This is a genomic window from Nonomuraea sp. NPDC050790, from assembly GCF_044456745.1.
Classification (GTDB): Bacteria; Actinomycetota; Actinomycetes; order Streptosporangiales; family Streptosporangiaceae; genus Nonomuraea.
The window spans coordinates 1-55,771 of the sequence record NZ_JBITGF010000013.1 but is presented as its reverse complement, the minus strand read 5'-3'; the positions used below and the strand labels follow the sequence as shown (position 1 = coordinate 55,771).

General features: G+C 70.2%; 51 protein-coding genes, 1 tRNA gene and 1 riboswitch (1 of these 53 cut by a window edge). Of the genes, 28 read left to right on the top strand and 24 right to left on the bottom strand.

The window, feature by feature from the left end; all coding sequences use genetic code 11:
* The 7 genes from ACIBEJ_RS45670 to ACIBEJ_RS45640 form a co-directional block, all read left to right on the top strand.
* Window positions 1–301: the 3' end of a phosphatidate cytidylyltransferase gene (locus tag ACIBEJ_RS45670; protein WP_397189254.1), read on the top strand. Its footprint begins 482 nt before the window's first position; 301 of the gene's 783 nt are visible here — the last part of the coding sequence; its start codon lies beyond the left edge, outside the window; it ends in the stop codon at window positions 299–301.
* Window positions 298–879 (top strand): lysophospholipid acyltransferase family protein, encoded by a 582-nt coding sequence (locus ACIBEJ_RS45665; protein WP_397189253.1) that lies wholly within the window; start codon window positions 298–300, stop codon window positions 877–879. Before ACIBEJ_RS45670 ends, ACIBEJ_RS45665 begins: the two co-directional genes overlap by 4 nt.
* A complete protein-coding gene (locus ACIBEJ_RS45660; protein WP_397189252.1) occupies window positions 876–1,664 on the top strand; it encodes a class I SAM-dependent methyltransferase family protein in 789 nt (262 codons plus the stop codon). The genes ACIBEJ_RS45665 and ACIBEJ_RS45660 overlap by 4 nt, the downstream gene beginning before the upstream one ends.
* The gene (locus tag ACIBEJ_RS45655; protein WP_397189251.1) at window positions 1,649–2,503 is read left to right on the top strand and encodes an aldo/keto reductase; all 855 of its coding nucleotides are present in this window, start codon (window positions 1,649–1,651) and stop codon (window positions 2,501–2,503) included. The genes ACIBEJ_RS45660 and ACIBEJ_RS45655 overlap by 16 nt, the downstream gene beginning before the upstream one ends.
* A 71-nt stretch (window positions 2,504–2,574) precedes the next feature.
* On the top strand, window positions 2,575–2,775 hold the full coding sequence (locus tag ACIBEJ_RS45650) for a DUF5302 domain-containing protein (protein ID WP_397189250.1): 201 nt from the start codon (window positions 2,575–2,577) through the stop codon (window positions 2,773–2,775).
* 165 nt (window positions 2,776–2,940) lie between these two features.
* Window positions 2,941–3,079, top strand: a riboswitch (cyclic di-AMP (ydaO/yuaA leader).
* 185 nt (window positions 3,080–3,264) lie between these two features.
* A complete protein-coding gene (locus ACIBEJ_RS45645) occupies window positions 3,265–4,068 on the top strand; it encodes a hypothetical protein (protein ID WP_397189249.1) in 804 nt (267 codons plus the stop codon).
* 40 nt (window positions 4,069–4,108) lie between these two features.
* Window positions 4,109–4,957 carry an alpha/beta fold hydrolase gene (locus ACIBEJ_RS45640; RefSeq protein WP_397189248.1) on the top strand — a complete coding sequence of 283 codons (849 nt, stop codon included), beginning with the start codon at window positions 4,109–4,111 and terminating at the stop codon, window positions 4,955–4,957.
* 44 nt (window positions 4,958–5,001) lie between these two features.
* Here the strand turns inward: ACIBEJ_RS45640 and ACIBEJ_RS45635 are convergent, their stop codons facing one another.
* Window positions 5,002–6,204, bottom strand: a complete 1,203-nt coding sequence (locus tag ACIBEJ_RS45635) for a DUF4032 domain-containing protein (protein ID WP_397189247.1) — start codon at window positions 6,202–6,204, stop codon at window positions 5,002–5,004.
* Between the two features lie 23 nt (window positions 6,205–6,227).
* Between ACIBEJ_RS45635 and ACIBEJ_RS45630 the strand changes: the two genes are divergently transcribed.
* On the top strand, window positions 6,228–7,793 hold the full coding sequence (locus tag ACIBEJ_RS45630) for a DUF885 domain-containing protein (RefSeq protein ID WP_397189246.1): 1,566 nt from the start codon (window positions 6,228–6,230) through the stop codon (window positions 7,791–7,793).
* 232 nt (window positions 7,794–8,025) lie between these two features.
* On the opposite strand, the gene ACIBEJ_RS45625 is transcribed toward ACIBEJ_RS45630, so the two are convergent.
* Both ACIBEJ_RS45625 and ACIBEJ_RS45620 read right to left on the bottom strand, forming a co-directional pair.
* On the bottom strand, window positions 8,026–8,685 hold the full coding sequence (locus ACIBEJ_RS45625; RefSeq protein ID WP_397189245.1) for a class II aldolase/adducin family protein: 660 nt from the start codon (window positions 8,683–8,685) through the stop codon (window positions 8,026–8,028).
* A gap of 20 nt (window positions 8,686–8,705) precedes the next feature.
* Entirely contained in the window at window positions 8,706–9,296 is a 591-nt protein-coding gene (locus ACIBEJ_RS45620) for a TetR/AcrR family transcriptional regulator (protein ID WP_397189244.1), read from the bottom strand.
* Window positions 9,297–9,345: 49 nt separating this feature from the next.
* Between ACIBEJ_RS45620 and ACIBEJ_RS45615 the strand changes: the two genes are divergently transcribed.
* On the top strand, window positions 9,346–10,764 hold the full coding sequence (locus ACIBEJ_RS45615; RefSeq protein ID WP_397189243.1) for a PfkB family carbohydrate kinase: 1,419 nt from the start codon (window positions 9,346–9,348) through the stop codon (window positions 10,762–10,764).
* A gap of 375 nt (window positions 10,765–11,139) precedes the next feature.
* Window positions 11,140–12,303, top strand: coding sequence for an aminotransferase class III-fold pyridoxal phosphate-dependent enzyme (locus ACIBEJ_RS45610; protein ID WP_397189242.1), 1,164 nt, complete (start codon window positions 11,140–11,142; stop codon window positions 12,301–12,303).
* A 468-nt stretch (window positions 12,304–12,771) separates the two neighbouring features.
* Here the strand turns inward: ACIBEJ_RS45610 and ACIBEJ_RS45605 are convergent, their stop codons facing one another.
* The 7 genes from ACIBEJ_RS45605 to ngcE form a co-directional block, all read right to left on the bottom strand.
* A complete protein-coding gene (locus ACIBEJ_RS45605) occupies window positions 12,772–13,095 on the bottom strand; it encodes a nuclear transport factor 2 family protein (protein ID WP_397189241.1) in 324 nt (107 codons plus the stop codon).
* Window positions 13,092–14,186, bottom strand: coding sequence for a low temperature requirement protein A (locus ACIBEJ_RS45600; RefSeq protein ID WP_397189240.1), 1,095 nt, complete (start codon window positions 14,184–14,186; stop codon window positions 13,092–13,094). The genes ACIBEJ_RS45605 and ACIBEJ_RS45600 overlap by 4 nt, the downstream gene beginning before the upstream one ends.
* 605 nt (window positions 14,187–14,791) lie before the next feature.
* Window positions 14,792–15,343 carry a superoxide dismutase family protein gene (locus tag ACIBEJ_RS45595; RefSeq protein WP_397189239.1) on the bottom strand — a complete coding sequence of 184 codons (552 nt, stop codon included), beginning with the start codon at window positions 15,341–15,343 and terminating at the stop codon, window positions 14,792–14,794.
* Window positions 15,344–15,401: 58 nt separating this feature from the next.
* Window positions 15,402–15,650, bottom strand: a complete 249-nt coding sequence (locus ACIBEJ_RS45590) for a 4a-hydroxytetrahydrobiopterin dehydratase (RefSeq protein ID WP_397189238.1) — start codon at window positions 15,648–15,650, stop codon at window positions 15,402–15,404.
* Window positions 15,651–15,660: 10 nt separating this feature from the next.
* Window positions 15,661–16,503, bottom strand: coding sequence for a carbohydrate ABC transporter permease (locus ACIBEJ_RS45585; protein ID WP_397189237.1), 843 nt, complete (start codon window positions 16,501–16,503; stop codon window positions 15,661–15,663).
* Window position 16,504: 1 nt separating this feature from the next.
* Window positions 16,505–17,419, bottom strand: coding sequence for a carbohydrate ABC transporter permease (locus tag ACIBEJ_RS45580; protein WP_397189236.1), 915 nt, complete (start codon window positions 17,417–17,419; stop codon window positions 16,505–16,507).
* Between the two features lie 4 nt (window positions 17,420–17,423).
* The gene (ngcE, locus tag ACIBEJ_RS45575) at window positions 17,424–18,872 is read right to left on the bottom strand and encodes an N-acetylglucosamine/diacetylchitobiose ABC transporter substrate-binding protein (protein ID WP_397189235.1); all 1,449 of its coding nucleotides are present in this window, start codon (window positions 18,870–18,872) and stop codon (window positions 17,424–17,426) included.
* 164 nt (window positions 18,873–19,036) lie between these two features.
* Between ngcE and ACIBEJ_RS45570 the strand changes: the two genes are divergently transcribed.
* Window positions 19,037–20,269 carry an alkyl sulfatase dimerization domain-containing protein gene (locus ACIBEJ_RS45570; RefSeq protein WP_397189234.1) on the top strand — a complete coding sequence of 411 codons (1,233 nt, stop codon included), beginning with the start codon at window positions 19,037–19,039 and terminating at the stop codon, window positions 20,267–20,269.
* Window positions 20,270–20,315: 46 nt separating this feature from the next.
* On the opposite strand, the gene ACIBEJ_RS45565 is transcribed toward ACIBEJ_RS45570, so the two are convergent.
* Window positions 20,316–21,281: a pirin family protein gene (locus ACIBEJ_RS45565; RefSeq protein WP_397189233.1), complete on the bottom strand. Its 966-nt coding sequence runs from the start codon at window positions 21,279–21,281 to the stop codon at window positions 20,316–20,318.
* A 65-nt stretch (window positions 21,282–21,346) separates the two neighbouring features.
* Complete coding sequence (locus tag ACIBEJ_RS45560; RefSeq protein ID WP_397189232.1) at window positions 21,347–21,991, bottom strand: GntR family transcriptional regulator; 645 nt, start codon at window positions 21,989–21,991, stop codon at window positions 21,347–21,349.
* 111 nt (window positions 21,992–22,102) lie between these two features.
* Here ACIBEJ_RS45560 and ACIBEJ_RS45555 point away from each other — a divergent pair, with 111 nt between their 5' ends.
* The 9 genes from ACIBEJ_RS45555 (at window position 22,103) to ACIBEJ_RS45515 (ending at window position 33,658) form a co-directional block, all read left to right on the top strand.
* Window positions 22,103–24,037, top strand: coding sequence for a beta-galactosidase (locus tag ACIBEJ_RS45555; protein ID WP_397189231.1), 1,935 nt, complete (start codon window positions 22,103–22,105; stop codon window positions 24,035–24,037).
* Window positions 24,034–25,356, top strand: coding sequence for an aminomethyl-transferring glycine dehydrogenase subunit GcvPA (gene gcvPA, locus ACIBEJ_RS45550; RefSeq protein ID WP_397189230.1), 1,323 nt, complete (start codon window positions 24,034–24,036; stop codon window positions 25,354–25,356). Before ACIBEJ_RS45555 ends, gcvPA begins: the two co-directional genes overlap by 4 nt.
* A complete protein-coding gene (gcvPB, locus tag ACIBEJ_RS45545) occupies window positions 25,353–26,918 on the top strand; it encodes an aminomethyl-transferring glycine dehydrogenase subunit GcvPB (protein ID WP_397189229.1) in 1,566 nt (521 codons plus the stop codon). Before gcvPA ends, gcvPB begins: the two co-directional genes overlap by 4 nt.
* A 3-nt stretch (window positions 26,919–26,921) precedes the next feature.
* Window positions 26,922–28,187 carry an ATP-NAD kinase family protein gene (locus tag ACIBEJ_RS45540; protein ID WP_397189228.1) on the top strand — a complete coding sequence of 422 codons (1,266 nt, stop codon included), beginning with the start codon at window positions 26,922–26,924 and terminating at the stop codon, window positions 28,185–28,187.
* A 108-nt stretch (window positions 28,188–28,295) separates the two neighbouring features.
* A complete protein-coding gene (locus ACIBEJ_RS45535) occupies window positions 28,296–29,036 on the top strand; it encodes an SDR family NAD(P)-dependent oxidoreductase (RefSeq protein ID WP_397189227.1) in 741 nt (246 codons plus the stop codon).
* Window positions 29,037–29,055: 19 nt separating this feature from the next.
* On the top strand, window positions 29,056–30,351 hold the full coding sequence (locus ACIBEJ_RS45530; protein WP_397189226.1) for an ABC transporter substrate-binding protein: 1,296 nt from the start codon (window positions 29,056–29,058) through the stop codon (window positions 30,349–30,351).
* Entirely contained in the window at window positions 30,351–31,280 is a 930-nt protein-coding gene (locus tag ACIBEJ_RS45525) for a carbohydrate ABC transporter permease (RefSeq protein ID WP_397189225.1), read from the top strand. The genes ACIBEJ_RS45530 and ACIBEJ_RS45525 overlap by 1 nt, the downstream gene beginning before the upstream one ends.
* A gap of 9 nt (window positions 31,281–31,289) precedes the next feature.
* The gene (locus ACIBEJ_RS45520) at window positions 31,290–32,111 is read left to right on the top strand and encodes a carbohydrate ABC transporter permease (RefSeq protein ID WP_397189224.1); all 822 of its coding nucleotides are present in this window, start codon (window positions 31,290–31,292) and stop codon (window positions 32,109–32,111) included.
* Window positions 32,112–32,113: 2 nt separating this feature from the next.
* A complete protein-coding gene (locus ACIBEJ_RS45515) occupies window positions 32,114–33,658 on the top strand; it encodes an amylo-alpha-1,6-glucosidase (RefSeq protein ID WP_397189223.1) in 1,545 nt (514 codons plus the stop codon).
* Window positions 33,659–33,914: 256 nt separating this feature from the next.
* Here the strand turns inward: ACIBEJ_RS45515 and ACIBEJ_RS45510 are convergent, their stop codons facing one another.
* On the bottom strand, window positions 33,915–35,243 hold the full coding sequence (locus ACIBEJ_RS45510; protein WP_397189222.1) for a serine hydrolase: 1,329 nt from the start codon (window positions 35,241–35,243) through the stop codon (window positions 33,915–33,917).
* 111 nt (window positions 35,244–35,354) lie between these two features.
* Here ACIBEJ_RS45510 and ACIBEJ_RS45505 point away from each other — a divergent pair, with 111 nt between their 5' ends.
* A complete protein-coding gene (locus tag ACIBEJ_RS45505; RefSeq protein ID WP_397189221.1) occupies window positions 35,355–37,064 on the top strand; it encodes a sensor histidine kinase in 1,710 nt (569 codons plus the stop codon).
* Entirely contained in the window at window positions 37,057–37,737 is a 681-nt protein-coding gene (locus ACIBEJ_RS45500) for a response regulator (RefSeq protein ID WP_397189220.1), read from the top strand. Before ACIBEJ_RS45505 ends, ACIBEJ_RS45500 begins: the two co-directional genes overlap by 8 nt.
* On the opposite strand, the gene ACIBEJ_RS45495 is transcribed toward ACIBEJ_RS45500, so the two are convergent.
* Window positions 37,738–38,583 (bottom strand): spermidine synthase, encoded by an 846-nt coding sequence (locus tag ACIBEJ_RS45495; RefSeq protein WP_397189219.1) that lies wholly within the window; start codon window positions 38,581–38,583, stop codon window positions 37,738–37,740.
* A 77-nt stretch (window positions 38,584–38,660) separates the two neighbouring features.
* Between ACIBEJ_RS45495 and ACIBEJ_RS45490 the strand changes: the two genes are divergently transcribed.
* From ACIBEJ_RS45490 to lat, 5 genes are all read left to right on the top strand, one after another.
* Entirely contained in the window at window positions 38,661–40,151 is a 1,491-nt protein-coding gene (locus ACIBEJ_RS45490; RefSeq protein ID WP_397189368.1) for a penicillin-binding transpeptidase domain-containing protein, read from the top strand.
* A gap of 40 nt (window positions 40,152–40,191) precedes the next feature.
* Window positions 40,192–40,839 carry a hemolysin III family protein gene (locus ACIBEJ_RS45485; RefSeq protein ID WP_397189218.1) on the top strand — a complete coding sequence of 216 codons (648 nt, stop codon included), beginning with the start codon at window positions 40,192–40,194 and terminating at the stop codon, window positions 40,837–40,839.
* Window positions 40,836–41,201, top strand: a complete 366-nt coding sequence (locus tag ACIBEJ_RS45480; RefSeq protein WP_397189217.1) for a PPOX class F420-dependent oxidoreductase — start codon at window positions 40,836–40,838, stop codon at window positions 41,199–41,201. Before ACIBEJ_RS45485 ends, ACIBEJ_RS45480 begins: the two co-directional genes overlap by 4 nt.
* 46 nt (window positions 41,202–41,247) lie before the next feature.
* The gene (locus ACIBEJ_RS45475; RefSeq protein ID WP_397189216.1) at window positions 41,248–41,775 is read left to right on the top strand and encodes an HdeD family acid-resistance protein; all 528 of its coding nucleotides are present in this window, start codon (window positions 41,248–41,250) and stop codon (window positions 41,773–41,775) included.
* A gap of 82 nt (window positions 41,776–41,857) precedes the next feature.
* The gene (gene lat / locus ACIBEJ_RS45470; RefSeq protein WP_397189215.1) at window positions 41,858–43,129 is read left to right on the top strand and encodes an L-lysine 6-transaminase; all 1,272 of its coding nucleotides are present in this window, start codon (window positions 41,858–41,860) and stop codon (window positions 43,127–43,129) included.
* Between the two features lie 252 nt (window positions 43,130–43,381).
* Here the strand turns inward: lat and ACIBEJ_RS45465 are convergent, their stop codons facing one another.
* The 10 genes from ACIBEJ_RS45465 to ACIBEJ_RS45420 all read right to left on the bottom strand — a co-directional run bounded on the left by ACIBEJ_RS45465 (window position 43,382) and on the right by ACIBEJ_RS45420 (window position 54,939).
* The gene (locus ACIBEJ_RS45465; protein ID WP_397189214.1) at window positions 43,382–43,609 is read right to left on the bottom strand and encodes a LuxR C-terminal-related transcriptional regulator; all 228 of its coding nucleotides are present in this window, start codon (window positions 43,607–43,609) and stop codon (window positions 43,382–43,384) included.
* A gap of 155 nt (window positions 43,610–43,764) precedes the next feature.
* Window positions 43,765–43,840, bottom strand: a tRNA-His gene (locus ACIBEJ_RS45460).
* Window positions 43,841–43,907: 67 nt separating this feature from the next.
* On the bottom strand, window positions 43,908–44,501 hold the full coding sequence (gene orn / locus ACIBEJ_RS45455; RefSeq protein ID WP_397189213.1) for an oligoribonuclease: 594 nt from the start codon (window positions 44,499–44,501) through the stop codon (window positions 43,908–43,910).
* 22 nt (window positions 44,502–44,523) lie between these two features.
* Window positions 44,524–45,786 carry a DUF2510 domain-containing protein gene (locus tag ACIBEJ_RS45450; RefSeq protein WP_397189212.1) on the bottom strand — a complete coding sequence of 421 codons (1,263 nt, stop codon included), beginning with the start codon at window positions 45,784–45,786 and terminating at the stop codon, window positions 44,524–44,526.
* A 37-nt stretch (window positions 45,787–45,823) separates the two neighbouring features.
* Window positions 45,824–47,128, bottom strand: a complete 1,305-nt coding sequence (locus tag ACIBEJ_RS45445; protein WP_397189211.1) for a hypothetical protein — start codon at window positions 47,126–47,128, stop codon at window positions 45,824–45,826.
* A gap of 25 nt (window positions 47,129–47,153) precedes the next feature.
* The gene (locus ACIBEJ_RS45440; protein ID WP_397189210.1) at window positions 47,154–48,812 is read right to left on the bottom strand and encodes a serine/threonine-protein kinase; all 1,659 of its coding nucleotides are present in this window, start codon (window positions 48,810–48,812) and stop codon (window positions 47,154–47,156) included.
* An 88-nt stretch (window positions 48,813–48,900) separates the two neighbouring features.
* Window positions 48,901–51,189: a serine/threonine-protein kinase gene (locus ACIBEJ_RS45435; RefSeq protein WP_397189209.1), complete on the bottom strand. Its 2,289-nt coding sequence runs from the start codon at window positions 51,187–51,189 to the stop codon at window positions 48,901–48,903.
* 559 nt (window positions 51,190–51,748) lie between these two features.
* Window positions 51,749–52,507, bottom strand: coding sequence for an SDR family oxidoreductase (locus tag ACIBEJ_RS45430; RefSeq protein ID WP_397189208.1), 759 nt, complete (start codon window positions 52,505–52,507; stop codon window positions 51,749–51,751).
* Window positions 52,504–53,535, bottom strand: a complete 1,032-nt coding sequence (locus ACIBEJ_RS45425; protein ID WP_397189207.1) for a phosphotransferase family protein — start codon at window positions 53,533–53,535, stop codon at window positions 52,504–52,506. The genes ACIBEJ_RS45430 and ACIBEJ_RS45425 overlap by 4 nt, the downstream gene beginning before the upstream one ends.
* A gap of 9 nt (window positions 53,536–53,544) precedes the next feature.
* Window positions 53,545–54,939: a PLP-dependent aminotransferase family protein gene (locus ACIBEJ_RS45420; protein WP_397189206.1), complete on the bottom strand. Its 1,395-nt coding sequence runs from the start codon at window positions 54,937–54,939 to the stop codon at window positions 53,545–53,547.
* 72 nt (window positions 54,940–55,011) lie between these two features.
* Here ACIBEJ_RS45420 and ACIBEJ_RS45415 point away from each other — a divergent pair, with 72 nt between their 5' ends.
* Window positions 55,012–55,680, top strand: a complete 669-nt coding sequence (locus ACIBEJ_RS45415; RefSeq protein WP_397189205.1) for a pyridoxamine 5'-phosphate oxidase family protein — start codon at window positions 55,012–55,014, stop codon at window positions 55,678–55,680.
* Window positions 55,681–55,771: the final 91 nt, after the last annotated feature.

Sequence of the window (55,771 nt, the reverse complement as noted above, 5' to 3'; positions counted from 1 at the left end):
GTGCGGCGGCAGGCTCCTGGGCGGCCCGGCGCTGTCGCCGCTGTCGCCCGCCAAGACCTGGGGCGGCGTGGCCGGCGGCGCGGCGGGCGGTCTGACGGTCCTGCTCCTGCTGGGCGAGTTCACCCCGGTCACCGCCCTGGCCGTGGCCGCCGGAGCGCCGCTCGGCGACCTGCTGGAGTCGATGCTCAAGCGCGGCGCGAAGGTCAAGGACGCCGGAACCTGGCTGCCCGGCTTCGGCGGCCTGCTCGACCGCGTGGACTCCCTGCTCGTGGCCCTCGCCGTAGTGGTGGTGCTGCCGTGAGCCTCGGGGCCGTGATGCGGCGGCGGCTGTGGCGGGCCGCCTTCGCCTGCAGCGGCGGCCTGGCCGTGGAGGGTCCGCCGCCCGGCGGCCCGTGCGTCGTGGTCGCCAACCACTGCTCCCACGCCGACACCGCCGCCCTGCTGGCCGCGCTGCCCGCGCGGCTGCGCCCGTCCGTGGCGGCGGCGGCCGACTACTGGTTCGCCGGCCGCGCGCGGGCGCTGGTCTGCCGGACGCTGGTCTCCGGCTTCCCGGTACGGCGCGGCGGCGGCGGTTCCCGTGACCTGGCGGCAGCCGTACACCTGCTGAGACAAGGCCGTGTCCTGGTCGTCTACCCGGAGGGCACCCGCTCGCGCGACGGCCGCGTCGGCGACTTCCACCGCGGGGCGGCGCGGCTGGCCGAGGCGGCCGGTGTCCCGATCGTCCCGGTCCTGCTGGAGGGGACGGGCCGGGTCCTGCCGGTGCACGGCCGCCTGAGCCGCGCCCCCGTGACCGTCCGTTTCCTGCCGCCCGTCCCCGACCTGGAGACGGCGCACCACCTCCTGCGCTCCCAACAACTCCCGAAGGGTGAAATTTCATGAAGTGGGCACTCATGCGGCTCCTGATGCGCACCGCCGGCCGTACCAGCCGCGGCATCCGCATCGGCTACCGCCACGGCTTCGACAGCGGCACCATGCTCGACTACGTCTACGTCAACAAGGCCCACGGCTGGCCCCTCGACCGGATCTACCTGAACTCGATCGGCTGGCGGGCCATCCGCGCCCGCCGCGACCTGCTCAAGGAGGTCATCAGGGACGAGGTCTCGGCGCGGGCGGGCCGCGCGCTCATCCTCGACGTGGCCGCGGGACCCGGCCGCTACCTCCAGGACGTCGCCAGGGAGCAGCCCGAGGTCGAGGTCGTCTGCCGCGACCTGGCCGAGGCCGGCCTGCGGCTGGGCAGGGAACTGGCGGGGGAGCGCGGCCTCTCGAACGTCCGCTACGAGCGGGGCGACGCCTTCGACCCGGAGCCCCTGGACCGGCCGGCCGACATCATCGTGGTCAGCGGGCTGTACGAGCTGATCCTGGACGACGAGACGATCAGGAAGTCGCTGGCCAGGCTCCGCGACCTGCTCGCGCCCGACGGCGTGCTGATCTTCACCACGCAGACCCGCCACCCGCAACTGGAGTTCATCGCCAACGTGCTGCCCAACCGCGACGGGCGGCTGTGGGTGATGAAGTGCCGCCCCGCCGAGCGCCTGCACGCCTGGGCCGTCGAGGCCGGCTACGCCGACGTCGTCAGCAGGAGGGAGAAGATCGGCCTGTTCACGGTCACGACGGCGACTCAGGCGCCGGAATGTATGACCATGGACGCATGCAGACACGACTGATCGGTCAGATGAGTGTCAGTGCCATCGGGCTCGGCGCCATGCCGATGTCGGTGGAGGGCCACATGCCCGACGAGGAGCAGTCGATCAGGACCGTCCACGCGGCCCTGGACGCCGGGATCACGCTGATCGACACGGCCGACGCCTACACGCCGACCGAGGCCGAGGTCGGCCACAACGAGCGCATCGTCGCCAAGGCGCTGGCGAGCTGGGGCGGCGACGCGGACGCGGTGCTCGTGGCCACCAAGGGCGGGCACACCCGGCCACGCGGGCGCTGGGCCGTGGACGGCCGGCCCGAGTACCTCAAACAGGCCTGCGACCGCTCGCTCAAGGCGCTGGGCGTCGAGGCGATCGGGCTCTACCAGCATCACCGGCCCGATCCCGCGGTGCCGTACGAGGAGTCGATCGGCGCGCTCGCGGACCTGCTGGCGGCCGGGAAGATCAGGATGGCCGGGATCTCCAACGCGAACCCGGCCCAGATCAGGCAGGCCAACGAGATCCTCGGCGGGCGGCTGGTGAGCGTGCAGAACCAGTACTCGCCGAGCTTCCGCAGCAGCGAGCCCGAGGTGGACGTCTGCGAGGAACTGGGCGTGGCCTTCCTGCCGTGGGAGCCGCTCGGCGGCATGAACCACGTGGGCCGCCTGGGCAGCCGCCACGCCGCCTTCGGGCAGGTCGCGGCCGAGCGCGGGGTCTCCCCGCAGCGTGTCTGCCTGGCCTGGGAGCTGGCCAGGAGCCCGGTGATGATCCCGATCCCGGGTTCGAGCCGCCCGGCGACGATCCTCGACTCCCTGGCCGCGGCCGACCTCGAACTCACCGAGGAGGAGCTGGCCCGCCTGGGCTGAGCGGTGCCCGGTTTCGCGTCAGGTCGGCCGTCGTGCGAAGCTGTTGTGGTCCCCAACACCAGGAGGTCCTCATGGCGGAATCACCGGAGCCGGAAGTCAGCGAAACTCCCGAGGACGAGATGAAGCGCAAGTTCCGGGAGGCCCTGGAGCGTAAGCGCAACCAGCACACCGACTCGGGTGCGGGTGGCAGGGGCACGGATCAGTCGAAGATCCACGGCGCGCACGGCCCTGCTGCCAGCAAGCGTTCGTTCCGGCGCAAGAGCGGCGGCTGAGCCGACGTTCCGAGGGGGTACGGCATTGCCGTACCCCCCTTTTTCTTGACCTTCTTAGGTAGATCTTCGCCCGTTTCATGGCGATTGTTTTGCTTTTGACGTGTTTGGCACTTACAGTCCATAGCTATACCAGCCCGGCGACCTGGCCCTTCAGCAGGAAGAGGCCTCCGGCTGGCGCCGAATCCCGTACCCGCGGGAACCGGGGAACCAATGTTCCTTTGGGGTGAATCCGACGTCCGCGTCGGTAGGGCATCTCCACGCCCGAACCCGTCAGCTAACCCGGTAGGCGAGATGGAGAGGACTGATCTTTTCATGCACCACCGCGATGAGCCCCCATTCCGCGTAGTTTCACCCGCCGCCTACTGAGCGGCCCCCTTCCCCAAGCTCCACTTCGCGCCAGCGCGTAGCGTCCGTTCGGCTTTGTGCCCGGCTACGCCGCTTTGACGAGCGCGTTTTCCCCTGTCCCCGCACAAAGGACTTCTCTTCTTCATGTCTTCCCGCTTTGGCATGCGTTCTTTCACCATGCTCGCCTCCGCCGCCGTCATCGGCGCGGTCACCCTCGGCACCGGCGCAACCGCACACGCGGACGACTTCTCCGAAAAGAAGCCCCTGCTCAAGGGCTCCACCACCGCTTCGTACTACTGGGACGACGCCTCCGGTCGCAACGGCGACACCGGCCTTCCCGCCTCCGGCAAGCCCATGCAGAAGGGCCTGGCCGCCAGCCCGAGCTGGCCCCTGCTCACCGAGGGCTACGTCATCTACAAGGGCAAGAAGGAGCCGTTCTTCGTCGGTGACCGCGGCCCGGGCGTACCGTCGAACCGCGGCATCATGCTCGACCTCGACGCCAAGACCTTCGCCTCGCTGACCGGCGGCAAGTTCAACTCCAGCTCGCTGACCGTCGACGGCGTCGGCGGCCAGGGCCACATCAAGATCGACTACGTCATCACCAAGTGGGGCCCGGGCGTGGGCAAGAAGAACCACCCCGTCGCCTTCTCCACCGGCGCCTGGTCCCGCAAGGACGCCAACCCGGCCAAGCCCCCGGTCGTGACCGCGGAGAAGAAGATCGAGAAGAAGGAAGAGGACAAGCCCGCCGCGCCCGCGCAGGTCGCGGAGAAGGCGCCGGAGAAGGCTCGCGAGGAGAAGGCGCCGCAGGCCGAGCTGGCCGCGGCGGTCACCAACCGCGAGACCGAGTCCAACGGCGTGGGCGGCCTCGCCCTCGTCAGCGGCCTGGCCTTCCTGGGCGGCGGCCTGTTCCTGGCCCGCGGCCGCATCCGCAAGGCGTTCGAGCGCTGACCTCTTTACTCATGAGGAACAGAATGTGATTCTGTTCCTCATGAGCGAACGCGCGGCCGTCAACGGCATCGAGATCGTCTACGACAGCTTCGGCTCGCCGGACGCACGGCCGCTGCTGCTCATCATGGGGCTCGGCGCCCAGCTCATCCACTGGGACGAGGAGTTCTGCGAGCTCCTCGCCGAGCAGGGCCACCACGTCGTCAGGTTCGACAACCGCGACGCCGGTGAGTCCACACACCTGCACGAGGCGGGCGTTCCGGAATTCGGGTCGCCCGCTTCGCCGTACCTGCTGGCGGACATGGCGCGGGACGCGGCCGGGCTGCTCGACGCGCTCGGCTGGCCCGCGGCGCACGTCGTCGGCGCGTCGATGGGCGGGATGATCGCCCAGCAGCTCGCGCTCGACCACCCGGCGCGGGTGCGGACGCTGACCTCGATCATGTCCACGCCGGGTCCGCAGGTCGCGCCGCCCACGCCCGAGGCGAGCGCGACGCTGATGTCGCCGCCGCCCGCCGACCGCGCGGCGGCGATCGAGCTGGCCCAGCGGACGTGGGCGATCATCGGCTCGCCCGGATACGAGCTGGACACCGAGCGGGTCGCGCGGCTGGCCGGGCTCGCCTACGACCGGGCGAACGACCCCGCCGGGACGGCTCGGCAATTGGCCGCGATCCTGGTCTCCGGAGACCGGACCGAAAGGCTGGGTCGGCTGGCCGTACCCACGCTTGTCCTGCACGGAGAGGACGACGTGCTCATTCCGGTCGCCGCGGGACGGGCGACCGCTTCGGCAATTCCCGCCGCAAGACTGGTCACGTTCCCCGGAATGGGGCACGATCTGCCCAAGCCACTCTGGTCGCGGATCGTGGAAGAGATCACGAAACACACGGCGGAGTGACCCGCGTCGCGCGGCCGTTCCCCCACGGCGGCCGCGCGGCGCACTCACTCCTCGTCCGGCAAAAGCGCCTTCTCATCCGGTTTGTGGACCAGCACCTCGTCGATGTACGACTTCACCGCCGCGCCCAGCCCCACGTCGCCGCCGGCCGCCTCCGACAGGTACCACCGGTGGTCGAGCACCTCGTGGAAGACCTGCGCGGTGTCGAGCTTGCGCCGCAGCTCGGCCGGGATCGCGTCGATCGTCGGCTGGAACGCCTCGGCCAGCCACCGGTGCGCCACGATCGCCTCGTCCTCGTGCCGCAGGCCCTTGGCGACGCGGAAGCCGTCCAGGTCGTTGAGGAGCCTGCGGGCCTGGTTCTCCTCCACGTCCAGGCCGGTCAGGCGGAGCAGGCGGCGCTGGTGGTGTCCGGCGTCGACGACCTTGGGCCGCACGATCAGCCGCCCGGTGCCGACCTTGCGGCGCACCATCATCTCGGCCACGTCGAACCCGAGCAGGTTGAGCCGCCGGATGCGCTGCTCGACCTTGTGCCAGTCGACCTCCTCGATGATCTCGTCCTGGGTGATCTCGCTCCACAGCCGGTGGTAGCGGGTGACGATGTCCTCGGCCGTCTCCATCGGATCGACCGACGGGTGCAGCAGGCCGCCGGCCTCCAGGTCGAGCATCTCGCCGAAGATGTTCACGTGCGCGGCCTCGATGTCGGCCAGCCGCTGCCCCTCGCTGATCATCGGGTGCATCTCGCCGGTCTCGGCGTCCACCAGGTACGCGGCGAACGCGCCCGCGTCCCGGCGGAAGAGCGTGTTGGACAGCGAGCAGTCGCCCCAGTAGAAGCCGTTGAGGTGCAGGCGCACCAGCAGGACGGCCAGCGCGTCGAGCAGCCTGGTCAGCGTGTCGGGGCGCAACGTCCCCGACATCACCGCCCGGTAGGGCAGCGAGAACTGCAGGTGCCGGGTGATCAGCGCGGCGTCCAGTCCCTCGTCGCGGCCCGTGACGTAGGCGACCGGCTCCACCGAGGGGGCATCCAGCCTGGCCAGGTCCCAGAGGAGCTGGTACTCGCGCTTGGCGTACCGCTCGCTGATCTCCTTGATCGCGTAGACCTTGCCGGACAGGCGGGCGAAGCGGACCACGTGCCGGGAGATGCCGCGGGGCAGGTCGACCAGATGGTGCTGCGGCCACTCGGCGAGGGGGGTCTCCCACGGCAGCCGGATCAGGTCGGGGTCACCCAGCGCGCCGGTGATCTGTAGGGGCATTTCATCAGGATATGGTGCGATCCGTGGACGAGTTTCTCTCCTGGTACTTCGACAACCACCCCATCCTCGCCAGCTATCTCGGCGCCGACGGCCACGACCACACGCTCGGCGACTTCTCCGCCGCCGCGCTGATCGCCGTCGAGGACGAAGAGCGCCGCTGGATCACCCGCCTGTCCGAGCTGGAGACCCCCACCCTCGACGACGCGATCGACCGCGACCTCGTCCTGTCCCAGCTGCGCGGCTCCGTCGCCATGGCGCAGTGGCCGGCATGGCGGCGCGACCCCGCCTTCTACGTCTCGCTCGTGTTCACCTCCATGAACACGCCGTTCCAGCAGAAGCTCAAGCCCGAGCACGAGCTGGTCGCCGCCGCCGTGTCCCGGCTGGCCGAGGTCCCCGGCGTCCTGGCCGCCTGCCGCGCCAACCTCGACCCCACGATCGCCGCGCCGCTGCTCATCCGGCGCGGACTCGGCCAGGCCCGCACCGGCCGCCGCTTCCTCACCGCCACGCTGCCGTCGCTGGTCGACGACCCCGACCTGCGCGCCAAGCTCGCCGCCGCCGCCGAACCCGCCGCCGCCGCGTTCGACGAGCTCGTGACCTTCCTCGACGGCTTCGAGTGCGGCGGCACCTGGCGCATGGGCGAGCAGCTCTACACCGTCCTGCTGCGCGAGCGCGAGCTCCTCGGGTACGGCGCCGCCGAACTCCACACCAAGGGCGAACAGGAGTGGGCCGCGCTCGACACCCGCATGCGCGAGGTCGCCCGGCGCGTGAACGGCACGGACGACTGGCGCGCCGCCATGGAGTCCCTGATGGACGACCACCCGCCCACCCTGGAGGCCATGCGCGCCGAGTACGAGGCCGAGACCGAGCGCGCCCGCGCCTTCGTCCGCGAGCGCGACCTCGTCACCTTCCCCGACGGCGAGGAGTGCAGGGTGCTGCCCTCCGCCGAGTACACGCGCCCCATCCTCGCCGTCGCCCACTACCTCGCCCCGCCGCCCCTCAGCAGCTCCCGCACCGGCATCTTCTACGTGCCCTACACCCCCGACGACTTCACCGACGAGCAGGTACGGCAGCGCCTGCGCACCAACTCCCGCGCCCAGATGCCGTCCATCGCCGTCCACGAGGCGTATCCCGGGCACCACTGGCACCTGTCGCACATCGCCGAGAGCCGCCGGACGGTCAGGAAGGTGTTCCGCACGCCGTACTTCACCGAGGGGTGGGCCCTCTACGTCGAGAAGATGCTGCTGGAGCAGGGCTACTTCGACACGCCCGCCACCGAGCTGGCCCACCTGGACTGCCGGATCTTCCGCGCGGCCCGCATCGTCGTGGACACGGCGCTGCACTGCGGGGACATGACGATCGAGCAGGCCGAGACGTTCATGGCCACCAAGGCCTCGCTCTCGCCGGGGACGGCGCAGGGGGAGGTCAACCGGTACTGCGCGTGGCCCACGCAGGCGCCTTCCTACCTGACGGGGGCGATCGAGATCGACCGGATCCGGGAGTCCTACACCGGCACCCTCAAGTCGTTCCACGACCGCCTGGCCGGTTCCGGCGGCCTCCCCTTGGGCCTGGCCGAAAAAGCCCTCACCTGAGGTTTCCGCGATCCCCGAGCCCTCCGATCCCCGAGCCCTCCGATGCCCGGGGATCCAACCCCGCCCACGAGCCCCAGCCTTCTAGTCCCAACCCTCGCGGGAACGCGCTCAAACCCCGCCCGTTGGCCTCGCATTCGACCATCGCTCAGGATTCCCGTTCTAGCGGACCCCCACGGCCTTGGGCTTGTTGTATGGTCCGGCGAACCAGGCTCCGGGCTTGCCGGTGCTTCCCTCAAGCCCCGGTGGCGGGGGTGCGGCGGGGGAAGGCGGGCGGGTTGAGCGAGCGGTCGATCACCGCCGCCAACTGGTCCTCGGTCAGCACGTTCGGCTTGCCCACCGACAACCCGCGCACGTACACCTCACACAACCACTCCAGCAGCCGAGTGGCCTCGAACGCCTGCTCAAGCGTGGCCCCGATCGTCACCCCGCCATGGTTGGCAAGCAACGCCGCCTGCTTGCCCTCCATGGCAACCCTGACGTTCGCCGCCAACTCCGGAGTCCCGTAGGTGGCGTATTCAGCCACCCGCACCACCCCGCCCAGCATGAGCGCGTTGTAGTGCACGGGAGGCAGTTCGGTCATCGTGGTCGCCACCACCGTCCCGAACACCGAGTGCGTGTGCACGATCGCCCGCGCCGAGGTGGTGGCGTAGACGGCGAGGTGCATGGGTGTCTCGGACGACGGCTGAAGCTCGCCTTCCACCAGATATCCGTCCATGTCCACCACGGGGCAAGCCTCGGCGGTAAGCCGGTCGAGCTGGACCCCGGACGGGGTCACCGCGACCAGGTCGCCGTCCCTGGCACTCAGATTTCCCGAGGAGCCGATGACGAGCCCCTGGTCGACGGCGCGCCGGCCGTACTCGCACATCTGTTGTCTGAGCTCGGCCAGCAGCATGCCGGACAATGTACCGCGCCTCAGGCGCCCAGCCCGCCGAGCGCCGCCCCCATGAGCCGCTCAAGATCGGCGCGCCCCAACCGCCCCGGATAGAGCAGCAGGTGCAGGCTCAACCCGTCCACCAGGGCAAGCAAGTGCTCGGTGGCATCGTCGAGGTCGGCGTCCGCGCGTACCTCTCCCGCCGCCCGCGCCTCCACCAGCAGCCCGTGTACGGCGGCGCGCAGCTCACCCGCCTCCGCCCGCTGCACCTCGGCCAGTTCCCCGGACGCCAGGCTCCGGCTCCAGAAGCTGACCTCCAGCCGGGTCTCCTCGGTGCGTTCCTGGTCAAGCGGCAGATTGTCCAGCAGAACCACCCGCAACGCCGCCAGCCCCCGCAATTCGCCGACCTTGCCCGTCAACCGCTCCCGGATCCGCCGGTGCGACTCCCGCAGGGCCGACAGCAGAATCTCATCCTTGTCAGCGAAATAGTGGGACAGCACGCCGTTCGACAGCCCGGCCTCCTTGGCGATGGCGCGGGTGGTGGCCGCGTCGATGCCGTCCCGCACGATCACCTTGCTGGCGGCGCTCAGCACGTCACGGCGGCGCTCGTCATGGTCCACGATCTTCGGCATGCGGGCATTGTATTGACTTTTTAGTCGGACGTCTGTCTACTAACGCGGTATGACGGTCGTCACAGTCGGCGTGCACATCGTCGACATCCTCACCCGCCCCGTGGACCACATCCCCCCGGGCCAGGACACCGTGCTGGTAGACCAGATCCGCCTGACGGCAGCGGGCGCCGCCGCCGGCACCGCCGTGGACCTGGCCAAACTGGGCAACCAGGTGACCTCTCTGGGCGCCATAGGCGACGACGAACTGGGCGATTTCCTCCTCATGGTCATGACCCGCCACGGAGTAGACGTCTCGCACGTCCGCCGCCGCCCAGGCGAACAGACCGCCGCCTCCATCCTCCCCATCCGCCCGGACGGCGGTCGCCCCAGCTTCCACGTCCCCGGCGCCAACCTCACCGTCACCCCGGCCGACGTGGACCCCGACATTCTGCGTACGGCGAAGGCCATACACCTGGGCGGAGTAGACGTAACCTTCGGCCTGGCCGACCCAGCCTTCTTCGCTCTTCTGGACACCCTCCGAGCCAACGGAACCATCATCACCATGGACCTCCTGTCGGAAATGCCCGACCTCTTGTCCATGGCGAAGTCGTTCCTCCCCCACGTCGACTACGTCCTCCCCAACGAGTCCCAAGCCCTCCTCATGACCGGCGCCCCCACCCTCCAGAAGGCCGCCGAAGCCCTGCTGTCCGAAGGCCCCAAGGGCGTCCTGATCACCATGGGCGACCAGGGCAGCCTGATCTTCACCACCGGCCAGAGCCCAAGCGAAGCTCCCAACCAGAGCACCCAAACGCCCCCGCCAGAACCGGCCGCAACGATGAATCCGGACGACCAGCCCACGAAGCCCCGCACCGAAGCCGCAACGACAGACGGCCACCTCACGCAGACCCGCGAAGCCGCCGCGACAGGCGGTCACTCCGCGAAGCCACCAGCCGAAGCCGCAGCGACGGACGGTCACCCCACGGAGACGCGAGCCGAAGCCGCGACGGCGGACGGTCAGCCCGTGCAGCCCCTAGCCGAAGCCGCAACGGCGAACGGGCAGCTAGGGGAACCGCGAACCGAAGCCGCGACGGCGGACGGTCTCGCTGTCCGGACACCAGGCGGCGAGACCGTGCAGCCGTTGGCAGGCGAGGTGGTACCGGCCCTGAAAACCGAGGTCAGCGACACGACCGGCTGCGGCGACGCGTACTGCGCCGGCTTCATCACCGGCCTCCTGCACGGCCAGGACGTGCTCACCGCCGCCCGCTGGGGCACAGCCGCCGCTGCCCGCGTGGCAACCGGCCTCGGCTCCGACGCAGGCATCACCGACCTCCCCTCCACCCTCGCCCTCCTAACCAACCCCACCCCTCCAACCAACCCCACCCCTCCAACCAACCCCACCCCTCCAACCAACCCCACCCCTCCAACCAACCCCACCCCTCAGTCCGCTGGCCAACTCCGTCCCGCCGACCAACCTCAACCCTTCAGCTAGCCCCCTCAGACCCACCCGCGCCTACACCCAGGCCCAGGACCACCTTCCTGCCACCGCCCACGGCTGGAAAGCGCCGGGTGGGATCCGACGGGACACCAGGGCGCGAAGAGAAGGCGGGCGACAGGAACTCGTGGCTGTGCCCGGGGCCGGCCGACACCCGGACACGTGGACTTTCCCACACGACCCGACGCCGGACGTGCGGACATTGCCGGGCACGCGGCTCGCAGGACGTGCGGATGTTGCCCGACACGTGGCTGATGTCGGACAGGCGATGCGGTCTGGCAAGTGGATGTTGATGACGGGATCTTGAAGGAAGGAATTGGGATGACAGATAGCGAACTTCGTCAGCGCGCTGACAAGGTTGTGCCAGGCGGCATGTACGGGCATCTCAACGCCGCCATCTTCGCCCCGGGCTACCCGCAGTTCTTCGAGCGCGGTGACGGGTGCAGGCAGTGGGATGTGGATGGGCGGGAGTACATCGACTTCATGTGCAGTTGGGGACCGGTGGTGCTGGGGCATCGGCATCCCAAGGTTGAGGAGGCGGCGGCTGCTCAGTTGGCCAAGGGGGACTGTCTCAACGGGCCGGGCGCGGTCATGGTCGAGTTGGCGGAGCTGCTGGTCGACACCGTTCCCAGCGCCGACTGGGCGATGTTCTCCAAGAACGGCACCGACGCGACCACGCAGGCGTTGATGGTGGCCAGGGCTGCCACGGGGCGGAACAAGGTTCTGATGGCGCATGGCGCCTACCACGGGGCCGACCCCTGGTGTACGCCGTCACTGGCCGGGACCACCCCCAACGAGCGGGCCGACCTCGTGGAGTTCGCGTACAACTCGCTGTCCAGCCTGGAGGAGGCCGCGGCCACCGTTGAGGGGGACGTGGCGGCGATCATCGTGACGCCGTTCAAGCACGACTCGTTCGAGGATCAGGAACTGGTGGAGCCGGAGTTCGCGCGGGGTGCGCGGGCGCTGGCCGATCGGCTCGGGGCCGCGCTGGTGATCGACGACGTCCGCGCGGGGTTCCGGATCGATCTGCGCGGGTCCTGGGAGCCGTACGGCGTGCGGCCCGACCTGACCGCCTGGTCCAAGGCGATGGCCAACGGCTACCCGATCGCCGCGGTCACCGGCACGGACGCACTCCGCGGCCCCGCGCAGACGCTGTACTCCACGGGATCCTTCTGGTTCTCCGCCGTCGCCATGGCGGCGGCCAAGGCCACGATCGAGACCCTGCGCGACACGGACGGCATCGCCGCCATGGAAAAGGCCGGAGCCCAACTCCGCGAAGGACTCTACGCACAGGCCAAGTCCCACGGCTTCACCGTCAGGCAGACGGGACCGGTGACGATCCCGTGGCTCAGCTTCGAGGGCGACGCCGACCTGTCGGTGGCCATGCACTGGAGTTCGGCCTGCCTGCGGCACGGCGTGTACATCCACCCGTGGCACAACTGGTTCCTGTCCGCCGCCCACACCGAGTCCGACGTCGCCCGCGCCCTGGAGGGCACCGACGCCGCCTTCGCCGAAACCCGCTCCCACCTGGGCTGACGCCACCCGCCGCCGGCTCACTGTGGCGCCCGCCGCCCAAGCCCGCGCCGCCTCACGACAACGACCTGTACCCCCAGAGCGGTGGTGCCTGTTGCCGGTGGGCGGCTACGGGCTACCGCTCTGGTGCCGTCGAGCCGTCCTTACGTGGCGGGCGGGCGGTGGGTGTCGCGCCATGCGTGGCGTGTGGCCGGGGGGAGTGATGGTGGTGGTCGTGCGTGTGGCCGGGCGCGGCTGGGGCGGTGTGAGGAGAAGCAAAGACAGCGCGGGCTGGGGGTGTGGGCGGGCGGAGTGATAGTGGAGGTCGTGGGTGTGGCCGGGCGGGGGTGGGCGGTGTGAGGAGAAGCGAAGACAGCGCGGGCTGGGGGTGTGGGCGGGCGGATTGGGTGGGGTGGATGGGGTCCCGGGTTGGTAGATGGTGTCCTGGGTTGGGGGACGGGTGGGGGTGCGGTGGGCGTACTGGAGGGTGGGTTATAGGTGGAGGGCGGCGGCGGTTTGGCGCCAGATTCGGGTGTCTCGGATGATCAGGGTGCCGAAGGTGTTGACCTGGGCGTCGTTGAGGGTCATGACGGCGTTGTAGAAGATGGTGTCGTTCACCGTCTGGAGGGCTTTGATCTCCTGCACCTGGGGCTTGAGGTCCAGGTAGGCAGTGAAGAAGGCGCGGATTTCGGCGGACCCGGTCACCACGCGGTCCAGGCGGACGATCATGGCGTCCTTGTGATACTGGGCCAGGAGCGCCTCCAGGTCCCCCTCGGCGATGGCGGACAGTTGGCGGGCGAAGAGGTCTTCGATCATTGGGCTTCTCCGGTGACGGGGCGGACCAGCAGGTACGCGACCTGACCGGCGCCGAGCAGCAGGACGAGCAGGAGTACGGCGGTGACCGGGAGCCACGAGAGCGCGAGGATCAGCCCGGCCGCGGCGGCGCGGATGGTGGAGGAGCGGCGGTCGCCGGAGCACAGGTGTTGCAGGCCCAGAGTCGCCAGGACCAGGGCGGCGGGGATGCCCACCGACCAGCCGGACGATCCCGGCTCGGCCAGCGCGTGCTCCACGCCGATGCCGAAGGCGGCCAGCCCCAGGGCGAGCGGAAGGTGTGAATAGACCCAAACCTGACCGGCCAGCCTGGTACGCAGGACGACGGACTCGTCCAGATGGCCGAAGTACAGCCACCAGAAGGCCATCGCCACCGCGATCCCGGTCAGCGCGATCAGTACGCTCCCCGGCGTCACCGCATGGCTCTTAAGCCCGAAGACGACGGCCGCGACGACCTCACCCAGGACGATCACGACGAACAGGCCGAACCGCTCGGGGAGGTGTTCCGTCTGCGGCGGCAGTGAGCCTTGGTGCCTTCGCGCGAGGAACGGCGTGGCCAGGTCGATGGCCACCGCGACGCCCCACAGGACGTACCGGATGGGCGGCTCGAACGCCAGCGACAGCAGCCAGATCGCCGCCGCGATCGCGAAGCCCTGGATGTAGCGGGTGGTCAGCGCGCGGGCCTCGGGGACGTGCTGACGTGCTCTGACGTAGGCGACGATCAGCAGCAGGCGTACGACGACGTAGGACACGGCGAACAACGCCGACCGGTTGCCGATGTCGCCGACACTCGCGGCCATGAGGGCGATCGCGAGGATCTGCGGCAGCATGAGCAGGCGGTGGCTGACGTCGTCGGTGTCGAAGCGGTTGGCGTAGAAGACGTAGCCCGCCCAGGCCCACCAGAGCGGGACGAACAGGCCGACGAAGGCCAGGCCGTTTCCGTGGGCCAGTACGTCGGCGAGTTCGGCGACGGCTACGACGAACACGAGGTCGTACAGGAGTTCCAGCCAGGTGGCGCGCCTGTGGTCACCCTCGAACAGCCGTAAGCGGGGCGGCTGCCACCGGCGTTCAGACATTTCTTCGAGCCTTTCGACGTAATTGTGTAAGCATCCTAGGGCCATGGCCGACAATCCCGCCCAACCCCAACCAAACCGCCCCAGCGCCACGCTCGGCGCAAATGGGCGCGCGTGGGCAGGGGAGTGCGCGTGGGCAAGGGGGTGCGCGTGGGCAAGGGGGTGCGCGTGGGCAAGGGGGTGCGCGTGGGCAAGGGAGTGTGCGCGGGCAAGGGAGTGTGCGCGGGCAAGGGGGTGTCGGCCAAGCGCGAGGAGAACGGCACGCGGCGCACCTGCCAGCCATCAGAGGGTCGCCGGACCGCGCATCGAAGTCCTGGGACGCGATGGCATGGTGGCCAAACGGGTGCAGGTGGGCCCGAGGCGGCACGCAAGGCGCGCGGATGGGAAGCGGCACTGGGCGCGACGACGCGGTTGGCGCGGCGTGTGACGTGATCGGGGAGTGGGGTGACGCCGGGAGCGAGATGATCGGGGCGTCGGGAAGCGCAGCGGGCTTGAGGTGGTGAGGAAAAACGTGCGGTAGTGGGGAAGCAGGGGTGGTCAACGAGGAGAGGTGGTCAACGAGGAGAGGTGGTCAACGAGGAGGGGTGGGGGGAGGTGGGTGGGGTGGGTTAGTTCAGGGTTAGGCAGGCTACTCGGGAGCCGGCGGTCCCCGCCGAAGGCCCCGTGCTGGTGGTCGGCTGGGCGTGGATCACCAGTGCCCGCGGCAACCGCCCAGGCTCCAACGCCCAGTCGTTGTGCGCGGTGGCCCGCCCTGCTCCTTCAGCATCCGTGGTCAGATCCAGCCACACCTCGTTGGCCGCACTGGCACTCTTCCCGTGATGCTGGAAGTGCGGTCCGGAGTCATCAGGCTTGGCCCCGCACGGGTTGGTGTGCAGATGTGCCCCATACTTCCGATCGGGCAGCAACCCCTCGACGACCAGCGAAGACGTGGTCCGCCCGTCCCTGGACTCGGCCGTCAGGCTGGCCTGGGACCCGGCCGGGGCGAGCTTGCGGTCGTAGGCGATCGCCGCCGTGTCGCGGTCGGTGAACTGACCGGACCCCTTGAGCGTGACGGCGGCGGCAGGAGCCGGGGACGGGGCCGCGCTGGGCGTGGCGGACTGGGTGCAGCCCGCGGCCAGCAACGGCACGAGCAGCGACAGAAGGATGGCGGGCCGGCGCATGGTCTCTCCCCGGAGCTGACGGCTGTGAGCCCGTTAACTCTAGCGAGTGACCGTGCGCCTACGCTCCGTGTTTGGCCGCGATGTCGTCGATGATGGCCGCGAGCCGGTGGTCGAGGTCGGTGAGGCCGCCCGCGTCGTGGGTGGTCAGGACCAGGTGGAGGGTACGCCACCGGATGTCGATGTCCGGATGGTGGTTCATCCCCTCGGCCTTGACCGCGATCTCGTCGACGATGCGGATGGCCGTGGGGAAGTCCGGCGCGGTGATCGTGCGCCGGAGTTCCTCGCCTTCGCGGGTCCACTCACTCATGGGGGCAACGTTACTTCAAGGCCCCCGCCCCGAGCCCGGACTGGATCTGGCGCTGGAAGATGATGTAGACGACCAGCACCGGGATGATCGCCAGGTTCATGGCGGCGAACAACGCGGGCCAGTCCGCCTCGTAACCGGCGATGGTGGAGATGTCGGCGATGCCCTGCGTGATGACCCATTTCGAACGGTCGGCGGGTACGAGCGCGAGCGGCAGCAGGTACTGGTTCCACTGCCCGAGCACGTTGAAGATCGTGATGCTGATCAGGCCGGGCTTGGCCATGGGCAGCATGACCTGGAAGAACGTGCGGGTGTGCGAGGCGCCGTCGATCTTCGCCGCTTCGGCCACCGCCTCAGGCAGCGTACGGAAGAAGGCGGCGAGGAAGAAGACGGTGAAGGGCAGCGAGTAGGCGATGTAGACGACGACCAGGCCGAGGTAGGAGTTGAGCAGCCCGACCTGCTTCACCACGAAGAACAGCGGGGTGATCGCCAGGAACACCGGGAACGCCATGCCCGAGACGAACAGCAGGTAGATGAGCTTGCTGCCGAAGAACTTGTAGCGGGCCAGCACGTACGCGGCCATCGAGCCGAACAGCATCGTGCCGAGCGTGCTGAAGAACACGACGATCACCGTGTTGATCATGTACTGCCCGACGTGGGCCTTCTCCCAGGCTCGTGCCCAGTTGTCCCAGCGGATCGCGCCGGGGAACTGGAGCGCGTCCCCGAAGATCTCGGTGTTGTCCTTGAACGCGGCCAGGAACGTCCACAGGAGCGGAAGGATGATCAGCAGCGCCCACACGGCGAGCGCGACGTGCGACAGGCCGCTCAGGAGACTGGGCTTCGGCTTGTTTCGCATGTCACAACTCGATCTTCTCGCGCCGGGTGACGCGCAGGGTCAGCACCGCGAAGGTGATCGTCAGGAAGAACAGGGCCACGCCCATCGCGGAGGCGTATCCGACCTTGCTGTAGGAGAAGGCGGTCTTGAAGATCTCCACCGGGAGGACGGTGGTCGCGCCGTCCGGCCCGCCGGCGTCCAGGGTGAGCACCTGGACCAGGGCGAAGCAGTCGAAGGCGGCGATGCCCAGGTAGACCCAGCCGACCTGGACGGTGTCGCGCAGCAGCGGCAGCGTGATGCGGAAGAAGAGGGTGAACCGGCCCGCCCCGTCGAGCGCGGCGGCCTCGAAGTAGTCCTTCGGGATGGCCGACATGCCCGCGGAGAACAGCACCACGTAGAAGCCGACCGCCTGCCAGACCATGACCGCGATGAGCGACCAGAGGGCCAGGTTCGGGTCGCTCATCCAGCCGATCGGCTCGCCGCCGAGCTTGATGACAGCGCCGTTGATCACGCCGCTCTCGTCGGGGCGGTAGATCGCCTTCCACAGCACGCCGACGATCGCGACGGCGAGGACCTGGGGTGCGAAGAAGACGACCTTGTAGAAGGTCGAGCCCCACACTCCGCGCATGCCCGCCCCGCGCGAGCCGCCTCCCAGGTTGAGCAGGAAGGCGAAGACGAGCGCGAGGGCGAGCACGACGAGCGGCATCACAAGCAGGACGATCCCGTGGGTCCGCAGGGCGTTCCAGAAGACCTCGTCGTTGAAGAGCCTGATGAAGTTCTCGAACCCGACGAAGGCGGGGTTCGCCTGGTACCCGTTCCAGCTCGTCAGCGAGAGCTGAAAAGCCTGGATATACGGACTGATCACGAAGACCACGTAAAGCGTCACCGGGACGGCGAGGAACCCCAGGACGAAGCCGTACTTGCGAAGCCGCTCCATCGAGTTATGCGTTCCTGGTCTGCTTGGCGATGGAGGAGTCGGCCTTGATGTCGTCGGCCTTCTTCTGGACCTTGTCCAGGAACTCGTCGACGGTCATCCGGCCGCCCATGAGGATGTTCTGCTGCGCCCAGGCGTAGTCGAACAGTTCCTTGTACCAGCCCTCGAAGCGGGCCGAGGTGATGAGGCTCTGACCGGCGGCGGTCTGTACCTTGTTGGCCGAGGCCAGGCCCGGGGGCAGGTCGACGCCCTCGGCGGAGCCGTTCACGATGGTGAGGCTCTTGGTCTGCTCGACGAAGCCCTTCGCGCCCTCCTTGGAGAGCATGATGCGCAGGTACTCCAGCGCGCCCTGCGGGTTCTTGCCCTTGGCGGTGGCGAAGAAGACCTCGCCGGTGCCGACCTGGATGGCGCCGTAGGGCATGGTGTCGTTGGCGGTGACGGTGGGGAACGGCGCGAGGGCGTACTCGAAGGTGTCCGGCTTGTCCTTGGCCATCTCACCTTCCAGCCAGGAGCCGGTCGGGTAGAAGATGAACTTGTCCTGCAGGTGCTTGATCTGGGTCTGGGTGTGGTCCAGGCCGAGGTAGGACTTGTCGCTGTACTTCGTGAAGATCTCGTGCCAGGCGGTCACGGACGCCTTGAACGCCTCCGACTTCCAGGCGTTGTCCACCAGGTTGTCGATGTCGATGATGGCCTGGTTGCCGCCGATCTTCGCGGCCTGGTAGAGCATGTTCCACAGCATGTAGTACGGGCCCTTCTGGCCCGGGTAGGCGAACAGGTGAATGCCTTTGGCCTTGGCCTTGTCACCCAGCGCCTTAAACTCGTCGAGGGTCTGCGGGAGCGTCCAGCCCTCCTTCTCGAGGAGCTTGCTGTTGTACCAGAGCCCGCGGTGGGACACGACGTAGTTGAGCGTCATGTCCTTGCCGTTGAGCTTGCCCTCCTCGATCGCGGCCGGGGTGACGGTGTCGCGGACCTTCTTGCCCGGGTCGTCGAGCGCCGGGGCGTCCCAGAGCGGGCCCAGGTCGGCGACGTGACCCTCGGCGGCCAGCGCGGCCACGTCCATGGCCTCGGGGCCGGAGTTGTTGACGACGTCGGGCGCGTCACCGGCGAGGAAGCGCGGACGCAGCATGGTGCCGACGTTCTGGGTGCCGGTGTGCTTGATGGAGACGCCGGCGAAGGACTTGGTGTACATCGCCTCGTGGACGAGCTTGGCGTAGTCGTCCTTGAAGCCGCCGGTGAAGATGACGACCTCGAGCGGCTTCTTGGGGTCGACGCCGAAGGGGTTCTTCGGGTCGGTGCCGGCGCTGGAGGCCGGGGCGGGCGCGGACGAGGCAGGGGCCGCGGTGCCGCCGCCGGTCGCGCAGGCTGAGAGCAGCCCCACGCCGGGGCCGGCGACGAACGCGGTCAGGCCGATCCGGCGCAGTAGCTGCCGCCGTGTGATCTCTCCCGGGTGGGACATGTGGACTCTCCTGAAGGGGATCAATTAGGAAAGTTTCCTAAACGTTTTGCCGAACGTACGAATGCCCGGTATCTCCCGTCAAGAGGGCGCAATCGACCCGTGACCTTGTGAGGCGCGTTCGTGACCCCTTGCCTAGAATGGTGTTCTAGAACAAGGTGATGCCCATGATTGAGGAGTACGCGGACCGTATCTGGAACGGCGAGTCGGACGACAGCATCGTGGACACGGGCATGGACGGCAAGGGTGTCCAGCCGATCGCGGACGGGCTCGGATGGTGGCCCGGCTTCGGCAACGTGATCACCTTCGAGACCGAGGGCGAACTGGTCCTCTTCGACACCAGCAGCCCCTTCTCGGCAGGTCAGCTCCACACCGACGTACGCGCCTGGTCGAAGGCCCCGCTGACCACGGCCTTCTACTCCCATGGCCACATCGACCACGTCTTCGGCACCGCGCCCTTCGAGGAGTCCGGACCCCGCGCGACGATCTACGCCCACAAGGCAGTTGTAGCCCGTTTCCAGCGCTACGTCCTCACGAACGGCTACAACGCGATCATCAACCAGCGCCAGTTCCAGGCCCCGAACCTGCGCTGGCCCATGGACTACCGCCATCCCGACGTCACCTTCGACGACTCCCTGACGGTACGGCGCGGCGGCCTCACCTTCGACCTCTTCCACGCCAAGGGCGAGACCGACGACGCCAGCGTCTGCTTCGTCCCCGAACACCGGCTCCTGCTACCCGGCGACCTGTTCATCTGGGTCACCCCGAACTGCGGCAACCCGCAGAAGGTCCAGCGCTACCCGCGCGAGTGGGTCCACGCGCTGCGCCGCATGGCCGCCCTGGACGCCGAGATCATGCTCCCCAGCCACGGCGCCCCCGTCTTCGGCCGCGACCGCGTCCGCACCGCCCTGCTGGAGACCGCGGAGTGGCTGGAGTCCCTGGTCACCCAGACGCTCGGCCTCCTCAACGCCGGCGCCCGCCTGGACGAGATCATGCACACGGTACGCCCGCCCGGGCACCTGGCCGGCCGGCCGTACCTGCGAGCCCGCTACGACGAGCCCGAGTTCGTGGTCAGGAACCTCTGGCGGCTGTACGGCGGCTGGTACGACGGCAACCCCGCCACCCTGAAGCCCGCCCCGGACGCCGTCGTGGCCGAGGCCGTCGCCGGGCTGGCGGGAGGCGCGCCGGTGCTGGCCGACGCCGCGCTGAAGGCGCTGGGCGAGGGCGACGAGCGCCTGGCCGGCCACCTGGCGGAGATGGCCGCGCTGGCCGCGCCGGACGACCCGGGCGTGCATCGGGTACGCGCCGAGGTCTTCGCGGCCAGGGCGGCGAACGAGCAGTCGCTGATGGCCAGGGGCGTCTTCACCTGGGCCGCCGCGGAGTCGCGGAAGCGGTCCTGACACGCGAAACGGGCCCGCGGAGCGCGGGCCCGTCGCCAAGGGCCGATCAGGCGTGCTCGGCCGGGACGACGCCCAGCTTGCCCGCCTGGTAGTCCTCGAAGGCCTGGACCAGTTCGGCCCGCGTGTTCATCACGAACGGCCCGTAGTGCGCCACCGGCTCGCCGATGGGCTCGCCGCCCAGGACGATCACCTCCAGCGCCTCCTTGGGCGCGGCCGTGAGCGTGATGGCCTCGCCCGAGGTGGCCACCGCGGGCCGGCTGCCGAATCCGTCGAACACCGCGAGCTGCCCGCTGCCGAACGCCGCCTTCTCCTGCCCGGCGCTGCCGCTTCCCGACAGCGCGTACGCGAGGGCGTTGAAGTCCTTGCGCCACGGCAGCGTGAGGCGCGCACCGGGGCTGAGCGTGGCGTGCAGCAGCGTGATGGGTGTCTGGGTGGAGCCGGGGCCCGCGTGGCCGCCCAGGTCTCCGGCGATCAGGCGCACCAGCGCGCCGCCGTCGTCGCTGCTGAGCAGGACGACGCTGGAGCTGCCGATGTCCTGGTAGCGAGGGGCGATCATCTTCTTGGCGCCCGGGAGGTTGACCCAGAGCTGGATGCCGTGGAAGAGGCCGCCCTTCTGGACGAGCCACTCCGGTGGCGCCTCCTTGTGCAGGATGCCGGAGCCCGCGGTCATCCACTGGGTGTCGCCGTTGGTGATCGTGCCGCCGCCGCCGTTGGAGTCGAGGTGGTCGATGACGCCGTCGATCATGTAGGTGACGGTCTCGAAGCCGCGGTGCGGGTGCCACGGCGTGCCCTTGGGCTCACCGGCGGCGTAGTCGACCTCGCCCATCTGGTCCATCATCACGAACGGGTCGAGGTACTGCGGCTTGATGGCGGCCAGCGCCTTGCGTACCGGGAAGCCCTCGCCCTCGAAGCCACTGGGCGCGGTCTCGACCGCCAGCACCTTGCGCTGCGGACCGGTGTGGGCCGGGATGCGCGGGAGGGTGAGCGGGTTCTCGACGGTTACGGCGGGCATGTCGGGCTCCTTCCTGCGGGGTCTGCAGGGTCCAACCCAGTTTATCTTTCAACTATTCCGGGCGGCTACGGGGTGGGTATGCGGGACATCATCCGCTCCATCCCGTTCACCCAGTTGTCGCGCAGCGCCTCGGTCGCCTTGTCGAGCTCGCCTGTCGTGAGCAGTTCCGCCACCCTGCGGTGCTCGGCCGCCTCGCGCTCCAGGGGGGCGTCGTCGCCGGCGATCAGGTGGGCGTAGCGGCGCATGCCGGCCTTGACGCTGGTGATCAGGTCGAGGAGGCGTTCGTTCTGGCATCCGCTCAGAAGCAGGTCGTGCCACTCGTCGTCGTGGCGTTCTATGATCTGCTGCTCGGCCACGGGGTCGGGGAAGTCGTTGGCCAGCCGTAGCAGCTCAGGGGCGATCTTGCGCAGGTAGCCGGGGTCGGAGGTCTCCAGCGCGAGCGACTCCAGGGCGGCGACGATCTCGCACAGCTCCCTGAACTCCCTCTTGCTCACCGGCGCGAACCGGAACCCCCTGCCCTGTGAGCTCTCCAGGACGCCCTCGCCGGCCAGTGTGATGAGTGCCTCACGCAAGGGGGTACGGCTGACGCCGAGCTCGCCGGCCAGGGCCGCCTCGTTGATGTCCGTGCCCGCGGAAAAGTCGCCGCGATCGAGCCTTCTCAAGAGCTCGTCCCTGATCTGCTCGCGCAGCGGTCGCCGCTCGATCGGCATGGCACTCCTTCGGGTGTGATCTTCCCTGCTCAGCGTAGCGCTTGACGTGATGCAAAATACTGCACTATGAATTCTGTGTACAAAATAGTACACAGCGCAAGAGGAGTAAGAGTGGGGCTGACCCGGGTGCCGGGGTTGCTGTTCGGCGGGGACTACAACCCCGAGCAGTGGCCCGAGGAGGTCTGGGCCGAGGACATGCGTCTGATGGCCGAGGCCGGCGTGAACATGGCCACCGTCGCCGTGTTCTCGTGGTCGCGGCTGGAGCCGAGGCGGAACGAGTACGACTTCGGCTGGCTCGACCGCGTCCTCGACCTCCTGCACGAGCACGGGATCGCCGCCGACCTGGCCACCGCGACCGCCACCCCGCCGCCGTGGCTGGTGCGCGAGCACCCCTCGGTGCTGCCCGTGACCGCCGACGGCGTGCGCCTGGAGTTCGGCTCCCGCCAGGGCTACTGTCCCAGTTCGCCGGTCTTCAAGGACCACGTCGTACGGCTGGCCGAGACGATGGCCGAGCGCTACAAGGACCACCCGGCCCTCGCCATGTGGCACATCGGCAACGAGTACGCCGACCACACCCTCGAATGCTTCTGCGAGGAGTCCGCCCGGCACTTCCGCCGCTGGCTGGCCGAGCGCTACAAGGACGCCGACGGCCTCAACGCCGCCTGGGGCACCTCCTGCTGGGGCCAGCACTACACCGACCTGTCCCAGGTCGGGCCGCCTCGCACCGCCCCCGGCCCGGTCAACCCCGCCCAGCTCCTCGACTGGCGCCGCTTCTGCAGCGACGCGCTGCTCGAACTCTTCCAGGCCGAGAAGGCCGTGCTGCGCCGGGTGACCCCCGAGGTCAAGGTCACCACGAACTTCATGAGCATCCTGCACGGCCTGGACTACTGGAAGTGGGCCGAGGCCGAGGACCTCGTCAGCGACGACGCCTACCCCGACCCCGCCGACCCGGCCTCTCACGTGGCCGTGGCGCTCAGCTACGACCTGATGCGCTCGCTGAAGCGGCAGCCGTGGCTGCTGCTGGAGTCGGCCCCGAGCGCCGTGTCGTGGCGCGAGGTCAACGCGCCCAAGCCGCCCGGCATGATGCGCCTGCACAGTCTCCAGGCGCTCGCCCACGGCTCCGACGGCGTCATGTTCTTCCAGTGGCGCCAGGCCAGGTACGGTCCCGAGAAGTTCCACTCCGCGCTGCTCCCGCACGGCGGCACCGCCACCCGGGGCTGGCAGGACACCCTGCGCCTGGGCGCGGACCTGCGCCGGCTCGGCGAGGTCGCCGGCTCCCACGGCGACGCCGAGGTCGCCCTGGTCCTCGACTGGGACAGCTGGTGGGGCCTGGAGGCGCCCGAGTCGATGCCGTCCAACCGGCTCAAGCTCAAGGACCTGCTCCTGGCCTGGTACGCGCCGCTGCACGCGCGTGGCATCGCCGTGGACCTCGCGCCGCCCGGCCGGGACCTGTCCGGGTACAAGCTGGTGATCGCGCCCAACCTGTACCTCGCCGGTGAGGAGCTGGCCGCGTACCGGGGAGAGCTGGTCGTGGGGCCGTTCAGCGGCGTGGTCGACGCCAACGACCAGGTGCACGACGGCGGCGCGCCCGGACCGCTGCGCGAGCTGCTCGGCGTGGCCGTGGACGAGTGGTGGCCCCTTCCCGACGGCGTGCGCCAGCCCGTGGAGGGCGGCGTCGCGCACACCTGGGCGGAGTGGCTGCGGCCGATCGACGCCGAGGTCCTGGCCCGCTACCAGGGCGGCGACCTCGACGGCCAGGCCGCGATCACCCGCAAGGGCCGCGCCACCTACGTGAGCTGTCTGCTCGACGACGTCACGCCGATCCTCGACGACGTGCTCGCCCGCGCGGGCGTCCAGGGCGTCGAGGTCCCCGAGGGCGTCGAGGCCGTGCGCAGGGGCCCCTACCTCTTCCTGCTCAACCACGCGGCAGAGTCCCGGCGGGTCGCGCTCCCGCACCGCGGCGAGGACCTGCTCACCCAGACCACCCTCCACGGCGAGATCGAGCTCGCCCCCCGAGACGCCATCGTGTTGAAGGAGATCCGTTGACACACCCGTACATCCCGAACACCGAGCCGGGTGTCAGGGCCGAGATGCTCGCCGCCGTCGGCGCCAAGAGCGTCGAGGAGTTCTACGCCGACATCCCGGCCGAGCTCCGCCTGAACCGGCCGCTCGACCTGCCCGCGCCGCTGGTGGCCGAGCACGACCTGGTACGCCACATGGAGGGCCTGTTCGCCAAGAACGTGCCTGGTCTGAGCTTCCTCGGGCACGGCAGCTACGCCCACCACGTCCCGGCCGTGTGTGACGAGGTGAACTCCCGCAGCGAGTTCCTCACCGCCTACGCCGGCGAGCCGTACGAGGACCACGGGCGCTTCCAGGCGCTGTTCGAGTACGTGAGCATGATGGGCGAACTGCTCGAGATGGACGTCGTCAACGTCCCCACCTACGACGGCTACCAGGCCGCGGGCACCGCCATCCGCATGGCCTGCCGCTACACCGGCCGGCCCAAGGTCCTGCTCAGCGGCGCCATCGCCGCCGACAAGCTGAGCAAGCTGCGTGACTTCCTCAGCCACGACGTCGAGATGGTCTTCGCCCCCGTGGCCGAGAACGGCGAGATCGGCGAGGTGGCGATCGACGACACCTTCGGCGCGATCTACCTGGAGACCCCCAACGTCTACGGTGTCGTCGAGACCCGTGGCAAGGAGCTGGCCGACCTGGCCCACGCCCACGGCGCGCTGCTCGTGGTCGGCGCCGACCCGATCTCCCTCGGCGTCCTGGCCCCGCCGGCCGCCTACGGCGCCGACATCGCCTGCGGCGACATCCAGACGCTCGGCATGCACCCGAGTTACGGCGGCGGCCACGCCGGATACATCGCCACCCAGGACCACGAGCCGCTGGTCGCCGAGTTCCCCTCGCGCCTGTTCGGCATCGCGCCGACCAAGGTGCCCGGCGAGTACGGCTTCGGCGACGTCTTCTACGACCGCACCTCCTTCGCCCACCGCGAAGAGGGCAAGGAATGGGTGGGTACGGCCGCGGCCCTGTGGGGCATCACGGCCGGCGTCTACCTGGCGCTCATGGGTCCCGAGGGCATGAGGGAGGTCGGCGAGACCATCCTGGCCCGCACCCGCTACGCCATGGACGCCCTCGGCCGGCACGTCACCGTGCTGCACAAGGAGGCGGTGCACTTCCGCGAGTTCGCGATCGAGGTGCCCTCCGCCACCGCGCTCCTGGACGGCCTGCGCGCCCAGGGGATCTTCGGCGGCGTCGCCCTCGACGACCGCACGGTGCTGGTCTGCGTGACCGAGTGCCACTCCACCGACGAGATCGACCGGCTGGCTGCGGCCGTCAAGGAGGTTCTGGGCGCATGAGCGGGACCGGAGAGTCTTTCGCCGAGCTGCCGGTGGCGCCGAAGCCGCCGCTGCGCCGCTTCCACCAGGCCCGGTGGGACGAGCCGATCATCTTCGAGCTGTCGCGGCCGGGGCGTCGTGGCATCGCCGTGCCCAAGGCGGACGGCCCCGCCGTGGAGCTGCCGGCGTCGGTGCGGCGGGAGCACGCGCCGAAGCTGCCGGAGATGTCGCAGATGCACGTGCTGCAGCACTACCTGAGGCTGTCGCAGGAGAACCTCGGCTTCGACCTCAACATCGACGTCGGCCAGGGCACCTGCACGATGAAGTACAGCCCCAAGGTCAACGACCTGTTCGCCAGGGCGACCGGGCCGCTCCACCCGCACCAGCACGAGGACACCGTCCAGGGCGTGCTGGAGATCTACTGGCGGATGGAGCAGATGCTGGCCGAGATCTCCGGGATGTCCCGGGTCTCGCTGCAGCCTGGCTCCGGCTCCGCGGCCATCTACGCCAACATCGCGATGATCCGCGCCTACCACGCCGCCAACGGCGGTGAGGAGCGCGACCAGGTCATCACCACGATGTTCTCGCACCCGTCCAACGCGGCCTGCGCCAAGACGGCCGGGTACGAGGTCATCACGCTCATGCCGGACGCCGAGGGGCTGCCGGACATCGAGGCGCTGAAGGCGGCCATCGGCCCGCGTACGGCGGCGCTGATGATCACCAACCCCGAGGACACGGGCATCTTCAACCCGCGGATCAAGGAGTTCGTGGACCTGGTGCACTCGGTCGGCGGCCTGGCCTGCTACGACCAGGCCAACGCCAACGGCATCCTGGGCATCACGCGGGCGCGGGACGTCGGTTTCGACCTGTGCCACTTCAACCTGCACAAGACGTTCTCGACGCCGCACGCCTGTGGCGGGCCGGCCGCCGGGGCGAGCGGGGTGTCGGCCGCGCTGGTGCCGTTCCTGCCCGAGCCGACGGTTGACCGGGTCGAAGTCGACGGCACCGCCCGTTTTGTGCTGAAATATCCGGAAAAGTCCGTTGGCAAGATGCGCCCGTTCCTGGGCGTCACCCAGAACGTCGTCCGGGCCTACGCGTGGATCATGGCGCTGGGCGCGGAAGGGCTCCGTCAGGTCGCCGAGACCGCGGTGCTCAACAACAACTACCTCATGCACAAGATCCTCCAGATTCCCGGCGCCTCCGTCCCCTGGAACCGCCGCCACGTCGAGCAGGCCCGCTACTCCTGGCAGCAACTGTCGGAGGAGACCGGCGTGCACTCGGAGGAGATCGGCCTGCGCGCCGCGGACTTCGGCGTCCACTACTGGACCTCGCACCACCCCTACCTGGTGCCCGAGCCCTTCACGCTGGAGCCGACCGAGTCCTACGCCAAGGAGGACCTCGACGAGTACGCCGCCATCCTGGCCCACATCGCCGACGAGGCGCGGCGGGATCCGGAGTTCGTGAAGGGCGCGCCGTACAACCAGACGGTTCACAAGATCGACATGACGTCGCTGGACGACCCCAAGCAGTGGGCCCCCACCTGGCGCGTCTACGTGCGCAAGCACCTGTCGGGCAAGGGCTGAGCCATGTTCACCGTGGGGTTGGTGGTCAATCCGGTGGCCGGGCTCGGCGGCTCGGCCGGGCTCAAGGGCAGCGACGGGACGGACGTCCAGCGCGAGGCCCTGGCCAGGGGTGCGCGGCCGCGGGCGGGGGAGCGGGCGGCCCAGGCCGTCCGCACGCTGCTCGCCCGCCGCCCCGACACCCGGATCGTGACGCCGCCCGGCCCGATGGGCGTCGAAGGCGCCCACGAGCTGGTACACCTGCCGGCCCCACACCCCGAAGCCGATCAGCCCGGGGTCGGTCAGCCCGGGGACGGTCAGACTACGGCGGCCGACACCAGGGCGGCTGTGGTCGCTCTGGCCCATGTCGACCTGCTTCTGTTCGCCGGAGGCGACGGCACCGCTCGTGACGTGCTGGACGCCCTCCAGGAGCTGGGGGACGCGGCTCCTCCGGTGCTGGGGATCCCGGCGGGCGTCAAGGTCTACTCGGGCTGCTTCGCGCTCAGCCCCGCCACGGCCGGGTTCGTGGCGGCCGAGTTCGACGGCAGGACGGCCGAGGCCGAGGTGGTGGATCTCGACGAGGAGCTCTACCGGCGCGGCGCCGTCAGCCCACGCCTGTACGGCTCGCTCAGGGTCCCCGCGGCCCGCGCGGCGATGTCGGGCAGGAAGACGGGCTCGTCCGCCACCTCCGAGGGGACGGTCGAGGGCATCGCCCGCGAGGTCGTGGCCACGATGCGCCCCGGCATCCGCTACGTCCTGGGCCCCGGCGCCACCACGCTGGCCGTGGGCAGGGAGCTGGGGCTGGCGACCACGCTGCTGGGTGTGGACGTGATCGAGCGCGGCGGCGCCGGGTTCGGGGGCGTCGGCGGCGTCGTGGTCGGGGCGGACGTCTCGGAGTCCGAGCTGTTCGAGCTGGTACGCGGCGAGCGGGCGGCGCTGGTCCTGTCGGTGATCGGCGGCCAGGGCTTCGTGCTCGGACGCGGCAACCAGCAGGTCTCGCCCCGGGTCCTCGACGCGGTCAGGGACGGCGGCGGAGAGCTGATCGTCCTGGCCACCCAGCAGAAGCTCGCCGGACTGAACGGCCGACCCCTGCTCGCCGACACCGGCGACGAGGAGACGGACAGAAAGCTCAGCGGCCACGTCCGGGTGATCACCGGCCACCGCGAGAGCACGATCTACCGGATCAGCCCGGCAAGCGCGGACTCGGCCCGCGACGGCTCATCGCCCGCGCAATCGGGACGTGAAGCGCGTAGCGGGCCGGCATGTGAGGAGTCGGCATGTGTCGGGTCTTGAGGAATGGACGCGTGTCGGTGCGTGCAGTGCCGGTGCGCGAGGAGTTGGCATGTGCCGGTACGTGAGGCGCCGGCCCATGAGGAGTCGGCGGAGTGAGGAGTTCCCCATATGAGCACGCTTGACGGCAAGGTAGCGATCGTCACCGGAGGTGCCTCCGGCATCGGCCGCGCGACCGCGATCCTGTTCGCCAAGGAGGGCGCGAAGGTCGTCGTCGCCGACATCGACGCCGCCGGCGCGCGGGCCGTGGCCGAGGAGGTGGGCGGCACCGCCGTACCGGCGGACGTCTCGCAGGCGGCGGACTGCGAGCGGATCGTCCGCACGGCGGTCGAGACCTACGGCGGCCTGCACGTGCTGTTCAACAACGCCGGCATCATCCGCCGCACCACCGTGCTCGACCTCGACGTCGAGGAGTGGGACCGGGTCATGGCGGTCAACGTGCGCTCGGTGTTCCTCATGAGCAAGTACGCGGTCCCCGCCATGACCGACGGCGGCTCGATCGTCAACACCGGCTCCGGCTGGGGCCTCAAGGGCGGCGGCAACGCGATCTCCTACTGCGCCTCCAAGGCGGCCGTGGTCAACATGACCAGGGCGCTGGCGATCGACCACGCCAAGGCCGGGATCCGCGTCAACTCCGTCAATCCCGGCGACACCGACACCCCGATGCTGCGTGACGAGGCCAAGCAGCTCAACGAGGACTGGGCGGCGTTCGAGAAGGACGCCGCCGACCGGCCGATGGGTCGCTCGGGCAGCCCCGAGGAGATCGCTCAGGCCGTGCTCTTCCTGGCGAGTGACGCCGCCAGCTACATCACCGGATCAGCGCTCGTCGTCGATGGCGGCGGGCTCGCGTAACACCCCTCAGGAGTAAGACATGAAGCGTGCGGCGGCCGTCATCGGCATCCTCGCGATCGCTGCCACGGCGTGCAGTGGCGGCGGCGGCGCACCGGGCGTCCCCGGCTCCGGCGGCACGGACGCCGCCGGCGGCCCGGTGACCCTCCGCTGGTCGGCCTGGGGGTCGGCGGAGGACATGAAGCTCTACGAGCCCCTGGTGAAGGAGTTCGAGAGCAAGAACCCCAACATCAAGCTCAAGCTCGAGCCGGTGGCCAAGTACGAGGACTACCACCCCAAGCTCCTCACCCAGCTCACCAGCAAGACCGCGCCCGACGTGTTCTTCGTGGGCGACGACAACATCGGCAAGTTCGTCCAGGCGGGCGTGCTGACGCCGCTCAACGACAAGCTCGCGAGCGCGGAGTCCAAGAGCAAGCCCGAGGACTTCTTCGAGGGTGTGTACGGCGGCGCCAAGAAGGACGGCCAGATCTACGGCGTCCCGAACGACGTCAACCCCGAGGTCCTCTGGTTCGATAAGCAGGCGCTCAAGGACGCGGGCATCACCGAGAACCCGGCCGAGCTGTACGCCGCCGGCCAGTGGACGATGCCCAAGTACCTGGAGATGGGCCAGAAGCTGGTCAAGGCGGGCAAGTCCGGTTCCCTGTTCTGGAACTGGTACGGCTCGACGTACAGCATGATCCACGGCTTCGGCGGCAAGGCGTGGGACGGCGGGAAGTTCACCGCGACCACCGACCCCAAGGCGCGTGAGGCGCTGCAGACGCTGGCCAAGGGCTACCAGGACAAGACGTTCGTCTCGATCGACCTGCTGCCGGCCAGCAACGGCGGCAACACGCAGTTCCTCAAGCACAAGGCCGGCTTCTACGCCGGCGGCCGCTGGGTGATCGACATCCTCAAGAAGGGCGGCGACAAGGCGAACTACGACATCGTCCCCTTCCCGTCGCCCGACGGAAAGCCGATCAAGGGCGCCGTGGCCGCCTCCTACCTGGCGATCAACAAGGACACTCCGCACGCGAAGGAGGCCTTCCAGTTCTTCACGAACTTCGTCAGCAAGGAGGGCCAGATCACCCGCATGAAGGGCGGCGGCGCGGTGCCGTCGGTCAAGGGCGCGGAGTCGGTCGTGCTGGACGGCTACCCCGAGCACGCGCAGACGCTCATCGACGTGCGTGACAACGGCATGGCCAACTACCCGGAGGAAGTCGCGATCCCCGGCCTGACCGCCGACATCAACGAGCACCTCATGAAGGTCTGGCAGGGCAAGGTCCCCTTCGACCAGGGCATGACCGAGCTGCAGAAACTCGTTGAAGGCAAGCTCGGCTAGTGGCCACGCTCACCCGCCCCAGGACCGCCCCGGCCCACGCCTCCTCGAAGAAGGTCAGGAACCGGGACGGCCTGTGGGCCGCCTTCTTCCTCGGGCCGCAGGTCCTGGGCATGGTGGTGTTCCTCATCGTGCCGCTGTTGTTCGCGCTGGTGCTGGCGTTCATGAAGTGGGACGGGCTGGGCGTGACCCAGTTCGTCGGCTTCGAGAACTTCGCCGCCCAGCTCACCAGCCCGGACTTCGGCCGCGCCCTGTGGAACACGGTCGCGATCGCGTTGATCACCGTGCCCGTGGGCCTGACGCTGGCCGTGCTGATCGCGGTGGCGCTCAACAACCTCAAGGGCAGCAACGTCTACCGGGTGCTGTACTTCATGCCGGTCGTCACCAGCTCGGTCGCGGTCGCGCTGATCTGGCAGGTCATCCTGGCCAACGACGAGAACGGCGTGCTGAACACCACGCTCGCCAACTGGTTCGGCATCACCGGCCCCGACTGGCTGGGCAGCCCGAGCTGGGTGATCGTCTCGATCGCGGTCGTGACCATCTGGTCCTCGATGGGCCTGAACGTGGTCATCTTCATGGCCGGCCTGCAGACGATTCCCCCGCAGATCTTCGAGGCGTCCCGCATCGACGGGGCCAGCGCCTTCCAGACGTTCCGCCGGGTCACGCTGCCGCTGCTGTCGCCCACGATCTTCTTCTCCACCGTGGTCGCGGTCATCAGCTCGCTGCAGGCGTTCGACCTGATCTACGTGCTGGTCGACCCGAAGGACAACGAGGGCGCGCGGACGATCGTGTACCACCTCTACGACCTGGGCTTCAAGAAGTTCGAGTTCGGCATGAGCAGCGCCGCCGGCGTCCTGCTGCTCCTGCTGACGCTGGTCGTCACCCTGGTCCAGTTCCTGGCGCAGAAGCGCTTCGTCCACTACGACTCCTAGGGATCCGCCATGCGAAACAGGCAGGTCACCCTGCACGTCGCGCTGACCGTCGGCGGGCTCCTGATGCTGTTCCCCTTCGTCTGGATGCTGCTGACATCCTTCAAGGGCACGCACCAGATGCTCAACAACCCCACCGACTGGCTGCCCAGCCCGTTCGTGCCGGGGAACTACGGCGCCGTGCTCGGTGAGAGCACGATCCTGCCCGCCTACTGGAACAGCTTCTACATCGCCGCGATCAACGTCGTCCTGACGCTGCTGACCTCGGCGATGGCCGCCTACGCCTTCGCGCGGATCAAGTTCAGGGGCTCGGGCGCGTTGTTCGTGCTCTTCCTGGCCACCCAGATGGTGCCGCCACAGGTGACGATCACGGCGCTCTATATCATGCTCGCCAAGATCGGATGGGTGGACTCGCACCTGGCGCTGATCGTGCCGACCATCGTCAACCCGTTCGCCGTCTTCCTGTTGCGTCAGTTCATCCGGGCCGTTCCGGTGGAGCTGGAGGAGGCGGCCCGGCTCGACGGCGCCAACCGGTGGACCATCTTCTGGCGGGTGATCCTGCCCAACATCAAGCCCGGTCTCGGCGCGATGGGCATCATCGCCTTCCTCGCCGCCTGGAACTCCTACTTCTTCCCGCTGATCTTCCTCAACACGCCGGAGCTGTTCACGGTGCCGCTGCTGCTGGCCACGTACGCCAAGCAGTTCGGCGCGATCGACTACGGCCTCATCCTGGCCGCCTCCTCGATCGCCGTCGTGCCCACACTGATCGCCTTCCTGATCGGCCAGCGGAAGATCATCAACTCGATGGCCGCTTCCGGCCTCGGAGGACGCTGACATTGTTCACCCTCGACCTGCGCGAGCGCCCCTTCACCGACCGTGGTTCCCGCCTGCTGGTGATGGCCGCCGACGACGGCTCCCTGTGGATCGCCCGCGCCCAGTACGAGACCCGCCTGAGCGAGACGACCGTCCTGACGGGCCTGCGGCTCTTCCGCGAAGGGCAGGAGCTCAAGGTACGGCAGGCGTTGCCCGACCGGATCGACTTCGAGGACGGCGTCAGCCTGGCCTTCGCCGACCCGGAGACCCTGGTCCTCGTCGGGACCGGCGCGCGGGCGGTCTGGGACCAGGGCGAGGGGGCCGTGGAGGGCACGTTCACCCTTGTGGGCGAGGGCGTCCACGAGGACGTGCTGGAGAAGGCGTCGGCCAGGTGGGCGGAGTGGTTCGCGAAGCTGCCGGCCGTACGCGAAGATCTGCGCGAACGCGCGCAGATGGCCTGGTGGACGCTCGCGGTCAACCTGATCGACATCAGGGGCCGCGAGTCGCTCATCCCCTCCAAATACGGCTATGTCGGCCTGTGGAACTGGGACTCCTACTTCCACGCCATCGCCCTGCGGCACGCGGAACCGGAGCTGGCCCGCGAGCAGATCCGCATCCTGCTGGACAACCAGCGCGCCGACGGGCTGATCCCCGACGTCGTGCACGACCACGGGTCGCTGGCCGAGACCACCGACCTGCCGCGTTCCGACCTGGCCCGCCTCGCCGAGCACGTGGGCGGCGAGCCGATCAGGGAGGTCGTGCCGGTCACCAAGCCGCCGCTGACCGCGTGGGCCGTGTGGAAGATCCACGAAGCCGCCCCCGACAGGGGCTTCCTGGAGGAGGTCTACCCGAAGCTGGTCCGCTCGCAGGAGTGGTGGTTCGAGCGCTCCGACCCGGACGGCGACGGCCTGGCCGAGTACCTGCACCCGTACTCCTCCGGCCTGGACGACAGCCCGATCTGGGACCACGGCCCCCGCGCCGAGCCCCCGGACCTCAACTCCTACCTGGCCCTGCAGTACGACCGGCTGGCCGACATCGCGACCGAGCTCGGCCGTGGCCCGGAGGCGGACACCTGGCGCGAGAAGGCCCAGGCCCTGACCGACCTCATGATCGCCAGGCGCTGGAGCGGCGACCGCTTCCGCACCCAGGTCGGCGACATCGTGGCGGAGGTGAGGACCCCGCTGGACCTCATGCCGCTGTTCACCGGACGGCTGCCGCGCGAGATCGCCGACCGCCTGGTGGCCGACCTGCGCTCCCCTTCCTTCTGGGGCGAGCGCCCGGTCCCCACGGTCGCCTTCGACGACCCCCGCCACGACCCGGACGCCATGTGGCGCGGCCCGGTCTGGCTGAACGTCAACTACATGCTCGCCGACGGGCTCCGCCGTTCCGGGTACGGCGAGGCCGCCGACGACCTGGTGGCCAGAACCCTGGCCATGGTCCGCGACGGCGGCGGCCTCTACGAGTACTGGAACCCGGAGACGGGCCGGAAGGCCAAGCGCGCAACCACCGGCTTCGGCTGGTCAGCCGCCCTGTTCACAGACCTGGCAACCACCTCACCTTCCACCTGACCAGCCCCCTACCGGCCTACCTGACCAGCGGCTCCCGGGCAGCGGCCTGGCCAGCGATCCTGCCGGGTTGCCAGGCCAGCCGCCCCGGTAGTGGCCTGGCCGAAGGCCCTGCCGGGTTGCTTGGCCAGTGGCTCTGTCGGTCGTCCGACCAGCAGCTTTGGCAGGTTGTCTGGCCAGTCGTTCTGTCGGTTGGTTGGCCGGCGACTGGCAGCAGGTTGTCTGGCCAGGAGCTTGGTCAGGGAGCCTGGCTGGGTGGTTAGCGGGTCAGTTTGGATGCTCCCTGGGCGAGGCTGACGAGTTCGCTTTCCGCCGTGGACGGCAGCGGAGCCGTCAGGTTGGAGGTCATGAACGTGACGAAGTACGTCTTCCCGCCCCGACGGTAGGAGTACCCGAGGTCGGCCACCCCGGCCTCCGAGCCGCCCTTGAACCACGTGCCCTGCCCCAACCCGCCGGGGTTCACCGACATCACCTCACCGACCTTCGGATCGCGGAGGCGGCGCAGCTCGGCGTGCGCGCGGCAGATGTCGGCCGGCGAGCCGAACCACTCGATCGTGTCGAGCTCCCGCGGCGCCGGCCAAGGCTTGATCGCGCTGAGCGGCGCCTTGGCCACGGTGGTGCGCAGGTAGGCCCGCTTCTCGGGGATGCTCATCGCGAGGTAGGCCCGAGCCTGCCGCGGATAGTCGGCCCCCTTGAGCTGGAACAGTTCGCGGGTGGTGAGCAGGGGGATGTTGCCCTTGAGGTGCCCGCCCCACGCGCGCAGCGTCTTCTCGACCGACTCCCTGCCCACCTTGTGCATGAGCAGGTCGGTGCCGGTGTTGTCGCTGATGGAGATCATCAGCTTGGCCGCCTCCAGCACGCTGACCTTGCTGCCGTCGGGCCGGTTCTGCAGTTCGCCGCCGGGCAGGCTCTTCAGCTCGGGGGTGATCGTGAGCTGGGTGTCCCAGGACAGCCTGCCCTCGCGGACCTGCTTGGCGACCGTGCCGAGGACGTAGAGCTTGAACATCGAGCCGAGCGGCCGCACGGTGTCCTTCTGGCCGGCGCGGATCGTGTGGCAGCGGCGGCCGTCGATCCGCGCGGCCAGGTAGCCGGTGCGCGGCGCCACCTTGGCCAGGCGGGACTCCAGCTCCTTCCAGCTCTTGGGCGCGGGCGGCGGCGGCGTGACCGGCTCGAACCTCAGCGTGTTGATCTTGCCGGTGGCGTCCACCCCGAGCGTCGTGGCGAACTTCTGGCCGCCGGCGGTGATCACGGCGTACAGGAGGGTGGGCTGGGCGTTGTTCACGGAGTTCAGCTTCATGCCCTTCAAGGACACGAAGATCTCGTTGAAGGTGTTCACCGGCACCTGGGAGAGGAAGTCGGCGGCGACGTGCTCCTGGAACTCGCTCTCCGCCAGCGGCGCCCGCCCCACGCCGTCGATCACCCAGCGCAGTTGCGCGCCGGCGGGCGTGGCCGGGATCTCCGGGGCGGCCGAGGTCGTGGGGGACGGGCTGGGGGTCGTCGTGGCGCCCGCGGTGGCCTGGGTATCCGCGCAGCCCACGACGAGCGTCGCGGCGGCGGCGACCGAGAGCAGAGACTTCGATGTGAACATGTCCTCCACCCAACCGGCCCCGTTCCCGCGCGGCCACCAGGACGACCGCACACCGATATGCGGTCAACCGCAATGGACGGCGCGCATGCGCCATGAGCAGGATGGACACCCATGAGAGCGTTCGCCGGCGCCCTGGCGCTGCTGGCCGTCGGGACCCTGGTCACCGGCACCCTGCTGGAGGGCACGGGGCCGGGCCAGTGGATCTTCGTGGCGCTCGGCCTGCTCACGCCCGTGCTGGGCTGGCTGATCGCGGTGCGCCGCCCCGAGATCCCGTACGGCTGGCTGCTGCTGGCCACCGCCTGCTCTCTGGGTGTGGGCACGCTGGGCGTCGGCCTGAGCGTGGGCACCGGCGCCGACGTCCTGGGCGCGGCGCTGAGCTCGGTGTTCGCGGTCTTCTACGGGCTGGTGTGGGTGTTCCTGCCGCTGCTGTTCCCGGACGGCCGGCTGCCCTCGCGCAGGTGGCGGCCGGTCGCCTGGATCGCCGCGGTGGCCATCGCGGTGCACCTCGTCGCCCTGCCCCTGGCCGACCTGGAGATCGACGGGCGGGCCGACCCCATCGCGCTGCCTGGGAACGCCGCCCTGCTGGCCGCGGTGGTGGGGGGTCTGGCCCAGACGGTCGTGTTCCTCATGGCGATCGTCGTGCTCGTCGGCCTGGTGTTCCGGGTACGGCGGGCCCGCGCGCAGGAGCGGCCCCAGTACCTGTGGATGCTCGGCGGCAGCGCCCTCGGCATCGCCGGGTTCCTCATGGTGACCTTCTACTTCTACGGCCAGATGGCGGTGGCGGCGTTCGGCGCCATGACCGTGCTGGCGTCGGTGCCGGCGGCGATCGGCGTGGCGCTGGTGCGCCACCGGCTGCTGGACATCCGGCTCGGCATCCGGGGTTCCAGGCTCTCGCTCGTCTTCGACATGCGGCCGACGGTGAGCGAGCTGCTGTCCGAACTGTCGCCCGAGCTCCAGGACGCCGAGCCGGGGGAGCAACTGGCCGGGCTGGCGCGGGCCGTACAGGAAGGGCTGAACGTGCGCTGGGCCGAGGTGTCGCTCACCGGCGGCGCCCGCTTCACCGCGGGCGTCAGGCAGGGGGAGGCGGCCGTGCGCGAGCCCGTGGCGGGCGGGCTCGGCGAGCTGGCGGTCGGGCAGAAGAGCCAGGGCCGCTTCACCGCCGAGGACCGGCGGCTGCTGCACGCCTTCGCGGTGCCGGTCGGGCTGGCCATCCGCAGCGCCGCGCTGGCCGGGCGGCTGGTCAACGCCCAGGAGGCCGAGCGGCGGCGGCTGGAACGCAACATCCACGACGGCGTCCAGCAGCAGCTCGTCGCGCTCATCGCCGGGCTGGAGCTGGCCCGCGCCTCGAACGCCGGCGCCGAGATGCTGCCGCCGCTGCGCGAGCAGGCCCGCCAGACCCTCGACGACCTGCGGGAGCTGGCCGCGGGCATCCACCCGTCGGTCCTCGCCCAGGGCGGCCTGGTGGAGGCGGTGGAGTCGCGCTGCGTCCGCCTGCCGGTGCCGACGACCGTGCTGGCCGATCCCGGCCTGCGCGCGGCCCGCTTCCCCGACGAGATCGAGGGCGCGCTGTACTTCACGGTCAGCGAGGCGCTGGCCAACGCGCTCAAGCACGCCGCCGCTGCGAAGATAGAGGTACGGCTGTCGCGCCAGGACGGCAGGCTGCGGGCCACGGTCCGCGACGACGGCAGGGGCTTCGAGCCGTCCGCCACCGCCCTGGGCGCCCTGGCCGACCGGCTGAGCGCGCTCGGCGGCGGGCTGAAGGTGACCAGCACGATCGGGGAGGGGACCACGGTGAGCGCGTGGGTGCCTGAGCATGGCTGAGCCGCTGCGCACGGTGGTGGCCGACGACCACTACCTGGTGCGCGAGGGCACCAGGCGGCTGCTGGAGACCACCGGCGGGGTCACCGTCGTGGCGGCCGTGGGCAACGCCGACGAGCTCATGGACGCGGTACGCCGCTTCGCCCCGGACGTGGTGATCACCGACATCCGGATGCCGGGCGGCGACTGGCGGCCCGGGTTCGAGGGCATCGACGCGGCCCACGCGGTGCGGGCCGCCCATCCCAAGGTCGGGGTGGTGGTGTTGTCGCAGTTCGGGGACGCGCTGTACGCGCTGGAGCTGTTCAGGCAGGGCACGGAGGGGTTCGCCTACCTGCTCAAGGACCGGGTCGGCGACGTGGACGAGCTGCTCGGCGCCATCACCGCGGTGGCCGAGGGCGGCTCGGTGATCGATCCGAAGGTCGTCGAGGGGCTGATGTCGCGGCGGGCGGTGCGCGGCGGGGAGGACTCGCCCATCGGGGCGCTGACCGAGCGCGAGCGGGACGTGCTGCGGGAGATGGCGCGGGGCCGCTCCAACCCGGCGATCGGGCGGGCGCTGCACCTGTCGCTGTCGTCGGTGGAGAAGCACGTCAACGTGATCTTCTCCAAGCTCGGGCTGGAGAACACCGGGGACGTCAACCGGCGGGTGGCCGCCGTCCTCGCCTACCTGGAGGGCTGATCAGCCGAAGACCGACGGGGGCGGCACCGGGGCCAGGACCGGGTCGCCGTCGCGGATGGGGGCGGCGCCGGCGACGAAGTTCGTGAGGGCCGCGCCGTACACGCATCTGGCCTGGGTGAGGCCGCCGGCCGCGCGGCGGGTGAGCAGGTCGACGGGCAGGGCCGTGCGGGAGGCGGCGACGATGAGGTTGCCGAAGCGGCGCCCGCGCATGATGGCGGGCTCGGCCAGCAGCGCCACGTGGCCGTAGGCGGCGGTGACGGTGGCCAGCAGGCGGCGGGCGAAGGCCAGGCCCTTGCCGTCCGCGATGTTGATCAGCAGCGTCCCGGTGGGGCGCAGCACGCGCGCCAGGTCGGCCAGGTACTCGGCGGTGGCCAGCTCGACCGGCATCGTGGCGCCGGTGAAGGCGTCGAGCACGACCAGGTCGGCGCTCTCGTCCCAGACCTTCTGGGTGCCCTCCCTGCCGCCGGCGACGATGACCTTGAGCTTGGGGACCGAGCGCAGGTCGAGCTGCTCGCGCACGAGGTTGACCAGCAGGCCGTCGGGCTCCAGGACGATGTGGCGGGAGCCGGGACGGGTGGCGGAGACGTAGCGGGGGATGGAGCACGCGCCGCCGCCGACGTGCAGGCAACTCAGCGGGCCGTCGTCCATGACGTCGATCACATCGGCCATCAGCCGCACATATTCAAATTCCAGAAATGTGGGGTCTTGTAGGTCGATATATGACTGAGGTACGCCATCCTTGGACAGCACCCAGCCGTCCTGCCTGTCCAGATCCCGGAGAAGCTCGACCTCGCCGAACGTCACCGGGTACCGGCCGGGCATCGGCTCCCGCTGTCCACGTGCCACTTTCTGTCCCCTTCCCTGGGAGAAACGGTATGCGACGACGAAGGCTGATTGTCCTCCTTATTGCGCTTCTCGCGGTGATGGGGGCCGGAGCCTTCGCGGTCCTCGCGGCCAACAGCACGCACGGCAGCCCGGAGAAGACGGCCGCGTCGTACTTCACCGCCTGGCGTGGCGGCGACGTCCGGGCCATGAGCAGGCTCGTCTTCCAGGTGCCCGACGACTTCCTGGAACGGCACCTGGCCCTGTCCAGCTCGCTGGGCGTGGACGCCATCGAGCTGACCCCGGGCACGCTCAGGATGACCGGGGACGAGACCGCCGAGGTGCCGTTCACCGGGAGGCGTAAATTACGCGAGCTGGGCTGGTGGGAGTTCGAGGGCACGCTGAGGCTGGCCGTACGCGAGAAGGGCTGGCACGTCCTGTGGGGGCCGGAGACGCTGCACCCGCTGCTCAAGGACAACGGCATCCTGGAACTGGCCTCGGTGCAGGCGCCCTCGGTCGAACTGGTCACCAGCGAGGGGGACCGCCTGCCCGACGACAACTACGCCGATCACTACCTGGAGAAGCTGGCCGACGCGTACCCGCACGAGAAGGGCACCGCGCTGCAGGCGATCCTGCCCGACGACAGCACCCAGACGCTGATCAGCAAGGTGGCCAAGCCGAAGCAGCAGAAGACCACGCTCTCGCGGGCCGTGCAGGCCGCCGCCGCGCGGGCCCTGGACGGCGTCTCCGACGCGGCCGTCGTGGCGATCCGGTCGAGCACCGGCGAGATCGTGGGCGTGGCCGACCGGCTGGAGGGCGGCAGCAAGGCGTTCACCTCGTACTTCCCGCCGGGCTCGACGTTCAAGACCGTGGTCGCGGCGGCGCTCATGGACACCGGGCTGTCCGGCTCGTCGCAGGTCGAGTGCCCGGCCACCTACCAGATCCCCGGCTTCAGGTCGTTCACGAACGCCGGATCCGCCGACCGGGGCTCGATCACCTTCACCGAGGCGTTCGCCCACTCCTGCAACACCACCTTCGTGGAGGAGGTCACCACCCGCATGGAGCCGGGCGACCTGATCGAGGCCGCCGCGCCCTGGGGTTTTCGCGGCATGCAACTGCCCACCGGCGCGGGCGGCGCCTGCGGCAAGATCCCCGAGCCCGAGGAGCTGAACCTGGACTGGCTCGGCGAGGCCGCCATCGGCCAGGCGAGCGTCCAGGCGACGCCGCTGTGCATGGCCGCGCTCGCCGCCGCGGTCGAGAGCGGGGTGTGGCGCTCGCCCCGGCTGCTGCCCGCCGACGAGGCGGCCGACCTCGACGGCCCGCCCCTGCGTGACGTCGAGCTCGACGCGGGCGTGATCGACGGGCTGCGGGAGATGATGCGGTCCGTGGTCGAGTACGGCACCGCCTCGGAAGCGGGCCTGCCCGAGGGCCTGGCGGGCAAGACCGGCACGGCCGAGGTGGGCGGGGGCGCCGAGCACGGCTGGTTCATCGGCTACCGGGACGACCTGGCCTTCTGCGTGTTCGTCCGCAACGGCGGCTCGGGCCGCTCGGCCGCGGTGCCCATCGCCGTACGGTTCCTTCAGGGCCTGTAGGGTTGCTAAGGGACACCTAACCTACGGTACCGTAGGTTATATGACGACCGCTTTCGCGAAGCCCAGGCTGCGCGGCTGGTTGCACACGGGGGCGCTGCCCGTGACGCTCGTCGCGGGATTCGTGCTCGTGGCTCTCGGCCCGACGCTGCAGGCACGGCTGGCCTCGGCGATCTACGCCGTCACCTCGGGGCTGCTCTTCGGCATCTCGGCCACCTACCACCGCGGCACGCTCGGCCCCAGGCTGGCCGAGGCGCTGCGCCGCTTCGACCACGCCAACATCTACCTGATCATCGCGGGCACCTACACGCCCTTCGCACTGCTCGCCCTGTCCGGCGCCGCCCGCATCGCGGTCGTCTCGGTCATCTGGGGCGGCGCGCTGACGGGCGTGCTGTTCCGTGTGTTCTGGATGGGGGCGCCGCGCTGGCTCTACACCGTCCTCTACCTGGCGCTCGGCTGGACGGCCGTCTTCGTGATGCCCCAGTTGCTGGAGGGCGCGGGCATCGCCGCCGTCGTGCTGGTGGCCGTGGGCGGCGTCTTCTACAGCGCCGGAGCCATCGTGTACGGCCTGCGCCGCCCGGACCCCTCTCCCGCGTGGTTCGGCTTCCACGAGGTCTTCCACGCCTTCACGCTGGCCGCGTACCTGGTGCAGTACATCGCCGTCTCGATCGTGGTGTACTCCCACGTGTGAACCTCGGTGATGAGCAGTACGTGTCGGTGACCTCCTACAAGCGCGACGGCACCCCCGTGGCCACCCCGGTCTGGTGCGCCCGCGACGGCGAGGCGGTCGTGATCTGGACGGTCGCCGACTCGTGGAAGGTCAAGCGCATCCGCGCCAACCCGCGGGTGAGCGTCGCCCCCTGCGACCTGCGCGGCAGGGTGAGCGGCCCGGCCGTGGAGGGCAAGGCGGAGATCCTCTCGGCCGGGGAGACCGAGCGGGTGCGCGCGATGCTGCGGCGCAAGTACGGCCTGATCGGCCGGATCACCCTCCTGGGCAGCCGCCTCAGAAGGGGCGCGACCGGAACTCTTGGCATCCGGATCACAGATATTTGACCCGATTGGGGTCTCCCTGAGTGATCTTTCTGGAAAGCATCGGGGCATGGAGCAAATCGCGCGCACGTGGTGGCTCGTTCTCATCCGAGGCATCTGCGCCATCATCTTCGGTATCCTCGCGCTGGTCTGGCCGGGCATCACGCTGTACGTCCTGGTGATCTTCTTCGGCGCCTACGCGATCGTCAGCGGCCTGTTCTCGCTCTTCGCCGCGTTCGGACACAACGTGCAGTCGCGGGCCTGGCTCATCATCTCCGGCATCATCGGCATCCTGGCCGGAATCGTGGCCTTCGCCTGGCCGGGGATCACCGCGCTCGCCCTGCTCTACGTCATCGCCTTCTGGGCGATCTTCACCGGCATCGCGGAGATCGTGGCCGGAATCCAGCTCCGCAAGGACATCGACAACGAGTGGATGCTCATCCTGGGCGGCGTGCTCTCGGTGATCTTCGGCATCCTGCTCATCATCTGGCCCGCCACCGGGATGCTCACGCTGACCTGGCTGCTCGGCATCTTCGCGATCATCTACGGCATCGCGATGGTCGTCCTGTCCTTCAAGGTGAAGAAGCTGGCGTCATGAAGCGATGGGCGCGGAAAGTTTACGGGTATTTACGGCATCTATAGGGAAGGTATGTCGTGTCTGGCTCACCCGGGAGGAAGACATGGACGTACTCGACCGCCTCGCCCGCCATCTCCTCGTCGACGGCTACCGGCTGGTGCTCGACCTCGAACGCAGCCAGGGCTCCTGGCTCACCGACCTGCGCACCGGCCGCCGATACCTCGACTTCTACACGTTCTTCGCCTCGGCCCCGCTGGGCGTGAACCCCCCGTTCGACGCGGAGACGGCACGGCTCCTGGGCGAGGTGGCGCGTAACAAGCCCGCCAACCCGGACATGTACACCGAGCACCTGGCCGACTTCGCCGACACCTTCAGCCGCGTGCTCGGCGACCCGGAGCTGCCCCACCTGTTCTTCGTGGAAGGCGGGGCGCTGGCCGTCGAGAACGCGCTCAAGACCGCCTTCGACTGGAAGAGCCGGAGCAACGAGGCGGCCGGGCGCGGCCGTACCCTCGGGACGAAGGTCCTGCACCTGACCCGCGCCTTCCACGGACGCAGCGGCTACACCCTCAGCCTCACCAACACCGACCCGGCCAAGACCGACCGCTTCCCCACCTTCGGCTGGCCGCGCATCGAGGTGCCCGCCATCCACCACGGCGACGTCGCGGCCGCGGAGGAGCGCGCGCTGGCCCAGGCCCGTGCCGCGTTCGAGGCCAACCCGCACGACATCGCCTGCTTCATCGCCGAGCCCATCCAGGGCGAGGGCGGCGACAACCACATGCGGCCGGAGTTTCTGCGGGCGATGCAGCACCTGTGCCACGAGTACGAGGCGCTGTTCGTCCTGGACGAGGTGCAGACCGGCGGCGGGACCACCGGCACCCCCTGGGCCTACCAGCAGCTCGGCCTCGAACCCGACATCGTGGCGTTCGCCAAGAAGATCCAGGTGGGCGGCATCATGGCCGGGCGCAGAGTGGACGCGGTCGCCGACAACGTCTTCCAGGTCAGCAGCCGGATCAACTCCACCTGGGGTGGCGGCCTGGTCGACATGGTGCGTTCGCGCGCCCTGCTGGAGATCGTCGAGCGCGACGGCCTCATCGCCCGCGCCGCCCGGCTGGGCGAGCAGGCGCTGGAGGGCCTGACCAAGATCCAGGCGGAGCACCCCGACGTGATGTCCAACGCCAGGGGCCGCGGCTTCATGATCGCCTTCGACCTGCCCGACCCGGGCGCGCGCGACGCGCTGGTCGGCCGCCTGCGGGAGGACGAGGGCGTGCTGGTCCTGCCGTGCGGCGAGCGGTCCGTACGGCTGCGCCCGGCGCTCAACATCCCCGAACAGGATCTGGACCACGGCCTCAGGGCGATAGCCAAAGCCCTTCCCTGATCCCGCGCAAGGCCGGGAGGGCGGCCCTGGCCGGGCGGGTTCCGGGCACGGCGCTTTGGCGCGGGCGGCCGGGGTTCTGGCGGGCCCGTGGTCCTGACCGGTGGCACGGGGGTCTGCCACCCGGGTGGTCCGCGGGCGCGCGTCACGGCGGGGCGGCGGTGAGGCGGAGGAGCGTCACCCTGGAGGGCCCCCAGCCCTTTGTGGCGGTTGGGGTGGGGGCGGCTCCGCCGTACGGGAAAGTGGTCGTGGAGATTAGTCGCTTGACCTCGAGTTCCACAGACCTATGGCGGTGACGCGGGAATCCACGCCGAGTTTGGCGTAGATGCGATTGACGTGGTTTTTCACGGTCTTCTCGCTCAGGAACAAGCGCTGGGCTATCTGGCCGTTGGACTGACCTGTGGCTATCAGGTCCATGACCTCGGCCTCGCGCTTGCTTAAGGATGTGAACACGCCGCCGAAGGCGGTGTCGTCGACTCTCATCCGGCCTCCGTGGGCACGATGTCGGTCAGATCGCCGAGGACCCCCGTGACTTCCGGCGCTAGCGGTAGACAGCGAGCATAACTCGCAAAGTCCTGGTTTGGGGACGATGCCGGAGAAAACGACGATGGCCGGTCCCGAAGGACCGGCCATCACACTGGGGTGAGCGAGGGGACTTGAACCCCCGACATCCAGGACCACAACCTGGCGCTCTGCCAACTGAGCTACGCCCACCATGCGTGCCGCATCGCGGCGGCACAGGAAAAGTGTAGCGGTGTTCGGGAGTCTTTACGCCACCCGATTAACCGCTGACCTGTTCGGCGAGTCCGCGGGCCGTCACCGAGTCGGGACCCGGCTGGCCGACGAACACCGCGGCCCGGTAGTAGCGCAGTTCCCTGATCGACTCGGTGATGTCCGCGAGCGCCCGATGGCCGCCCTGCTTCTCCGGCGCGGCGAAGTACACCCTCGGATACCAGCGGCGCACCAGCTCCTTGATCGACGACACGTCGATCATCCGATAGTGCAGGTACGCGTCGACCGCCGGCATGTCCCGCGAGATGAACGTGCGGTCGGTGCCGATCGAGTTGCCGCACAGCGGGGCCTTCTTCGGCTCCGTCACGTGCCGGCGGATGTAGTCGAGCACGAGCGACTCGGCCTCGGCCAGCGTCACCCCGCCGCCGAGCAGCGGCAGCAGACCCGAGGCCGTGTGCATCTCGCGCACCACCTGCGACATCTGCTCCAGCGACTCGGGCGGGGGCTTGATGACCACGTCGACGCCCTCGTCCACCTGGTTGAGCTCGCTGTCGGTGATGACGCACGCCACTTCGACGAGCGCGTCGCGACCCAGGTCGAGGCCGGTCATCTCGCAGTCGATCCATACGAGCAAGTCACTCATGGGCTCAGCCTAGTGCCCCTGCTCAGGCGGGCTTGAGAGAGCCGATAACCTGGTCCACCACATCGGTGCCCAGATTGTCGGGAACGGAGACGTACACCAGCGCCGGACGCTCGCCCGGACCGCGGTCCATGAGCACGACCGCGCCGTTCTCCTTCTTCCACTTGTACTTCTTCTCCTCGGAGATCTTGGAGAAGTCGAGCTCGAACTGCAGCACCCACGCGTCCTTGTCCCCGATCTTGATCGCCTCGTTCTTGGTGATCTTGCGGGTGTGCGTGAGCTGGTAGTAGTTGCTGAACGAGGCCAGCACCGCGCCGGTCGCCGTCTGCAGGCCCTGCGCGTTCTCGTAGGGGTAGAGCTCGTTCAGCGTGCCGGTGTAGATGTTGCCGATCCAGTTGGACTCGCCGTCGTACTTCGCGTGCGAGACCGCCTCGACCGCGCCGCTCCACCTCTGCTGCGTCGGGTCGGTGCCGTTGATCCGGTCGGCCGGAGGGACGGTCCAGCCGTCGGGCACCTGGAACGACACGCCCGCCTGGGGGTCGGTGATGCGGCCGTCCTGGATGCTGGGCAACTGCGTGGGCGGCGGGTCCGGCGGGGCGGTGTTGCCCGGGTCCTGGGTCTCGGTGGGGCTCGGGAAGATGTCGGTGGAGGGCGGCGGGGTGCTCTGCGCGGTCGTGCCGCCGGTCCTGTTGACCACGACGACCGCGGCCACCACGATCAGGACCACCACGACCAGCACGCCCGCGCCGCCGAGGATCCAGGGCAGGGCGCCGCCTGAGCGCTTCGGTGGCTGGCCGTAGGGGCCGGGGCCGGGGAGCTGGCCGTACTGCCCGTACTGGGCGGGCTGCTGGCCGTAGGGGGGCTGGCTGAACTGGCCGGGTTGCCGGCCGTACTGACCCTGCTGGCCGTACTGGCCCTGCGGCTGCTGGGCGTAGGGGTTCGGGCCGGACGAGGGCTGACCGTACGCGTTCCCTCCGGAGGGCGGCTGGGCGTACGGCCCGGCGCCGGAGGAGGGCTGGGTGAAGGGCGTGGACCCGGGCTGCGGCTGCGGGCCGGAGGCCGCCTGGGGGTCGGGCTGGCCGTACTGGCCCTGGCCCCGGGTGGGCTGGCCGAACTGCAGCGTGGGGTTGGCCGGATGGGCCGACCAGTCCGAGCCGCCCTCGACGAGCGTCGGGGGCGGCTGCTCCTGCGCGTGCGTGGCGTCGGTCCACTGGTTGCCGTCCCACCAGCGGAGTTGGGGCGAACCATAGGGGTCGGGGTACCAGCCCGCCGGGGTCTGCGAGGTCATGTCGCCAGAGTAGTAAGAACTGGTATGAGATGCATTGTCAGCACTTGTAGGTGAAGCTCGCCTTGTCCTGGAGGCGCTGCGGCGAGATCACCGTCAGCGTCGCCGTGAGCTTGGCCGTGCTCTTGCCCGACACCTTCCACTTCAGCGGCACCGTGTAGGACGACTTGTCGGACGTGGTGCGCTGGGTCTGGCGGATCTTCTCCTTGCGATCGCTCTGCGCCCATTCGTAGACGAACTCGCCGGAGGACCCGTTGGTGATGATCTTGCCGCTGATCAGCACGTCCGCGTCGCAGCCCTGGGCCTTCTTCGGGGCCGTCACGTCGACCGAGGTCACCGCCAGCGGCGTCGAGGACCCGCTCAGCCGGAACCACGCCAGCAGCGCGCCCGCCAGGATCACCGCGAACACCGCCGCCGCCAGGATCGTCCGCCGCCGCCGCGCCCGTGCGGCCCGCCCCCGCCGGACGGCCGGAGCGGCCGTCCTGCCCTCCCGCCAGATCCGTTCGGCCGTGGTGCCGATGGACGCGGACACCCCCGGGCCGAAGTGCTGCTGCTCCAGCGCGGGCACGTGCAGCAGGGTGACGATCTGGCCCTCGTCGCGGTCTGGGATCGGGTTGACGCCGATCTCCAGGGTCGTCCTGTTGCGTACCTCCTGGGCGAGGCGGTCGCGGGTGATCTGGCCGCCCGGCAGGACCTCGCGCTGGCCGAGCAGCACGTCCCTGGCCGCCGCGAGCCCGTGGAGCGTGGCGGTCGCCGCGGCCCTGTCGAGCAACTGGGCCGACGGCGCCGGGCAGTCCGCGCCCAGCGCCCTGGCCAGCGACGCCCACGCCGACACGTCCCGCTCAGGCGCCGCGCGCAGGCCCCTGACCGCGTCGGCCAGGCCGCGTTCGATCAGCAGCGCGGAGCCGTCCTCCGCGATCACGACCGTGGCCGGGTGCAGGGCGCCGTGCGCCAGTCCCGACGCGTGCAGCGCCTGCAGCGTCTGCGCCGTCTCCACGAGTACGGCTGCCGCCCCCGGCGGGTCCACCGCGCGGGCGGCCATCAGCTCACCCAGCGACGGGCTGATCGGCCCGGCCGTCAGCAGCCACACCTCCTCGCCCGCCGCCACCACGTCGGCCACCTGCGCCAGGCCGTCCAGCCCGTTCTGCGTCAGCGGCCGGTCGGCCACCACCGTGGCCACGACGCGCTCGCGCACGCCGGGCAGGCCGACCACGCCGCCGTCGAACCGCAGCGCGCCCGCCCTGCGGCCGTCCGGCGTGATGGCGTCGTACCAGGTGCCGAGCTCGGTGATGCGGGTGTGGTCCGTGAGCCGGTAACCGGCGATGGACTCGCTCGCGTTGCTCATCGCCGTCCTAACCCCCGGGGGTCTCCTAGCGCCTCCTGCGGTGTCTGCCGGTCATGTGGCGCTTCACGGCAAGTGTGACGGGTACCGCGCCGGACGTCACCAGCCCGAAGGCCAGCACCGCCGCCACGCCCCCGCCGCCCTGCTGGGCCTCGGCCCGCTCGCCGCGGGTCGGCTCCTTCTCGCGGGTCGGCTCGCCCTCCGGCGGCTGGGTCGTGGGCGGTGGGCTGGTGGGCGGCTGAGTGGTCGGCGGCCGGGTGGTGGGTCGGCTCGTGGGCGGCCGGGTGGTCGGCGGGGCCGAGGTGGTCGGCGGCGCGGAGCTGGACGGTGGCCGGGTCTCGTCGGCGCTGGACCGTCCCGTGATGCCCTCGTCCGGCGTCTCGCTCGGCGACGGCGACTTGGTCGGCTTCTTCGTCTTGGTCGGCGTCGCCTTGGGGGTGGGCGTCGGCTTCGGAGTCGGCGTCTTGGAGGCCGGCTTGGTCGTCACCGCCACGGGCGGCGGCGCCGCGGTCACCGTGTCGGAGGGCTCCGGCGTCGGCTCGGGCGTGGTGGTCTCCTCCGGCGCCGGCTCCTCGGTGGTCTCCTCTGGCAGGGGGACTTCGAGCGTGGACGCGCTGGCGGTGGGCGTACTGCGGGCCGCCTGAAGGGTGGGCTGGGCGTCGGAGGCGCTGACCACCACGACCGCGACGGCCACGAGCACGCCGGTGCAGACCGCGCCGATCGCGATCTTCGCCCCGAGCTTGCTGATCAGCTTCGCCGCGGGGGTGCCGAGATCGGAGCGCGCCATGGTGGTCGCGACCTCGACCGCCTCCTCGGGCGGCGTCGGGAACATGAGCAGCAGCAGCCCGGCCAGCCGTGCCAGCCGCCGGTGCCCGCGCTCCTCCCAGCCGGGGCCGTACGCCTCGACCGCGACCGCCTCCAGCTCCGCCAGCAGCGCCTCGGCCGTCGGCGGACGCTCGTCGGGATGCTTGGCCAGCCCGCGCTCGACCAGTCCCCGCAGCGGCTCGGGGACCTCCTCGACCGGCGGCGGCGTGCTGTGGTGCTGGCGGGCCAGCGCGGCCAGGTTGGTCGCCCGGTAGGGCCGGGCGCCGGTCAGGCACTCGAAGAAGACGATCGTGGCCGCGTACACGTCGGTCGTGGCCGCGGCGGGCGCGCCAGACCACTGCTCGGGCGCCATGTACGGCGGCGTGCCCGAGGTGTTCGACCCCTGTCCGGCCCGTACGGCGATGCCGAAGTCGACCAGCTTGCTGGTGCCGTCGCCCTGGACGATCACGTTCTCCGGCTTGAAGTCCCGGTGGACCACGCCGACCGCGTGCGCCTCGGCCAGGCCCAGCAGCGAGCCCTTCAGCACGGAGAGCGCGGCCTCGGGCCCCGTGGGACCCTCCGAGCCGAGCACCTCGCGCAGCGAGACGCCGTTGACCAGCTCCATGACGATGGCGGCGCCCTCGCCGGACTCGACGTAGTCGATCAGCCGGGCGTTGTACGGGCTGCGCATGGTGCCCAGCAGCCGGGCCTCATGGCGGAACCGGGCGACGAACGTGACGTCGGCCCGCAGCTCGTCGGACAGATACTTGATGGCGACCTGCGCGCCGTCGTGGTCCCGGGTGGCCAGGACTACGCGTCCTGACGCACCGGCACCGAGTTCGCGTACCTCGGTGTAGCCGGGAACCCCCCAATGCCCATACATAACGCCTCTTCTCTGGAGTCGTCAGGGCCCCCACCCACAGCAGACGCACGGCAGTGTAACCCGTCTTACTCCCGAGAAGTCGGTTATTTCACCCTTCCGGTTTGGGCGTTTTCGACGTCTTCTCGGAAGGTTTCTGTTCTGTTGGCGTCTCCGACGGGCTTTCGGAGGGTTCAGAGGGGCAGGCGGGGGTTTGTCCGCTCGCGCTGTCCGCCCGTCCACCGGCCGACGCCGTCACCGACCACCTGGATCCGCAGGGGGTCTTCCCGGCCGAGAACGAGAAGGTTCTGGTATAGGCGGTCTGGCCGGACAGGTCCGCGGCGTCGCTGCCGATCGTGCGACCGGCCACGGTGAACGTGACGCTCAGCCGTACCGCCTGCTCGTTGACGGTGGTGACGGCGACCGTCGTGCTGGCCTGACCGCGCGCGCCGAGGGCGGCGCGCAGCACGCTGACGCGCTGCACGCCCGCCGGACAGGCGACCGCCGCGCGTGACGTGGCCTGGCGGTCGCCCGCGGTCACCGTCACCGTGAGCGTGCCGCCGCACGGGCGCTTGTCGAAGGTGTGGCTGTAGGCGCGGGTGTACGACGTGTCGCCGGACAGGGTCGCCTCGCGGGTCAGGACGGGCTCGCCGTTCAGGGAGAGGGCGGCGCGCATCGGGATCGCGGCCGTCCCGCTGGCCGCGGCCGAGATCCGCATGCTCACCGAACGTCCGGGGGGCTCGGCCACCGAGAGCGCCACGCGCAGGCCGGTCACGTCCGTGGGGCAGTCGGGGAGGTTCGCGCTCGCGCTCTTCGCGCCTCCGGCCGCGGCGGGCGAGGTGGTGACGGTCAGCGTGACGCGCTCGCCGCACGCGTCGTCGTCCAGGGTGTGGCTGAAGGAGCGGGTGTAGGTGAGCGCGCCGCTCAGGCGGGCGCGCGTGGTCTTGACGACCGTGCCGCCGACGGTGAAGCGGGCCGTGAGCGTGACCGTGCCGGTCCCTGTCGCGCGTACGGTGGCCGTTCCCGTGGCCGCGTTCGTGGCGGAGAGCGAAAGTTTGCCCATGCCCAGGCCGGAGACGGCGGCCGGGGGCGTCGGGGTCTTCGTGGGCTTGGGCGGGGTCTTCGTGGGGGTCGGTGGCTTGGTGGTCGGGTCCGTGGTGGGCGGGGCCTTGGTGGTGGGGTTCGTGGTGGGTTCGGAGGTGTCCACCGGGTCCGTGGCCTCGGGGCTGGACGGGTCCGACGCCGACGGGACCACCGCCACCGGCACGGAGGCCACCGCGCTCGGGTCGACCGGCTCCGGCGTGGTCGGCGGCGGCGTGCCTAACTGCGCCGGGCTGAGCGGCGCCGGGCTCTGGGAGGCCGCGACCACGTCCACCGGGGTGGGGGAGGGGCCGCGCGAGCTCAGGATCACCACCGCGGCGACCGCCACCGCGACCGCCAGGCCCGTGCCGACGCCCATCCTGACCGCGTTGTGGCGCATCGCCTTGAAGACCGTCTTGGTCACGGACGTGGTGACCTGAGGCGTTGCGACCGGTTCCGGGACCGGCCACAGCGTCGCCAGCAGGGCCACGAGGGCGGCCAGGCGGCGTTTGCCGCGTTCCTCCCAGTCCTCGCCGTAGCCCGCCCTGGCGGCCTCCTCCAGCTCGGCCACGAAGTCCGTCGCGCTCGCCGGGCGCTGGTCGGGGTGCTTGGCCATGCCCCTGGTCACGAGCTCGCGTACGGGCTCCGGCGCGTCGTGGACCGGGATCGGCGCGTGCAGATGCTGGTAGCCCAGCACGCTCGGCTCCGTCGAGCGGTAGGGGCGGTGGCCGGTCAGGCACTCGAAGAAGACCGCCGTCGCCGCGTAGACGTCGGTGGCCGGAGAGGCCGGGCCGCCCGCCCACATCTCCGGCGCCATGTAGGGCGGCGTGCCCTCGGGATGGGCGGCCGTCCCCTCCCGTACGGCGATGCCGAAGTCGACCAGCTTGCTGGCCCCGTCCTCCCGGACGATCACGTTCTCCGGCTTGTAGTCCCGGTGCACCAGCCCGATCGCGTGCGCGCGGGCCAGCCCCAGCAGCGAACCCTTCAACACGACCAGGGCCGCCTCGGGGCTCGTGGTGCCGTTCTCGCGCAGCAGGGCGCGCAGGGACACGCCGTTGACCAACTCCATCACGATCGCGGCGCCGGCGGGCTCCTGGATGTACTCCCACATCGTCGCGATGTGCTGGTCGCGCAACGTGGTCAGCAGCCGGGCCTCCGACTGGAACCTGGCCAGGGCGGCCGGGTCCTGCCTGAGCCGGTCCGCCAGGTATTTGATCGCGACTTTGACACCGGTGTCGTCATGCACGGCCAGGACGACCCGGCCACTTCCGCCCGTACCGAGCTGTCGGATCTCGGTGTACCCGGGGGCACTCCACTCCATCGCCAACTCCAATCAGGAGGCGGCCCACCAGATTGGACGTGCGATCTAGCGGTCAGGTTTTCATGAAACTACTGACATCTCCGGATGTGAACGCTTCCACCAATACCTTCTCGGTCCGTCCCCCCACCCACCTCCCCACCACCCCCACCCTCACCCCCCGCCCCACGCCGGCCCCCAACCCCGACCTCGACCCCCGGCCCCAGCCCGCGCCCCGCCCCGACCCCCGCCCCGGACTCCAGCCCCGGCCTCGACTCCGGCCCACCCCTGACCCCCGCCCTTGGTCATCCAGTGGGCTTTACCCCTGGCCCTCCACCGGCCCTCCCAGCGGTTCCCGGACCTCCGGGCTTCGAGGTGACGGGCACGCGGCGCACGGTAGGCAGTGGCGGGACGCCCGCGGGGAGGCCACGCACGGTAGGCAGTGGCGGGACGCCCGCGGGGAGGCCACGCGCGGGAGGTGGTGGCGAGACGTCCACGAGAGGCGGCGCCAGGCAGCGAGCAGCAGGGTGACCGCCACGGCAGGGGGTGACCCGCGGCGCAGGGGAGCAGGGTGGTGGAGCGCCTAGGCCGGGTTAGGAGTTGGTGGGCGTTGGCCGCCTGCGGGGCCTGGGACGCCGGCGAAGCGGTAGGGGACGGGGGCGCGTCCCGGCTGGACGACCAGGATGGCCCCGGGCTCCTCAGCGTAGAAGGCCGACTCCACCGCCGCCGCCACGTCCTCCGCGTCCAGCAGCGGGAACCCGGCCCCCAGGAAAACCTCCCGCATCCCAGCCACCAACGGCGTATCGGTGAAACCGGGACACACCGCCCCGATCCGCACCCCGGACGCCGCCAGCGGCTTGGCCAGCCCCCTCACCAGCCCCACCACCGCGTGCTTGGTCATCGTGTACACCGGGTCACCGTCATAGGCGACCAGCCCAGCCAGCGACGAGGTGACCACGATCGCGCCGCCGCCCGCGCGGACGAGGGCGGGCAGGGATTCGGCCACGCCGTACACGACGCCGTCGATGTTGACGCCCACGGCCAGGCGGTACCGGTCGGGGTCGAAGGCGGCCAGGTCCACGCCGCCGGTGATGCCGGCGTTGAGGTGGACGAGGTCGAGCCGGCCGTACGCGCGCTCGGCGGCGGCGACGGCCCGCGCGGAGGTCTCGCGGTCGGTGACGTCGCCGGCCACCGCGGTGCCGCCGAGCTCTTTGGCGAGGCGCTCCGCGCCGTCCGCGTCGATGTCGACGAGCACGCAGCGGGCGCCGCCGCGCGCCAGCCGCCTGGCGACGGCCGCGCCGATCCCGCTGGCGGCTCCGGTGATCAACGCGACCGTACTCATGGGGCCTCCTGGTCGAGCATGCGGTGGGCGCGGGCGATCAGCGTGGGTACGGCGGCGCCGATGCCGTCGAAGCCCTCTCCCACGGTCTTACCCTGCCGGAACCGGGCATGGATACCCTCGACGATGACGGCCAGCTTGAAGTTGCCGAAGGCGACGTAGTAGTTGATGTCGGAAATATCGCGGCCGGACACCTTGGCATAGCACGCGGCGAACTCGGCCGCGTTCAGGAACCCCGGCGCCAGCGTCACGTCCCCCGCCACGGGCACGCTCGCGCGTTCGGCGTCCCCCGGATCCTGCCAGTAGGTGAGCGTGAGCCCCAGGTCCGCCAGCGGATCGCCCAGCGTTGACATCTCCCAGTCGACCACCGCCAGGATCTCCGGCGGATCCCGCCTGACCAGCGTGTTGTCCAGCCGGTAGTCGCCGTGCACGAGCGTGCTCTCCGAACGCTCCGGCATGCGCTCGCGCAGCCGCGAGACCAGCCGGTCGTACTCGGGAAGATCCGCCGCCTTAGACCGCTCCCACTGCTGCTCCCAGCGGTGCAACTGCCTGGCCAGATACCCCTCCGGCCGCCCGAAGTCGCCCAGCCCCACCTGTCGGTAGTCGACGTCGTGGATGGCGGCGAGGATCTCGGCGAGCCGTTCCGACAGCCGCCGCGCCTGCTCGGGCGGCGGGTCGCCGAGCTCAGCCCGGGTGCGTACGGCGGCGCCGTCCACCTGCCCCATCACGTAGAAGGGGGCGCCGATGACCTCCTCGTCGGCACAGAAGGCGAGGGCCTCCGGCACCGGGACCGGCGTGCCGTTCAGCGCGGAGATCACCCGCCACTCGCGGCGCATGTCGTGCGCGGTCGGCAGCACGTGCCCGAGCGGCGGGCGGCGCAGCACGACCGGCCGCTCGCGGCACTCGACGCGGTAGGTGAGGTTCGACTTGCCGCCGGAGATCAGCGAGGCCGAGAGCGCCTCGCCCGCGCCGGGCAGGTTGGCGGCGATCCAGTCGGTCAGTCGTGGCCAGTCCAAGCCGGGAACGGTCATGGGACCACATTAGAACGTTGCTCTGGTCCGCGGCGCAATGAGGTCCGCGACAATCGCGCAGCCCCTGCGCACGTCGGCCAGGGACGCGGAGCCGTACCCGATGACCAGGCCGTGCACCCGCTGCGGGCCGTGATGGTGGCGCTCGGCCGAGTCCAGGCGCACGCCGCGTGCGGCGGCCGCGCGCACGATCTCCGGCACCACGCCGGCGGGCAGTTCCGCCAGGACGTGCAGGCCCGCGGTGTCGCCGTGCAGGTGGCAGACCGGGCCCAGGATCTCGACCACGGCGGCCCGGCGGCGCGCGTACTCCAGGCGCATCCGGCGCAGGTGCCGGTCGAGGTCGCCGTGCTCCAGCAGCGTCCCGACCGCCTGCTGCACCGGGCCGCTGGTACGGTCGCCCAGATCCGTGCGAATGCCCGCGATCTTGTCCAGAAGGTCGCGGGGGCCGACCAGCCAGCCGACGCCGACGTCCGGGGCGAGCGACTTCGACAGCGTCCCCAGCAGCACCACCCGCGACGGGTCGAGCCCGTAGAGCGCGGGCAGCGGCGCCACGTCGTAGCGGAACTCGGCGTCGTAGTCGTCCTCCACGATCATCGCGCCGGTCCGCCTGGCCCACGCCAGCAGTCGTTCCCTGCGCGGGATCGGCAGCCGCCCGCCCATCGGGTACTGGTGCGCCGGAGTCGTGTACAGCACGCCCAGATCCTCCGGCAGCCCGTCCACGATCACGCCGTCGCCGTCCACCGGGCACGGCACCACCTCGACACCCCGCCCGGCGAGCACGTTGCGCGTGACCAGGTAGCCGGGATCCTCCACCCCGGCCCGCCCGCCCCGCCCGAGCAGCGCCAGCGTGACGAGGTCGAGTCCGTTGGCCGTTCCCCGCGTGACCAGCACGTTCTCCGGCCCGACCGCCACGGCCCTGGTCCGTCTGAGGTGCGCCGCCAGCAGTTCTCTCAGGTACGGCAGGCCGTACGGGTCGGGGTCGTCGCCAGGCGGCAGGTCGGCCGCCCGGCGCCAGGCCCGCTTCCACGCGGCCCGATCGACGTCGCGCACCCAGGGGGCGCCGGGCGCCAGATTGATCACCGGCTCAGCCGGCCCGGAGGCAGCCGGGGCCGCGGTGGTCACGGTGGTGTCGACGGCCGGCGGCGGCGCGTACATCTGGGCCACGAACGTCCCCGACCCGTGCCGCCCGTCCAGCCACCCCTCCGCGTAAAGCTGCTGGTAGGCCTCCGTCACCACGGTACGGCTCACGCCGAGCTGCGCCGCCAGCCCCCGGCTGGACGGCAACCGCTCACCGGGGGCCAGCGCCCCGCCCCGCATGGCCTCCCGCAGCCAGGCGGTGAGCTGACCGGCAAGCGGCAGGCCGGAATCCCGGTTGAGGACAACTGGCAGGTCAAGAAGGCTACGCACAGGAAGTGGTCTCCACGAATCAGCATTTAGTGGCCCTAATCTACAAGTCCACTTCCGAGCAGGATGGACCGCATGCTCTCCACCACACCCCGCACCACGCTCGGCCGCGAGAAGCACCGCGCCAGCACCGACCGCGCCGACCTGTACGACGTGCTCGACACCGGGCTGATCTGCCACCTGGGCGTGGTGCACGACGGGCACCCGATGGTCGTCCCAACCGGTTATGGCCGCATAGGCGACACCCTGTACCTCCACGGCTCCACGGGCGCGAGGTCGCTCCGCTCGGGCCAGGACACCGAGATCTGCGTGACCGTCACCCACGTGGACGGCATCGTGCTGGCGCGCTCGGTCTTCAACCACTCGTTCAACTACCGCAGCGCCATGATCTACGGCACCGCCCGCCTGGTCACCGACCAGGAGGAACGCCTGGAGGGCCTGCGCGCCCTGACCGAACACCTGGCCCCCGGCCAGTGGGACTACGCCCGCCGCCCCAGCCGCAAGGAGCTGGCCGCGACAAGCGTCCTGGCACTGGACCTGACGGAAGCCTCGGTAAAGCTCCGCACCGGCCCCCCGAACGACGAGGACACGGACTACGCCCTCCCCATCTGGGCCGGCGTCCTCCCCTTGGCCACCACCTTCGGCACCCCCGTCCCCGACCCGGTCCTGCCTCCAGCCACCCCGCCCCCACCCCACATCCAAACCCGCCACACCAGCCCGACCAACACCCCCGAAACCCCCTAGTGCCGTGACCGGAAACGATCACCGGGTTGGCGCGTAGGACGGTCCTGCCGGTTGGATGAGCTGATCACGTTCGTTCAGCGGTCGGGAGGCC

What these genes read in the sequence shown, in the direction of transcription:
- ACIBEJ_RS45660 (WP_397189252.1), top strand. Translation starts at nt 876, where the DNA reads ATGAAGTGGGCACTCATGCGGCTCCTGATGCGCACCGCCGGCCGTACC.
- ACIBEJ_RS45655 (WP_397189251.1), top strand. Translation starts at nt 1,649, where the DNA reads ATGCAGACACGACTGATCGGTCAGATGAGTGTCAGTGCCATCGGGCTC.
- ACIBEJ_RS45650 (WP_397189250.1), top strand. Translation starts at nt 2,575, where the DNA reads ATGGCGGAATCACCGGAGCCGGAAGTCAGCGAAACTCCCGAGGACGAG.
- ACIBEJ_RS45645 (WP_397189249.1), top strand. Translation starts at nt 3,265, where the DNA reads ATGTCTTCCCGCTTTGGCATGCGTTCTTTCACCATGCTCGCCTCCGCC.
- ACIBEJ_RS45640 (WP_397189248.1), top strand. Translation starts at nt 4,109, where the DNA reads ATGAGCGAACGCGCGGCCGTCAACGGCATCGAGATCGTCTACGACAGC.
- ACIBEJ_RS45635 (WP_397189247.1), bottom strand. Translation starts at nt 6,204, where the DNA reads ATGCCCCTACAGATCACCGGCGCGCTGGGTGACCCCGACCTGATCCGG.
- ACIBEJ_RS45625 (WP_397189245.1), bottom strand. Translation starts at nt 8,685, where the DNA reads ATGCTGCTGGCCGAGCTCAGACAACAGATGTGCGAGTACGGCCGGCGC.
- ACIBEJ_RS45620 (WP_397189244.1), bottom strand. Translation starts at nt 9,296, where the DNA reads ATGCCGAAGATCGTGGACCATGACGAGCGCCGCCGTGACGTGCTGAGC.
- ACIBEJ_RS45615 (WP_397189243.1), top strand. Translation starts at nt 9,346, where the DNA reads ATGACGGTCGTCACAGTCGGCGTGCACATCGTCGACATCCTCACCCGC.
- ACIBEJ_RS45610 (WP_397189242.1), top strand. Translation starts at nt 11,140, where the DNA reads ATGTACGGGCATCTCAACGCCGCCATCTTCGCCCCGGGCTACCCGCAG.
- ACIBEJ_RS45605 (WP_397189241.1), bottom strand. Translation starts at nt 13,095, where the DNA reads ATGATCGAAGACCTCTTCGCCCGCCAACTGTCCGCCATCGCCGAGGGG.
- ACIBEJ_RS45600 (WP_397189240.1), bottom strand. Translation starts at nt 14,186, where the DNA reads ATGTCTGAACGCCGGTGGCAGCCGCCCCGCTTACGGCTGTTCGAGGGT.
- ACIBEJ_RS45595 (WP_397189239.1), bottom strand. Translation starts at nt 15,343, where the DNA reads ATGCGCCGGCCCGCCATCCTTCTGTCGCTGCTCGTGCCGTTGCTGGCC.
- ACIBEJ_RS45590 (WP_397189238.1), bottom strand. Translation starts at nt 15,650, where the DNA reads ATGAGTGAGTGGACCCGCGAAGGCGAGGAACTCCGGCGCACGATCACC.
- ACIBEJ_RS45585 (WP_397189237.1), bottom strand. Translation starts at nt 16,503, where the DNA reads ATGCGAAACAAGCCGAAGCCCAGTCTCCTGAGCGGCCTGTCGCACGTC.
- ACIBEJ_RS45580 (WP_397189236.1), bottom strand. Translation starts at nt 17,419, where the DNA reads ATGGAGCGGCTTCGCAAGTACGGCTTCGTCCTGGGGTTCCTCGCCGTC.
- ngcE (WP_397189235.1), bottom strand. Translation starts at nt 18,872, where the DNA reads ATGTCCCACCCGGGAGAGATCACACGGCGGCAGCTACTGCGCCGGATC.
- ACIBEJ_RS45570 (WP_397189234.1), top strand. Translation starts at nt 19,037, where the DNA reads ATGATTGAGGAGTACGCGGACCGTATCTGGAACGGCGAGTCGGACGAC.
- ACIBEJ_RS45565 (WP_397189233.1), bottom strand. Translation starts at nt 21,281, where the DNA reads ATGCCCGCCGTAACCGTCGAGAACCCGCTCACCCTCCCGCGCATCCCG.
- ACIBEJ_RS45560 (WP_397189232.1), bottom strand. Translation starts at nt 21,991, where the DNA reads ATGCCGATCGAGCGGCGACCGCTGCGCGAGCAGATCAGGGACGAGCTC.
- gcvPB (WP_397189229.1), top strand. Translation starts at nt 25,353, where the DNA reads ATGAGCGGGACCGGAGAGTCTTTCGCCGAGCTGCCGGTGGCGCCGAAG.
- ACIBEJ_RS45540 (WP_397189228.1), top strand. Translation starts at nt 26,922, where the DNA reads ATGTTCACCGTGGGGTTGGTGGTCAATCCGGTGGCCGGGCTCGGCGGC.
- ACIBEJ_RS45535 (WP_397189227.1), top strand. Translation starts at nt 28,296, where the DNA reads ATGAGCACGCTTGACGGCAAGGTAGCGATCGTCACCGGAGGTGCCTCC.
- ACIBEJ_RS45530 (WP_397189226.1), top strand. Translation starts at nt 29,056, where the DNA reads ATGAAGCGTGCGGCGGCCGTCATCGGCATCCTCGCGATCGCTGCCACG.
- ACIBEJ_RS45520 (WP_397189224.1), top strand. Translation starts at nt 31,290, where the DNA reads ATGCGAAACAGGCAGGTCACCCTGCACGTCGCGCTGACCGTCGGCGGG.
- ACIBEJ_RS45510 (WP_397189222.1), bottom strand. Translation starts at nt 35,243, where the DNA reads ATGTTCACATCGAAGTCTCTGCTCTCGGTCGCCGCCGCCGCGACGCTC.
- ACIBEJ_RS45505 (WP_397189221.1), top strand. Translation starts at nt 35,355, where the DNA reads ATGAGAGCGTTCGCCGGCGCCCTGGCGCTGCTGGCCGTCGGGACCCTG.
- ACIBEJ_RS45500 (WP_397189220.1), top strand. Translation starts at nt 37,057, where the DNA reads ATGGCTGAGCCGCTGCGCACGGTGGTGGCCGACGACCACTACCTGGTG.
- ACIBEJ_RS45490 (WP_397189368.1), top strand. Translation starts at nt 38,661, where the DNA reads ATGGGGGCCGGAGCCTTCGCGGTCCTCGCGGCCAACAGCACGCACGGC.
- ACIBEJ_RS45485 (WP_397189218.1), top strand. Translation starts at nt 40,192, where the DNA reads ATGACGACCGCTTTCGCGAAGCCCAGGCTGCGCGGCTGGTTGCACACG.
- ACIBEJ_RS45475 (WP_397189216.1), top strand. Translation starts at nt 41,248, where the DNA reads ATGGAGCAAATCGCGCGCACGTGGTGGCTCGTTCTCATCCGAGGCATC.
- lat (WP_397189215.1), top strand. Translation starts at nt 41,858, where the DNA reads ATGGACGTACTCGACCGCCTCGCCCGCCATCTCCTCGTCGACGGCTAC.
- ACIBEJ_RS45465 (WP_397189214.1), bottom strand. Translation starts at nt 43,609, where the DNA reads ATGAGAGTCGACGACACCGCCTTCGGCGGCGTGTTCACATCCTTAAGC.
- orn (WP_397189213.1), bottom strand. Translation starts at nt 44,501, where the DNA reads ATGAGTGACTTGCTCGTATGGATCGACTGCGAGATGACCGGCCTCGAC.
- ACIBEJ_RS45450 (WP_397189212.1), bottom strand. Translation starts at nt 45,786, where the DNA reads ATGACCTCGCAGACCCCGGCGGGCTGGTACCCCGACCCCTATGGTTCG.
- ACIBEJ_RS45445 (WP_397189211.1), bottom strand. Translation starts at nt 47,128, where the DNA reads ATGAGCAACGCGAGCGAGTCCATCGCCGGTTACCGGCTCACGGACCAC.
- ACIBEJ_RS45440 (WP_397189210.1), bottom strand. Translation starts at nt 48,812, where the DNA reads ATGTATGGGCATTGGGGGGTTCCCGGCTACACCGAGGTACGCGAACTC.
- ACIBEJ_RS45435 (WP_397189209.1), bottom strand. Translation starts at nt 51,189, where the DNA reads ATGGAGTGGAGTGCCCCCGGGTACACCGAGATCCGACAGCTCGGTACG.
- ACIBEJ_RS45430 (WP_397189208.1), bottom strand. Translation starts at nt 52,507, where the DNA reads ATGAGTACGGTCGCGTTGATCACCGGAGCCGCCAGCGGGATCGGCGCG.
- ACIBEJ_RS45425 (WP_397189207.1), bottom strand. Translation starts at nt 53,535, where the DNA reads ATGACCGTTCCCGGCTTGGACTGGCCACGACTGACCGACTGGATCGCC.
- ACIBEJ_RS45415 (WP_397189205.1), top strand. Translation starts at nt 55,012, where the DNA reads ATGCTCTCCACCACACCCCGCACCACGCTCGGCCGCGAGAAGCACCGC.